The sequence below is a fragment of the Actinophytocola sp. KF-1 genome, from assembly GCF_054661535.1.
This window is the reverse complement of sequence record NZ_BAAFVK010000021.1, coordinates 53,670-109,873: the sequence shown is the minus strand read 5'-3', so window position 1 is coordinate 109,873 and position 56,204 is coordinate 53,670. Positions and strand designations below refer to the sequence as shown.

Sequence of the window (56,204 nt, the reverse complement as noted above, 5' to 3'; positions counted from 1 at the left end):
CCGGCAAGCGGCTGTTCGGCGACGGCGCCGTGCCCAGCGGGCTGAAGCTGGTGTCGGCGCGGACCGTCGACGGCGGGGTCATCGCGGCCGTGTACCGGCCGACGGGCACGCCGGAGTACGGGTCGTTCGCCTTGTGATCAGCCGCGGCCGTGGGGCTCGGTCCAGTCGGTGACCGGGCCCTTCGGCACGATCCTGGTCGGGTTGATCGCGTCGTGCGTGTAGTAGTAGTGCCGCTTGATGTGGTCGAAGTCGACCGTCTCGCCGAACCCGGGCGTCTGGTACAGGTCGCGCGCGTACGCCCACAGCACCGGCATCTCGGTCAGCTTGTTCCGGTTGCACTTGAAGTGCCCGTGGTAGACGGCGTCGAACCGGACCAGCGTCGTGAACAGGCGGATGTCGGCCTCGGTGAGCTGGTCGCCGACCAGGTACCGCTGGTTCTCCAGGCGCGCCGACAGCCGGTCCAGCTCGGCGAACAGGGCGTCGTAGGCCTCCTCGTACGCCTCCTGGCTGCCCGCGAACCCGCACCGGTACACGCCGTTGTTGACGTTGCGGAAGATCGGCTCGATGACCTCGTCGATCTCCGCGCGCAGGTGCTCCGGGTACAGGTCCGGCGCGCCGGGCCGGTGGAACTCGCGCCACTGCGTCGAGAAGTCCAGCGTGATCTGCGGGTAGTCGTTGGTGACGACCTTGCCGGACTCGACGTCCACGATCGAGGGCACCGTGAAGCGGCCGTCGAAGCCGGGATCGGTCTTCAGGTACGCCTCGGACAGGTACTCGATGCCCAGCACCGGGTCGCGGCCGTCCTCGTCGAGCGTGAACCGCCAGCCGCGTTCGTCGCGGACCGGGTCGACCACCGCGAGCGAGATGGCGTCCTCGAGGCCGAGCAGGCCGCGCACGATCAGCGCCCGGTGCGCCCACGGGCACGCCAGGCTCACGACGAGCCGGTACCGGCCGGGCTCGGCCCGCCACCCCGACGACCCGTCGGCCGTGATCCGGTCCGTGAACCGGTTCTTCTGCCGCACGAACTCGCCGCGCTTCGAGGTTTCCGCACCGAACTGCACCGTCGCCATGCCCTCGACCCTAGGCTTCGCGCATGCGCTTCTTCTACCCGCCGCTGCCCGCTCTCGAGCAGGGCATGCTCGACGTCGGCGACGGGCACCAGGTGTACTGGGAGGTCAGCGGCAACCCCGACGGCAAACCGGTCGTGTTCCTGCACGGCGGTCCCGGCGGCGGCACCTCCCCGCTGCAGCGCAGGCTGTTCGACCCGGCCGCGTACCGGATCGTGCTGTTCGACCAGCGCGGTTGCGGCCGCAGCACCCCGCACGTCGCCACCGCGGCCCCCGACGAGCACAACACGACGTGGCACCTGGTCGCCGACATGGAGAAGCTCCGCGAGCACCTCGGCATCGAGCGGTGGCAGCTGTTCGGCGGCTCCTGGGGCGCCACGCTCGCGCTCGCCTACGCCCAAACTCACCCCGATCGGGTGACCGAGATGGTGCTGCGCGGGGTGTTCATGCTGCGGCGGTCCGAGCTGGACTGGCTCTACCGCGGCGGCGCGGGCGCGCTGTTCCCGGAGGCGTGGGAGAAGTTCGCGGCCCTGGTGCCCGACGGTGACGTGCTCGAGGGCTACCGGGAACTGCTCGACGACCCCGCCCGTGCCGCGGAGGCGGTCGCCGCGTGGAGCAACTGGGAGGGCGCGATCGTGTCGCTCACCCCCAACCCGGGCCTCGCCGCCTCGTACGCGGAACCGCGGTTCGCGATCGCGTTCACCAAGCTCGCGCTGCACTACTTCGTCAACGGCGGCTGGTTCGCCGACGACCAGTTGCTGCGGGACGCCGGCAAGCTCGCGGGCATCCCGGGCCGGATCGTGCAGGGCCGCTACGACGTGGTGTGCCCGCCGGTCACCGCGTGGGAGCTGCACCGCGCGTGGCCGGACTCGACGCTGACGATCGTGCCGAGAGCCGGGCACGCCGTCACGGACCTGGGTGTCCTCGACGCGCTCATCGACGCGACCGACGAATTCCGGACCTGAGAGCCTCGTGCGCCTCGGCCAGTGACGGGCCGCACCACGTGAGGTGGCGGCCGTCGACCAGCGCGTACGGCAGGCCGGGGAACGCCTCCGGGCCGTCGTCGGCGGTGAACTCGTACGGCTCGTCCGGGAGGACCACCAGGTCGGCGCCCGCGGCGTTCAGCTCCTCGATGGACGGGCGCGGGTAGCGGTCGGCGTGGTCGGCGTACACGTTCGCCACCCCGAGCCGCAACAGCACGTCCCCGGCGAAGGTGTCGCGGCCGACCACGATCCACGGGCGCCGCCACACCGGGATCACGGCCCGCGCCCACACCGGTTCCGGGGTGCGCCACGCCTCCTCCGCGGCGACCAGCCACTCCGGTTCCGCCAGGTCCAGGCCCTGCGTGAGCAGCCTGCGCACCGATCCGAGGCCTTCCGGCACGGTCGCCGCCGCGGCCGTCACCCACACCGGGACGCCGTCCGCGCGGATGCGCGCCACGTCCTCGGGGCGGTTCTCCTCCGCGTTCGCCACCACCAGGTCCGGGCGCAGGTCCAGGACGTCATCCACGTTCGGGTACTTCGAACCACCCACGCGGGGGACGTCGAGTGACTCCGGGTGCGTGCAGTAGTCCGTCGCACCCGCCACCAGGCCGGGAGCGGTCGCCTCGATCGCGTCCGTCAGCGACGGGACCAGGCTGACCACCCGCTTCGGCGGGGACGCCAGTGGGACCGGCTCCCCCAGGTCATCGACCAGCACGCTGGGCCTCCTCCGCGAGCACGTCCGCGTGGCACGCCGCGGGTGCGCACCAGCAGCCCAGTGCCCTGCCCGCCAGCTCCGCCGGGATCCGGCGCAGCAGGGACGGGTGCTCGTGCAGCCACTCGCGGTACCGCGACACCATGGTCCCCCGGTCGCTGTCACGCAGCCCGACGAACGGGTTCGCGAACGGCGACTCCGGCCAGCTGTGCCGGTTGCCCGCGTGGCCGACGTACGTGAGCAGGCCTTCCCCGACCAGCCACGGGACCACGTGCTTGTGGGGGCCGGACTTGCGGACGTTCACCACCACCGTGTCACCGGAGAGGACCGCGAGCGCGAGCTCCCGCTCGGCCGCGGTCCACTTCTCGGCTCCCGGTGGCAGCGCGTGCATCTAGACGTCCGTGACGCGGATCCCGGCGTGCGCCTTGTAGCGCCGGTTGATCGCGATCAGGTTCGCGGTGAACGCCTCCACCTGGTGCGCGTTGCGCAAGCGGCCGCCGTACACGCCACGCATGCCGGGGATGACGTCCGCCAGGGCGCGGACCAGGTCGGTGGCTTCACGGTCGTCGCCGAGGACCAGCACGTCGGTGTCCATCTCGGCGATCGACAGGTCCGCCAGGTGCACGGCCGACACGTGGTGGAACGCGGCCGTCACCCGCGACTCGGGCAGCAGCTTCTCGGCCTGCTGCGCCGCGCTGCCCTCCTCGACGGGGAGCGCGAACGGGCCCTGCTTGTCGAAGCCGAGCGGGTTCACGCAGTCGATCACGATCTTGCCGCGCAGCTGGTCGGCCAGCGCTGCCAGCAGGTCACCGTGGCCGTCCCACGGCACCGCGACCAGCACGACGTCCGCCGCGGCGGCCGTGGTCGCGTTGTCGGCACCGGTCACGCCGTCGCCCAGCTCGGCCGCGGCCGCCTCGGCACGTTCGGCGCTGCGCGACCCGATGATGACCTTGATGCCCGCCTTCGCCCAGCGCAGCGCGAGGCCCTTGCCCTGCGGCCCGGTGCCACCGAGCACCCCCACGGTCAGGCCTGTCACGTCGGTCACAGCCACTCCTTAAGAAGCCCGCTCGAAGACGACCTTGCGCGCCTCCGCGTCCGCCTGAGTCAAACGCACCCGGATCGTTTCACCTTCCGGAAGGTCGGCATTCACACACTTGGCGATCACCGGCGGATCGGGGAGGAACACCTCGGAGCTGTTGCCCTCGGACCGCAGCACGATCGCGTCGAACTCCTGGCCGACGCGGTTGCCGAGCACCCACGCCTCCACCTGGTCGAGGCACGCCTTGTCGACCTTGTTCGCGAGCGCGTCCGACCCGGCCATCACGTCCGGCAGCGCGGGCAGCGCCTCCCGCACCCAGTCCGCCACCTCCTCACCGGCGGCGAGCGCGAGGCAGATCTCCGTGCCGAAGCGGTCGACCAGCCGCCGCAGCGGCGCGGTGACGTGCGCGTACGGGGCGGCGATGCCCGCGTGCGTGGCCGGCTCGGGGTGGTCGCCGTCGAAGACCGTGTAGCCGGCGCCGCGCAGCAGGCGGGTGGCGTCCATGAACAACGCCAGCGCCTCCGGGCGTGCCGGGTCGAGGCCGGCGAGCAGCTCGGCGGCGTCCATGTTCTTCGGCCACGTGATGCCCAGCGAACGGGCGGAGCGGCGCAGCCACTTCACGGCGCCGTTCTCCGGGTCGGGCAGCGTGCGGAGGATGCCGATCCCGGCGTCGAGCATGAGCTTCGCCGCCGCCATGCCCGTGAGCAGGGAGATCTCGGCGTTCCACGCGTCGACGTCGACGCGGGGCCGCAGCGTGAGCCGCCAGCCGTCGCCGTCGGGCTCGACCTCCTGGTCCGGCAGCTGCAGCTCGACCGCGCCGCGTTCCACCGCGCGCTCCCGCCGGAGCCTGCCGATGTCCGGCAGCACGGCCAGCGACGGGTGGGCGGTGCCGTTCTTCAGCTCGGCGTCGACCGTGTCGTAGTCGAAACGGGCCTGGGACCGGACCAGCGCGCGGTGCACGTGGGCCGCTTCGAGCTCGCCGTCGGCGTCGCAGTCCAGCGTCCACAGCGCGGCCGGGGTGACCTGTCCCGGCAGGAGGCTCGCGACCCCCTCGCTCAGCACCGGCGGGTGCAGCGGGATGGTGCCGTCCGGCAGGTAGATCGTCTGGCCGCGGCGGCGGACCTCCTGGTCCAGTGCGCCACCCGGGGTGACGAACGAACCCAGGTCCGCGATGGCGTAGTGGACGCGGAACCCGCTGCCGCGCCGCTCCACCGCCATCGCCTGGTCGAGGTCCTTCGCACCGGGCGGGTCGATGGTGACGAGCGGCAGGTCGGTGGCGTCCTTGTGCCCGTCGTGGGCCTTGTTCGCCGCCTGTGCCGCCTCCGCCAGCACGGCCGGGGGGAAGTCCGGCGACAGCGCGAACTCCTCCCGGACGTTGCCGAACCCGATCCGGTCGTTGTTCGCACGGATTACCACGAGCGGCACCCTACCGGGAGTTGGCGCCCCTCGGATCTTTGTGCGGAGTCCTGGCCTGATCAGCGGTGACCTCAGGGGAACGTGACGGCACGCAACCACTAACGCCTGCGGTCCGCCGGTGTCGCTGGGGCTGGACCAACACTTTTAAGTCCGGGGAGGCGGACTAGTCATCGTTCCAGTCCCGTTCGGACTTGTCCCAGGCTTCCGTGCGCTGCTTCGCGATCTCCAGCGCGTGTTCGGCGGTCTCGCGGTCCGGGTACGGGCCCAGCCGGTCGATCGCCGGGCACACCTCGCCGTGCTCGACCCGGTTGTGCTTCGTGCAGAAGTACCAGCCCGGGTCCGGGTTGTTGTCGGCCATGAAAAAGAGCCTACGACCAGGGACCCATCTGCGGCGCGGGGAAACCCCGCGGGGGCGTGTCCTCGTTGGCGTTGCGGTAGTCGCCGGGGATCGGGTCCAGCACGGACACCAGCACCTCGGTGTCCTCCGGGTTGTCGATGCGCCTGCCGCTGCGCTCGCGGTAGACCAGCTCACCGTCCACGTCGATCTCGACGAGGTACCCGGCCTCGGCCAGCTGGTCCTCGTCGAGGTTCACCAGCTTCTCCCGCCGGGACGGGACCACCCGGTACTCCGGCCAGTCGAGGTGCCCGAACGCCTGGTGGAACTCGGCCAGGATCTGCACCATCGCGTGCTGCCACGGCAGCGGCATGGCCTCGACCAGCGACTTCGGCATGACCACGTAGTTGGCGGGAGTGCCGGGGTGCGGGGCGGCCAGGTAGTCGCGCACCGGGGTGCTCGACGCCGGCCTGCCCATGTGCGGCGGGATCGGTTCTGGCGTGTACATGGTCATCGCGCCCCTCGGTCATACGCCCGGCCGCACGGCCTGGCCCATCAGCTCCGGCTCGCCCCAGCGGACCGGACGGATGTGCACGGGCACGCCGGTCTGCTGCGCCTCCACGATCTTGCCGTCCCCGATGTACATCGCAACGTGGTGGATGGTGTTCGGATCGCTGGTGTCGTAGCCCCAGAACAGCAGGTCACCGGGCAGCGCCTGCTCCACGGGCAGCATCGCGCCCGCCCGGTACTGCTGGCGAGAAACCCTCGGGAGAGTGATGCCGACCGAGCGGTACGCCTGCAACATCAGGCTGGAGCAGTCGAACGAGTTCTGGTGCGTGGTCGCCGCGCCCCACTGGTACGGCTTGCCCTGCTGCTTGAGCGCCCACTGGATCGCCTCGCCCGCCTGCTTCGTCGGGGCGGGCACCAGCAGGCCCGTACCCTGACCGCAGCCCGTCGGGTCCGGCACGAGGCCGACGTTGCCGATCAGGTGGGCCGCCATCGGCTCCCAGTTGTGGTACCGGTCCGGGAACGCCGACCGCTCCACGTCCTGCGCGGACTCGCCCGGCCGCTGCGTCTTCCAGCCCGGGACCTTCTCCAGGACGTCGTAGAACTTGTTGATCGCGTACACCGGGTCGGTGACCTGCGCGGGCGTGCCCCAGCCCATCGACGGGCGCATCTGGAAGATGCCGAGCGAGTCGCGGTCGCCGTAATTGAGGCTGCGCAGCCCCGACTCGGTCATGCCGGCCTGGATCGCGATCTGCCACGCCAGCGGCGGCAGCTTGCGCTGCTTGCCGATCTCGATGATCTTCGCGACCGTGCCGCGCTGCTCCTCGGTCAGCTTCGCCGCGGCCGCCGCGCCGCTGCCCGGCGGGCCCGACGTGATCGGCCCGAGGCTCGCGTTGCAGGTCAGGGACACGTTCATGGCGCGTGCCTGGTCCGCCGCCTGGTCCTGCGACACCACCTGGGTGACCGCACTGACCCCGGCGACGGCGACCGTCACGACGACCACCAGCCCTCCGACGACAATCGCGCTCTTCATCGCGGCGCCACCTCGCAGGCTCCGTGGCGCCGCGGTGTTCGATGCTTCGCTCCGCAAGCTCCGCTCATGATCAGCTCACCTGCTCGTAGAAAGCCACCCGCCAGCCGTCGGGGGTGTCGATCACCGTGATGAGCAGGTCGCCGTCGTCGGTCGGCAGTTCGACCTTGACCGAGCTCGTGAAGGACTCGACGGCCTTCGGCTCGCCCGTCACCTTCGTGGCACCGATGTTGCCCGGCTCCACCGTGGCCATCTCCGTGAGCTGCTCCTCGGTCGTGAACGGCCGCAGGTCGGCCAGCCAGTCCTCGTTGCTGACGCCCTCCGGGTGGTTCACCCAGGCGCGGCCCCACGAGTCGGCGACGTCCAGCGCGGCCGGGTCCGCGGGCGCGGACGTCGGCGCGGACGGCACCGAGGTGATCCGGGTCGGCAGGTCGCTCGCCGATCCGGTCACGCCCGGCGTGTTCGTGGTGCCGGGCGTGCTGGGTGCGGTGGTCGAGCCCTCGTTGTCCGACGACGCGGCCGCCGCCGGACCGCCGGGCCGGTCGCCGCCGGTCAGCTGCGGGACGATGATCCCGATCGCGATGACCAGCACCGCGACCACGAACACCACCATGGCGAGGTGCCGGGGCGAGCGCATGGGCCAGCCCCACAGGCGTCGGTAGACCGCGGCGCGCCCGCGGTTGGTGCGGATCGGCATGTCACCTCACCACCGCGTCGGTGTCGCGCGGTCCCTCACGCAGCGGCATCCGCCGTGGTTCGCGGCGCGGTGCGGGCTCCCGCACCTCCAGCCCCCGCGACGGCCGGTACACGACGTGCACCGGACGGCCGGCGACCATCTCGACGTCCGCGGCCCTCGGGTTGTTCCGGGGCGCCGCGACCGGCGGCGCCTCCAGCCGTCCCTCGTTCCGCACCGACGTGACCTGCGACGGGACGACCATCGCGTCCTCGCCGTACTCCCGGTCGTACACCGGGCTCGTGTCGACGACCCGGCTGCGCCGCGGCGGCAACGCACCGGCCGGATCGTTCCGCCCGCCGGGGCCGCTCGGCATGAGCACGGCGTCGCCGTCCCCGCGTGCGGGCGGCAGCCCGAGCGCACCGGTCCCGATCGGCTGCCGCCGCGTGTCGAGCCGCTCGGCGGTCGCCATGACGGGGCCCGCCGCCTCCGGCCGCGGCCTGCGCCCGGCCGGACGCGTGGTGGTCACGGTGTCGCCGGCCAGCTCCTCGTCACGCAGGTTGTCCCAGAACTCGTCCTGCGGCCCGCGCTCCGCGTCACCCTTGCGGCGGCGGAACCGGGAGAAGATGCCACCCCGGCTCGCGGTCGGCACAGAGGCGCCGACCGCGCCGACGGACAGCTCCACCATCTGCCACATCCGCTTCATCGGCCGGCCGACCAGTAGGAACACGACCGTCACGATGCCCGCGAGCAGCATCTGCACCAGCATCGACAGCTCGACGTCCGGCCCGAAGATCAGCTGCAGGAACTTGAAGTGGATGCCGGCCAGCATGGCCAGGATCAGCACGTTCAGCACGACCGCACCGACCGCGCGCCCCACCTTGCGCAGGATGTCGTGGTGGACGAGCGCCACGAGCCCGATCACCGGCGCGGCGAGCGTGAACACGCGGAGCAGCAGTTGTGCCAGCAACACGGCGAGCTTCGCGAGGAACTGGAACAACGAGTAGACGAGCGACTGGAAGAACGCCAGGAACCCCGAGCCCGTCCGGCTGCCTTCGGAGCCGTCGAAGTAGCCCTGCGCGGACCCCAGCTCACTGTAGATCTTCTGGTAGTCGGCCCGCTTGGCGGCTTCGGCCTGGTCGTTCGCGTCGTTGCCGTTCGCGAGGTCCTCCCACTTCCACGCCTGCGCGTCGAGGAGGCGACGGCCGAACTCCTCGGCCTGTGGCGCGTTCGGCTGACCGAACTCACCGCGCAGCCAGTTCTCGTAGACGATCCTGGTGTGCAGCTCCGTGGGCAGCACGTCCCGCTGGATCCGGTCGTCCTCCGGGTTCTGGAACCCGTTCTGGATGCCGGTGGTGGTCTCCACGATCAACCGGTCCACGGCGTCGTAGTTGTTCACCAGCACCAGCGTGGACGCCGCCAGCCACATGCCACCGAGGGCGAACAGACCGCGTTTCGACACCGTCGCGAGATCGCCGCGCCAGATCTGGCGGAACATCATCACCGCCAGCACCAGCATGAAGATGCTGAACAGCTGCATGTAGATGTTGTCGAAGATGGCGTTCGCGGCCGCGCCGATCTGCTGGTTCAACCCGCCGAGCACACCGCCGTTGTAGAGCGTGTAGTGCAGCGAGTTGGTGGCGCCGACGATGTTCTTGCCGAGGTTGAACAGCTCGTTGCCCAGCCAGGTGTCGATCGTGACGCTGGGGTCGCTGATCGAGATCGGCTGGTTGCAGTTCGGGTCGTAGACGTGCCACACCATGCCGGCGTAGCCGTGGTCCAGGTACGGGCTGTTCGGGTACTTCTCGTTGGTGTACGGGCCGCCCGCCTCACCGTTGCCCTGAGAGGGGTCGATCGCGCCGACCATGCCCGCGCCCGGGCGTTCCGGGAACGGGGCACAGCTGGTGTCCTCCGGCTGTGCCATGGCGGGCGATCCGACGATCGCCTGCATCCCGAGGATGCCCGCGACTATCGCGAGAGAAGCAACCCGGCCCCTACGCCTGGCCGGGTCGGGAGTACCGCGTCTTTTGCGCCGCCGTGCCGTGAGGTACAGCACGGCGGCGATCGCCACCAGGAACGTGATCATGCTGCGCCGCCTTCGCCGGCCCCGGCCGAGCCCCGGGGTGGGTGAATGCTCGCGCGCCGATGGCCGCCGTCGTCAGTCATGCGGCATCGACCCGTCCGCGTTTACCTGCTTTCTTTCCGTTGCCGGACCCGTCCGGCGGGCCGGCCGGGTCCACGTCCGTGTTGGGGTCGTCGTCGGTGAGGCCCAGTTCGAACTCCGCCTCGAGTTCGAACTCCTCGTCCGAGTAGCGGTCCTCGTCGTCGACCGTGCCGTCGCGGGGTGGTGCCTCCTCGTCGCCGGGGATTTCCGGGGCGTGCGAGTCGGCGGGCAGGACCGCGCCCGGCGCCGCGTCGCGCAGCGCGTCCGGGGTGGTGTCCATGGCGGCGCGCAGGTGGTCGAGGTGCGGGCCGGACAGGTCGATGCGGATCCGTTCCACGCCCCCGGCGCCGTCGGCGAAGATGAACTGGCGCGGCGCGGTGTCGCGGACGGTGTCGCGGTGCCCGCCGGGGCGGCGGCCCAGCGACGCCACGACCTGCTCGTACCCGGCGCCGACCGGCACCTTCAGCAGCCGCAGCGCGTCCTCCTGCGCCTGGTCGTCGTCGAGACGGCCGACGAACACCGAGTCCAGCAGCGCCACGAAACCCTGGATGCGCAGGAAGTCCGCCGGGATCTGCGACGACAGCAGCACGCGGACGTTCCACTTGCGGGAGTCACGGGCGAACCGGTTCATCAGCACGCGACCGGTCGGCACCTCCGACAGGAAGAACGCCTCGTCGATCCACACGCCCTTGCGGGTGTCCTTCGGCCGCTCGTAGATCGACCGCTGCGTCAGCCACGCCGCCAGGTTCAGCATCTCCACGCCGAGCGACTCGGCGTCGGTCCAGTGCTCGCGGCCGACCCCGTCCTTCGGCAGGGTCAGCCCGGCCATGGTCATCACGGTCAGCCGGTCGTCGCGGGTCTCGTTGTACGGGTCGGCGTCCTTCTCCGGGATGAGCAGCGACATCCGCTCCCGCATCTCGTCCAGGAAGTCCGCCACCACGACCGCGTGCTCGTGGTGCTCCGACGCGTCCCGCCGCAGCGCGTCGAACACCTGGCTCGGGTCGGCGTCGGGGCGGCCGCCGACCATGCGGACCGCGCGCAGCAGCACGATCCGGGTCTGCGGCATGCGGGCGATGTCGTACGGGAGGAGGCCGGTCAGCACGTCCAGCGCGAGACGGCGGCGGGTCGCGGCGGCGAGCGCCTTCTCCCGGCGCCACGCCCGCTCCGGGTCGTCCTCCTCGACGAAGTGCTCGAACTGCGGCTCCGCCACCACCCGGTACGGGTTGAGGATGCCGGGCTGCGCGTTCAGCAGGTTGATCGGCCGCGCGTAGGGCCGCAGCTCCGGCAGGTCGCACAGCTTCGTCAACGGGCCGGACGGGTCGAGGATCGTCCAGTGCGCGCCGGCCCGCAGCGTCTTGTAGACGATGCCGCCGCCCAGGAACGACTTGCCGCCACCGAGCCCGGCGACCATCGCGGTCAGGCCGGACCCGTCGCGGATCTCCTGCGCCATCCACGGGTCCCACGCCACCGGGCGCCGGGTCGCCGTCACGGTCTCGCCGAGCAGGATGCCCCGCCGGTCGCCGACCTCGGCCGTCGCGGTCGGGACGGCGGCCGCCGCCCACACGACCGAGCCGCGCCGCATGTACGCCGACGACGCGAGCGGCTCGCCCGGGATGAACTCGCGGGCGAGCGCGTACTGCGCCTCCGGGTGCTCGATGGCCACCTTCGGCTTGTACAGCTCCAGCACCTGCTGCGCGAGCCGGAGCGCGTCCCGCTCGGTCGGCCCGGACACGGCGAGCCGCCACCACGACCGCACCCGGGTGGCGAGCGCGGTGAAGCCCGACGTCATCTCGTCGTCGATCTCCAGCACCCGCGACGCCTGCCGGGCCAGCGACTGCGGCGGTTCCAGCTCGTGCTCGTCGGTGTAGTGCCGGACCTGCGAGCGGACCTTGTTCATCTGCCGCTGCAGCTCACCCGACACCTCCTCGGGCCGGCGCACGTAGATGCGCGCGGACCACTCCACCGAGGCGGCGAGCCGGTCCGAGTGCTGCACCCACGGGTCGTCGATCTCGGGGATCTGCAGCCCGTGCATCTGGCCGACGGTCAGCACGGCCACGTGCCGCGTCATGCCGGCGTTCGAGCCGGTGCGGCCACGCACGGTGACGGTCGGCGAGTACGGCTCCTGGTGGAAGTCGGCCGCGTCGGTGAACGACGCCAGGTCCTCCGGCTCCCACGCCGCGCCCGGCACCGCGGGCAGGTTGCGCGGGGCGGGCAGGCCCAGCGAGCACGACCGGTGCATCAGCCAGGACATCTCCTCGGCCGTCACCGGACGGCCCTCGAGGCCCGCGGAGCCGATCACCTGGTCCAGGTGCTCCACCTCGGAGTCGATGGCGAGCAGCTCGGCGTCCACCGCGGCCGGGAAGATCTTCCGCAGCAGCGGCGCGGCACGCTCGACCGCGCGGTCGACCATGTTGCGGGTCTGCACCTGGACGCCCAGGTACACCTCCTTCTCCGCCATCGACCGGCCGAGCAGCTGCTGCTGCTCACCGATCAGGTAGTCGTCGAAGGACAGCGCGCCCGGCGCGTCGGGCAGGCGGTTGACCGCGTTGTGCACGTGCGCCTCGGCCCACATGCGGATCGGGTACGGCCGGGTCGTGACGCGCAGGTGCAGCCACCGGCCGTGCAGCTCGGCGTACTGGCCCGCGATGGCCGCGATGAGGTCCTGGCGCTGCGAGTCCGAGCGGAACGACCAGCGCTGGGGCGCGAGCCGGTACCACGCGAACACGTCGGTGCCGTTGCGTAGCAGGTGGCCGTCGATGCTCCGTGCGGCGATCGACGGGGTGTACGTGGGAATGGACTGCTCCCCTGGGAGACGTCGGTTGCGCTTGCTGTCGGCGGCGGGTCGGTACTGCGCCGGCTGTTGTCTCACCTGTCTCGCCATGGGTGGGTCGGGCAGGTCGTGCTCCGGTGCCGCGTGCCGGCCCCGGTGGAGCTGTTGCTGCTGTGGTTGCTGACGCCGGACGGGGGGCATCCCGGTGGCCGGTGCCATCGGCGGGTACGGAGCGTGCGCCTCAGGCGCCCGGTTGCGTCGGCGTGCGAACACCGCCACTCCTCCCGCGTTTCGTCTGCTGCTGCCTCGGGCCGCGCCGCTGCCTGGCCTTGGCGCGGGCCCGGTCCGCCCGCGCCCGGTTGCGTTCGGCCTTCGAGGGCTTCACGGGCTTCGCGGTCCTCGGCCGTTTCGCCCGCGGCGCCTGCTTGCGCGGCCTGCTCGCGTTCACCCGCACCCTCGTGGCACTGACGGCGCCACCCTCCCCCGCGGTTGCCTCACGCGGGGCGGTCAGCTCACGCAGCCACATCGCGGCGACCGCGGACAGCGGCCGCTCGTGGCTGATCTTCGAGGTGATCATCCTGGTCAGGAGGATCGTGACGACGATGCCCCACGCGATCGACCAGAACAGGTCGATGCCGAGGCGGCGTTCCACGGTCAGGACGATCAGGAAGACGAAGACACCGACGCCCCACGCCACATAGCGGGCCCGCCACGGCATCGTCGCCCGCGGGGGCCCGAGCCAGACGGCGTCGACGCGGTAAACCTCGTCGTCGGTACGTATGCGCACTGCTGCCCTCTGCTCAGCCCGTGAAGAGGCCGGCGATCCACGTGCCGATGTTCTTGCCGGCGTCCGTGGTCACCGCCAACCCGATGATGGCCAGTGCGACGATCACTCCGCCCAGGCGGCGCATGACGCCCGCGTTGTCACCCTTGCCACCGCCGAGCCACAGCAGGAGGAGGGCCACCACGAGCAGCAGCAACGGGATGATGTTGTTGAGGATCCAGTCGCGGACGTTTGTCGTGCCCAAACCACCGGTTTCCTGGGCGAGCTCGAGGGTGGTCATGGCGATCATGTTGTTGACTCCCGTGTGCGCGGAGCGTCCCGCTGTTGTGCGTTCGTAGACGAGTAGAGCACGCCCGGATCACGATGTGTAGTGGCGGGGCCGCGCTCCGTAGATCCACATTTCCTGCACTCGCATTCTCCTCGGCGCTCTCGGACGTGCCATCTGACCACACACATGATGCGGCTCGAAGGCCTGGTAAGTCGCATCCACCACTCGTCCGGACCAATCTGCGCGGATCTTCACCCGCCTGCGACGGAGACACATAACTGTAGGTGTGGTGGGAGCGGGGTCAACCCGCTCCCGCTGGCCTGCGTTAACTCGATCGGCCTAGCGGAACAAGGAGAGGCGTGTTCGCCACACCGCCCTTGCACGTTGGGCCGTTCGGCGCAATATCTGTCACTCATGCACAATCGGCCATCCTTTTCCGGGCCGGACGATCGTGATCCAAAAGCCGCACACAGCGTGCTGTGCGCGCTCATCTGGGCGGACGAGCCGGCATGTAAGCCGGATCCTGTCCCCGGCCTCGCGGCCGGTGGGCGGTCATCCATCTGGACCTGCCGTCGCCGGCAGGCTCTAGCGGCCTACCCGCAGGCTCGGGCGGGCCGCCCTCGAACGCCTGCGCAGGAGCCCTGGGGCTCCCTCTTGGCCTTGCTCCGGGTGGGGTTTACCTAGCCACCCCGGTCACCCGGGGTGCTGGTGGTCTCTTACACCACCCTTTCACCCTTACCTGGTCACACCAGGCGGTTTGCTTTCTGTGGCACTGTCCCGCGGGTCGCCCCGGGTTGCCGTTAGCAACCACCCTGCCCTTCGGAGTCCGGACTTTCCTCGACGGGCTTCCACCCGCCGCGACCGCCCTGCCGACTCGTCCGCACCACCCAGGGTAATACCGAAGTGGATCTTGAGTGCCGGTGGTCCGGCACTCGCTACACGGTCAGGTGCGAGGTGTCGTTCACGAGGCGTACCGAAGCGTTACCGTCCGGATACCACTCCACGACCGAGAGCGACGCCAGGTCCAGGTGCAGGCGGAACAGCAGCGACGGGCCGACGTCCAGCCCGAGCCGCAGCAGCGACTTGATCGGGGTGACGTGGCTGACCACCACGACGGTCTCCCCCGCGTACCGCTGGACGAGGTCGTCGCGGGCCGCGCGCACGCGGGCGAGCACGGAGTCGAAGCTCTCCCCGTCCGGCGGCGCCACCCCCGGGTCGCCCAGCCAGCGGCGGTGCAGCTCCGGGTCCCTGGCCGCCGCCTCCATGAACGTGAGCCGTTCCCACGCGCCGAAGTCGGTCTCGATGAGCCCCTCGTGGACCTCCACGGGACGGCCGATCGCCTCGGCCGTCTGCGTCGCCCTGGACAGTGGCGACGACACGACCGCCGCGAAGTCCAGCTGCGCGAGGCGCGCGGCCGCCGCCTTCGCCTGCCGCTGCCCCACGTCGGTCAGCGGCACGTCACCCCGGCCGGAGTAGCGGCGCTCCCCCGACAGTTCTGTCTGCCCGTGCCGCAGCAGGAGGAACCGGGTCGGTGTGCCCGTCGCGCCGGTCCAGCGCGCGGGCGCGGCGGTGTCCATGGGCGCGGGCTGCTCGGAGCGGGACGGCTTGCCGTCCATCGCCTCGTTCGCGAGCCGGTCCGCGTGCGCGTTCTGGGCGCGCGGGATCCACGTGTACGTCACCGTCTCGAACGCCGCCGCCACCTCGTGCGCCGCCGCCGCGAGGGGTTTCAGCGCGGCGTTCTTGATCTGCCAATTGCCGGACATCTGCTCGACGACCAGCTTCGAGTCCATCCGGACCGCGACCTCGGTCGCCCCCAGCTCCCGCGCGGCGGAGAGCCCGGCGATCAGGCCCTGGTACTCGGCGACGTTGTTGGTCGCGATCCCGATGCTCTCGGCCCGCTCGGCGAGCACGTCCCCGCCCTCGGCGAACACCACCGCGCCGTAGCCGGCCGGTCCCGGGTTGCCCCGCGAGCCGCCGTCGGCCTCGACCGTCACCCTCATGCGCTGACCTTCACAGGCCCGATTCCGCCGTGCGCACCATGATCGCGCCGCACTCGTCGCACGTCACGACCTCGTCGGCGGCGGTGCCGGAGATGCGGGAGATGGCGCTGCGGTCCAGCTCGATCCGGCACGCGCCGCACCGCCGGGCCCGCAGCAGCGCCGCCCCGATCCCCTTGCTGGACCGCACCCGCTCGTACATCGCGAGCAGCGGCTCCGGGAACTGCGGCACCAGCTTCGCCCGGTCCTCGGACCGCCGCGCCCACGCGGTCTCGAGGTCGGCGAGCGCGTGGTCGCGCCTGCCGGCCGCGTCCGCGAGCACCTCCTCGGCCTTCGCCAGCTCGACCGCGGCGTGCTGCCCGTCGGCCTCGACCGCCTCGCGCCGCTCCATCAGCTCGAGCAGCTCGTCCTCGAGCGTGGCCTGCCTGCGCTCCAACGTGTTCAGCTCGTGCTCGAGGTCGGTCATCTGCTTGGCGTTGACGGTGCCGCCCGCCAGCAGCGCGCGGTCGCGGTCCTCGCGGGCCCGCACCGCGTCGATCTCCTTCTCCTGCCGCTTCACCTCGCGGTCGAGGTCGCCGAGGGCGGTCTCGTTCGCGACCTTGGCGTCCCTGCGCGCCTGCACGGCCTTCTCGGCCTCGGCGATCTCCGCGAGCTCGGGCAGCGTCCTGCGCCGGTGGTCGATCCTGGCCAGCTCGGCGTCGACGTCGGCCAGCTCGAGAAGTCGGCGCTGCACTGCGGGATCGGCTTTCACCCTGGGAACCTCCGGGTACTACCTGGCCGCCGCGACGGTCCAGGGGTCGGTGCGAAGAGTGGACACGTGGATGTCGACGTTACCGCCGAAGGCGTCGCGCAGGATCGCCGCCGCCTGTTCGCACCACGGCCACTCGCTGGCCCAGTGCGCGACGTCGACGAGCGCGGGCGCCCCCGCGACGGCCGCGTGCTCGCTCGCGGGGTGATGCCGCAGGTCAGCGGTCACGTAGGCGTCGACGCCCAGCCGCGTGACGGACCCGAGGTAGGAGTCGCCCGCGCCGCCGGACACCGCGACTGTCCTGATGGGACGGTTCGGGTCGCCCGCGCCGCGCACCCCGGCCGCGGTGGCCGGGAGGGCCGCCGCGACCCGCTCGACGAACGCGCCGAACGGTTCGGCCTCGGGCAGCTCGCAGATCCGGCCGATGCCGGTCACCCCGTCCTCCCCGGGCGTGAGCGGGCCGACGACGGTGAGCCCGAGCGCCTCGGCGAGCGCGTCGGAGACGCCGGGGCTCGCCGCGTCCGCGTTCGTGTGCGCGCAGTACAGCCCGGCGCCGCCGCGGATCAGCCGGTGCACGATGCCGCCCTTCGGCGTGCCGGCGGGCACCCCGTGCACGCCGCGCAGCAGCAGCGGGTGGTGCGCGACCACCAGCCCGGCCTCCATCGCCAGCGCTTCGTCCACTGTGGACGCCACGGGGTCGACGCAGACCAGCACGCGGTCCACCCGTTCGGCCGGGTCGCCGCACACGAGCCCGACCGCGTCCCACGACTCGGCCAGCTCGGGCGGGTAGGCGGCCTCGAGCACCTCGACGACGTCACCGACGGTCGTCACTTCGCCAGTACCTCCTGGGTGAGTTCCGCGAGCGCGGTCAACAGGTCGTGGCAGCGGGCCGGTTCGCGCACCGCCACGCGCAGGTGGTCGGCGGTCAGCCCGGGAAAGGTGTCGCCGCGCCGGACCGCGATCCCCCGATCCCGCAGCCCGGCGCGGACCCGTTCGCCGTCGCGCACCCGTAGCAGCAGGAATGGCGCGGCAGCCGGTTCGTACACGTGCACACCGGGCAGACGGTTCAACTCGGCGGTCAGCCAGCCGCGGTGTGCCGCCAGTTCGCTGGCGGCGCGCTCGGCCTCGGCGACCGCGTGCGGCTCCGCGCACGCGGTGACGGCCTCGAGCGCGAGCGTGCCGACGGGCCAGTGCGGGCGGTGCTTTCCCAGCCGCGCCAGCAGGTCCGGCGCGCCGAGCGCGTACCCGGCACGCAGTCCGGGCAGCGCCCACGTCTTGGTGAGGCTGCGCAGGACCAGCAGCCCCGGCAGGTCCGCGTCGCCCGCGAGGGACTCGCGTTCGCCGGGCACCGCGTCCATGAACGCCTCGTCGACCACCAGCACGCGGCCGGGGCGGGCGAGCCGCGCGATCTCGGCGGCGGGCCGCAGCTCGGACGTCGGGTTGTTGGGGTTGCCGACGACGACCAGGTCGGCCGCGTCCGGGACGGCACCGTCGACGACGTGGTGGACGGGCACGTCCGCGTCCCGCAGCGCCACCTCGGGTTCGGTGAACGACGGGTGCAGCAGGGCGGCCAGCCTCGGCCGCAGTGCCGGGAGCAGCGCGAAACCCTCCGCGGCGCCGTTGAGGATCAGCACCTCGTCCGGGTCGCGGCGGTGGCGGCGCGCGACGGCGTCGCGCGCCCGGCGGTCGTCGGCCGCGGACGGGTACGTGCCGAGCCGGTCCAGCGCGGCCACGAGCCGGTCGCGCAGCCACGGCGGCGGGGCCGTGCCGCGGACGTTCACGGCGAAGTCCTGCAGGCCCGGCTCCGCGTCCACGTCGCCGTGATGCCGCAGGTCAGTCATGCGCGCGATCCTAGGCGGTACTTGGCGGGGCCCACGCCGAGGAGCTTGGTGAAGTGCCGCGTCAGGTGTGCCTGGTCGTAGAACCCCGCCATGGTCGCCGCCGCCGCGGGCGGGTGCCCGGCGAGCAGGTGACGACGCGCCAGCTCCAGGCGGCGACCGGTGACGTACCGGTGCGGCGGGATGCCGAACTCGCGGCTGAACGCCCGCACCAGCGACACCGGGTGCACGTCCAGCGTCGCGGCGGCCTCGTCCAGCGTCGGGGTGTCCGGCAGGTGCGCGTCCAGCAGCTCACGCAGCCGGTGCGCGGTCGTCGCCCGCACCGGCGGCGGCACGCCGGTGCCGTTCAGGTGCTGCCGCAGCCGGTCGCGGATCAGCGCGAAGCGGCTCTGCGCCTCCAGGTCCTCGCTCCGCAGCGACTGGTGCAGCTGGTGGATCCGCGTCCGCAGCAGCGGGTCGGCGAGCGACGGGTGGTCGACGGCCGCGCCGACCCCGGTCAGGGTGTCGCTCGCCAGGTAGAGGACGCGTTTGCGGAACCCCTCCGGCCGCACGGACCGGCCGTCGTGCGGGACACCGGGCGGCAACAGCGTGACCTGGTCGCGGAGCGCGCCGTGCTCGTGGCGGTCCAGGTCGTAGCGCACCACGCCGTCGTCGACGATCAGCAACGTCCAGGCGTCGTGCGTGTGCGAGGGGTACGCGTGGGTGGTGAACCGCGCGTGGAACACCTCGTGGATGCCGGGCACGTTCGGGCGCCACGCCGTGATCTCGGGGCCCATGGTTAGGAACGTACAAGACCCGGGGCGGTCCGGCGGCGGATCGTGGCGCGGTGAGCTTCTCCACCAAGATCGCCGTGGTCGTGCGCGACGACCTGCCGGCCTGGCAGCGGCTGAACGTGTGTGCCTTCCTGGTCAGCGGGGTCGCGGCCGCCGTCCCCGAACTGATCGGCGAACCCTACGAGGACGCCGACGGCACCAAGTACCTCGCGATGTTCGGCCAGCCCGTGCTCGTGTTCGAGGCGTCGGCGCAGGTGCTGACCGCCGCGCACGGCCGCGCGGTGTCCCGTGGCCTGCCGACGGCCGTGTTCACCGCCGGGCTGTTCGCCACCGGCAACGACGAGGACAACCGGGCGGCGGTGCGGGCCGTCCCACGAGACCGGCTCGACCTCGTGGGACTGGCCGTGCACGGGCCGCGCAACGCCGTCGACAAGGTGGTCAAGGGCGCGCGCATGCACCCCTAGAGCCGGGTGACCTTGCCGGTGTCCAGCTCGTAGGTCGCCGAGACGACCTTGACGCCGTGGTGCGCCACGGCGTCGCTGATGATGTTCGACCGCTCCTGCAGGTACTTCGCGGCGCGGCGGGCCTGCTCGGCCACGCACGCCGCGAGGAACGCGGCCGGGTCCGGGTTCGGCGGGGTCGCCCGAACCGCGGGCTCGATCGAGCGGACCAGCGTCGAGATGTCCCCCGCCACCTCGGTGCCGTGCTGGACGACGTCGATGGTCGCGCCGACCGCGCCGCAGCTCTCGTGCCCGAGCACGACGACCAGCGGCACCGACAGGTGCTCGATGGCGTACTCGATGCTGCCGATGACCGCGGTGTCGAGCACCTCGCCCGCGGCGCGGATGACGAACAGGTCGCCGAGCCCCTCGTCGAACACCAGCTCCGGTGACACGCGGGAGTCGGCACAGCCGAGGATTACCGCGAACGGGTGCTGCCCGTTCACCAGCGACGCACGCCACTCGAGGGACTCGTGCGGGTGCCTCTGCTCGCCGGCGACGAAGCGGTTGTTGCCCGCCACCAGCTTGCGCCACGCCTGCTCCGCGGTGAGCGGCGTGGCCTTCGGATCCGTGGTCCGGCGGCCTGGGGTGGCGGCCGCCGGGGTGGCGCCCGTCGCGAGCGCGGCAGCTGCCGCCGCCCCCGCGGTCACGCCGAACAAGGTGCGCCGGGACAGCCCGGCGCCATCAGTGTTGGTCACTCAGCGAGGTTATTACCACTCGTTCGAGTGACATCCGGACGAGTGGGAGCTACCGCACATACTGGGATGTGAACCCGTTCACAGTGCCGAGCCGCCGGTCGCGTCGATCACCTGACCGGTCACCCAGCGGCCCGCGTCGGAGGCGAGGAACCGGACCACCCTGGCGACGTCGTCCGGCGTGCCGACCCGGTCGAACACCGAGTACGCGGCCGCCGCGGCGCGCCCCTCGGCCAGCCAGCCCGCGTTCATGTCGGTGTCGATGATCCCGGGCATGACGGCGTTGACCGTGATCCCGCGCGGCCCGAACACCGGCGCGAGCGCGAGCCCGAGGTTGTTCACCCCGGCCTTGGCCGCGGCGTAGGCGGGGTGGGTCGGCGCGGCGATCCGCGTGTAGCCGGTGGTGATGTTGACGATCCGGCCGCCGTCGCGCAGCCGGGCCGCGAGCTCCTGCATGAGGAACAGCGGCGCGGTCAGGTTGATCTCGATGATCCGCCGGTAACCCTCGTCGTCGATCTCGCCGAACGGCTGCCTCGCGTCGATGCCCGCGTTGTTGACGAGCACGTCGACGTCGCCCTCCCACTCGGCGGCGACGCGGCGCGCCCCGGCGATCCCGTCGACGTCCAGCGGCGCCTCGATCAGCACCGGCTTCGCGCCCGCCGCGGCGACCAGGTCCGCGGTCTGCGTCGCCGCGGCGCGGTTCGCGGCGTAGTGGATGCCGACGACCTCCGCCCCGTCCTCCGCGAGCCCGACCGCGATCGCCCGCCCGATACCCCGCGAAGCCCCCGTGACCAGCGCCTTCATGACCATCTCCTTTTTGTAGTGATCGCTACTGAAGTCGAATAGTATAGTAATCGCTATGAAAGGTCGACCCCGTTCTTTCGAACTGGGAGAAGTGCTCGACAAGGCGATGACCGTGTTCTGGCGGCACGGGTACGAAGGCGCGAGCCTGGGCAGGCTGCAGGCGGCGACCGGGCTGACGCCGCCGAGCATCTACAACGCGTTCGGCTCGAAGGAGGGCCTGTACGAGGCCTGCCTGGACCACTACCGGGCGGGCCCGGGCGCACGACCGGCGGCGGAGCTCACCGAACCACCGTCCAAGGACGCCGTCCGCGCGTTCCTGGTGGCGGCCGCCCGCGAGTTCACCCAGCCGGGCCGGCCGGCGGGCTGCATGATCTCGACCGCGGCGCTGACCCTCTCCCCCGACCTGACGTCGATCGAGGAGGCGACGGCCGCCCACCGCGCGCGGACGTTGTCGCTGATCGAGGACTACCTGCGCCGTGCGGGCTCCGCCGAACCGCACACCATGGCCCGCTTCTTCGGCGCCATGATCCAGGGCATGTCGGTCCAGGCCCGTGACGGCGCCACCGAGGAGGAACTGACCGCACTGGCGGACGTGGCACTCGCCGCGTGGCGGTGATCGGGCAGACTCGGTGCGTGCACGTGTGCTTCGTCTGCTCCGGCAACATCTGCCGCTCGCCGATCGCGGCGCTGGTCCTGACCGAGCACCTGCGCCGGGCCGGCCTCGCCGACCGGGTGCGGGTGTCGAGCGCGGGCATCGGCCCGTGGCACGTCGGTGAGCCCGCCGACCCGCGAGCGCAACGGGTGCTGGCCGAGCACGGCTACCCCACGAACCACGTCGCCGCGCAGGTGAACGAGGACCACCTGTCCGCCGACCTGCTGCTCGCCATGGACGCCGGGCACGAGGCCGCGCTGCGGGACCTCCTCAAGCACCAGGGCGACACCGACGAGCGGCTCGTGATGTTCCGCTCGTTCGACCCGCGCGCCACCGAGCCGGACGTGCCGGACCCGTACTACGGCGACTTCGCCGGGTTCGTCGAGGTGCTCGGGCTGGTGGAAGCCGCGATGCCGGGACTGGTCGAGTGGATCCGCGCGAACCTCGACTGACCGCGCTGCTCGGGCAGCCGGTCGCCGCGACGATGCCGCTGGGCGGCGCGTACCGGCTGCGCCTCGCGGACGGCGCCGAGGTCGTCGCGAAGCGGCACGACCGCCCCCGCGGTGTCGCGGCCGAGGCGGCGGGACTGCGGTGGCTCGCCGCTGGCGGTCTCCGGTGCCCGCACGTGCTCGCCCACGACGAGGAATGGCTGGTCATCGAGGCCGTCACGGTCGGGTCGCCGAGCGTCGCCGCCGCCGAGGCGTTCGGGCATGAGCTCGCCGCGCTGCACCGCACGGGCGCGTCCGCGTTCGGTGACGCACCACCCGGCGGCCCCGTCGACGGGTGGATCGGTCTCGCACCGATGCGGAACGTGCCGGGACCGGCCTGGCCGGAGTGGTACGCGGCGCACCGCGTCCTGCCGTACCTGCGGGACGCGGTCGACCAGGGCGTGCTCCACGACCCCGGTCCGATCGAGGCGGTGTGCGAGCGGATCGGCGAGCTGGCCGGTCCCGCCGAGCCACCCGCCCGGCTGCACGGCGACCTGTGGAGCGGCAACGTCCTGTGGGGCGCCGACGGCCACGTGTGGCTGATCGACCCGGCGGCGCACGGCGGCCACCGCGAGACCGACCTCGCCATGCTGCACCTGTTCGGGTGCCCCCACCTGGACCGGATCGTCGCCGCGTACGACGGGGCCGGCCCGCTCGCCGAGGGGTGGCGCGCCCGGATTCCCCTGCACCAGCTGTTCCCGCTGCTGGTGCACACCGTGCTGTTCGGCGGCGGCTACGGGGCCCAGGCGGTGGCGGCGGCCAGGGCGGTGCTGGGCGGTCTCTAGCATGGGTGTGTGCGGTTGCGGTTGCTGCTACGCCCGGGATGGCTGGCACTGACGGCGCTGGTGCTGATCTTCGCCGGCGTCTGCTTCACGCTGCTCGCCCCGTGGCAGTTCGACCGCCACGAGGAGCGGTCCACGACCAACGACGCCATCAACCACGCCGCGAACTCCGACCCCGCCGAGCTGAACTCCCTGCTCCCCGCGGGTCAGCGCCCCGACGCGAGCACCGAGTGGCGCACGGTCCGGGTCACCGGCGAGTACCTGGCCGACGAGGAGGTCGTCGCCCGGCTCCGCACCGTGCTCGGCCAGCCCGCGTTCGAGGTGCTCACCCCGTTCCGCATGACCGACGGCTCGATCGTGGTGGTCGACCGCGGCTACGTGCGGCCCGTGCAGGGCACCAAGTCGGTGACGGTGCCCCGCTACGCGGCCCCGCCGTCCGGCGAGGTCACCCTGACGGCCCGCATCCGCGCCGACGAGCGCGACCCCCGCGACCGCCGCGCTGAGTCCGAGGGCGGGCGGCCGCAGGTGTACGCGGTCGGTTCGGGCGTCGTGGCACGGGCCACCGGCCTGGACCTCCGCCCCGGCTACCTGCAGTTGGAGGAGGGCGCTCCCGGCGTGCTGGGCGCCCTGCCGCTGCCGGACCTCGACGCCGGGCCGTTCCTGTCGTACGCGCTGCAGTGGATCGCCTTCGGCACGATGGCCCTGCTGGCGTGGCTGTACTTCACGTGGCGCGAGATCAAACCGGGCGGCGTCCTGGCGGCGCCGAAGGCGGACCGTCCACGCCGCGTGTCGGTGGCGCAACAGATCGCGGAGGAAGAAGCCCGCGAACGCGCCGCCCTCAACTGACCGAAACGCCTCCGACCCGGGTCGGCGCACCCGCTCGCGCGCGCGATGGCAACCCCCACCCGATCCCGGGGGCCACCCGCCATGCCAGTCTACCGGTGACCACCGACAATTCCAGGGCGCGAGCCGGAATTGTGGATAACCGGGTGGGCTGTGGACAACTCAGCGGCGGCTGCGGAGCACGGCGATCAGTGCCGTGATCGCCGCCGTCAGGCTGCCCACCACGCGGGACAGTTCGACCGCGCGCGTGACGTGCCCCGAGTCCGGGACACGGCCTTCGCCCAGGATGGGGCGTTCCTCCACGCCGTGGCGGTACACGGTGCGCCCACCGAGGCGGACCTCCAGCGCGCCGGCGAACGCCGCCTCCACCGGGCCCGCGTTCGGGCTCGGGTGCGCGGCCGCGTCGCGGTGCCACGCCTGCCACGCGCCACGCCACGAGCCGCCGACCACCGGGGCGCCGACCACCGTCAGCGCCGCCGCCATGCGAGCCGGGAGCAGGTTCAGCACGTCGTCCAGGCGGGCCGACGCCCAGCCGAACCTGCGGTACCTCGGTGAGCGGTAGCCGACCATGGCGTCCAGGGTGTTCACCGCGCGGTAGCCCAGCAGCGCCGGCACACCGCCCACCGCGCCCCAGAACAGCGGCGCCACCACCGCGTCCGACGTGTTCTCCGCCACCGACTCGACCGCCGCCCGCGCGAGTCCTTCCGCGTCGAGGGTGCTCGGGTCGCGGCCGCACAGGTGCGGGAGCCGGTCACGGGCCGCGGCCAGGTCGCCCGCGTCCAGTTCACGGCCGATCGCCGCGCCCTGCACGGCGAGTGAGCGGCCGCCGAGCACCACCCACGTCGCCGCCGCCGTCGTGAGTGTCCGCAGCACCGGGCTGCGCCTGCCCGCCCGTTCGATCGCGACGCCCAGCGCCACGACGCCGCCGCTCAGCACGGCCGCGTGCGCGACCCCCACGAGCTTGTCGTCGCGGTAGAGCGCCTTCTCGACCCGCTCCGCGACCTTGCCGAACCCCGCCACCGGGTGCCGTCTGCGCGGGTCGCCGAACGCACCGTCCGCGGCCACCCCCAGCAGCAGCCCCACCGCACGCGCCACACTGACCAACCGATTCACCCCTGTCCCGTGCGAACGACACCGTAGCGCAGCGCCGCTGGTTCAATGTCAGGCATGTTGCGAGCCCGCAGGCGGGGGTTCTTCCGCCGCGAGTACGAGATCACCTCCGCCGACGTCGCCGTCACCACCCTCGGCGGCACGCGCAAGGAGGGGTGCGTGTTCACCCTGGACGGCGTCGAGTACCGCGTCGAACGCGACGGCAGGCGGCGGTTCGTGCTGCACGGCCCGGACCGTCGCGTCGCGACCGCCGACCGCGCCACCGGTCGCGAGTGGACGGTCAGCGCGAACACCGGGAACCTGAAGCTGATCCGGCCGTCGCTGTGGCGGTCCGCCTGGGAGATCCACCAGCGCGGCTCGGCACGCGGCACCATCCGCCACGAAGGGGTGTTCGGCCGCACCTTCGTCGCGGAGATGCCCGCGGACGTGCCGCACCCGGTCGGCGTGTTCGCCTTCTACATCGTCCTGGTGCAGTTCGAACACGCGGCGAACGCCGCGGCAGCGGGGTAGCTCGTGCTCGTCATGGCACGGCAGGGCGGGGTCACCTACCTGATCTCCGAAGACGGCCGTCACGTCACGTCCTTCACGACCTTCTTCCAGACGCCGTGCGCCATCGACGGCGTCCCCTACCGGCTCACCCACGAGGACAAGGGCCGGTTCTGGCTGGAAGGGCCGACCGGGACCGCGGCGTTCGCCTACCGGACCGGACGCGGCGAGGTGCTCGCCAGCGCCCCCGGGCACGAGCTGTACCTGCGCCGGACCAAGCGGTTGCCGCCGAGGTGGGAGCTGCACCACGGCGGGCAGGTCCTCGGCACGTGCCGCCTGAGCGCGTTCGGCGCCACGAGCGACCTGCCAGCGCACCTGCCCATGCCGCTGCGGGTGTTCCTGTTCTACGTCGTGATCATGACCGACGCCGGGTTCATCCTCTGGTTCTAGTCGGCGAGCGCCCAGCCCTTGATCATCTGGTAGGCGATCGAGGTCGGGCCGGGCAGCTTCAGGTCAGGCAGCTCCGTCGCCAGCGCCTCGCGCACGGTCGCCCGCGACACCCACTGCGCGAACTCGATCTCGCCGTCCGCCGGGTGCAACGGCACGGTGCCCTCGGCGGCCGCCGCGAAGCCGACCATGATCGAACGCGGGAACGGCCACGGCTGGCTGCCCAGGTACCGGATGTCCGACACCACGACGCCGACCTCCTCCGCGATCTCCCGCGCGACGCACGCCTCGAGCGACTCGCCCGCCTCCACGAAGCCGGCCAGCACCGAGAACCGGCCCGGCGGCCAGATCGGCTGCCGCGCCAGCAGCACGTGCGAACCGTTGACCCCCACCCCGTCGTGCACCAGGCAGATCACCGCCGGGTCCGTGCGCGGGTACTCCTCACGGCCGCAGTTCGGGCAGTGCGTGGCCCAGCCCGCGTTCCTCCGCTCCACCGCGGTGCCGCAGTTGGCGCAGAACCGGGCCTTCGCGTGCCAGCTCAGCAGCGCGACCGCCGTCGTGAACAGGCCCGCCGCCGTGTCGGACAGCAACGCGCCCGTGGTGCGTAAGTCGTGCCACTCCTCGCCGTCCTTCGACGCGCCTGCCCACAGGCCCCACGCCGAGTCCGGCGACGGCACCCCCTCCTGCAGTTCCTCGTCGGTGCGCATCGCCCAGTAGCCGACGCCGTCCGCCTCGCCGAGCAGCATCGCGTCCGGCGGCAGCTCACCGAAGGTCGGCCGCGGCGCGAGTTCGGTCGCGCCCGCGCGGACCGGGGTGCGGCCCTTGCGGTCGACGACGATCACCCGGCCGGTCTCCCACAGCTTCGCCAGGCGCTCCGGGTCGGTGCGCACCGGCTCGTTGCGGTCCACAGTGGACCGCGAGAGCCGGGGCACCTCGGCGAGCTGGAACGGAACGGTCACTCGACCACGCCACCCAGGGAACGCAGTGCGGAGAACTGTGCCGCGTCACCGACCACCACACCGGTGAACCTGGTGGGCGAGAAGAACTCCCGCGCCGCCTCCGCGATCTCCTCGGCCGTGACCTGCGCCAGCCGCTGCGGGTGCGCGACCAGCCAGTCGGTGCCCAGCCCGAGCGGCGCCAGCGCGGCCAGCTGCGACGCGAGCCCGGTCTGCGACGCGGTCGAGATCAACAGCGACCCGATCGCGTACTGGCGGACCGTCTCGACCTCCTCCTCGGTCGGCGGCACCACACCGAGCCTGCCCAGCTCGTAGCGCATCTCGAGCAGCGCGGGCGCGGTGACCTCGCTCGCCGTGTCCGCGTCGATCAGCAGCGTCGCGCCGCGCACGGTGAACTCGAACGACGACCGGGCGTGGTAGGTGTAGCCCTTGTCCTCGCGGATGTTCTCGACGAGCCGGGAGGAGAAGAACCCGCCGTAGGCCAGGTTCGCGAGCTGCAGCGCCGCGTACCGCGGGTCGGTGCGCGGGACGGCCTGCGCCGACAGCCGCAGCTGCGACTGCACCGCACCCGGCCGCGGCACGAACAGCACGTCGCCGCCCACCACGTCCGGCAGCTCGGGCAGCTCGACGGCGCTCGCGTCCGACGACCACCCCGACAGCGCGGCGCCGATCTTCGCGACCACCGTGTCCGGCTCGACGTCCCCGACGAACACCAGCACCGAACCACGCGGCAGCACCGACGCGCGGTGCATGGCCCGCACCTCGTCCGCGGTGACGGTCGCGACGTCCGCCGCCTCCGGCGTCTCGCGGGTGAACGGGTGGTCGCCGTAGCGGTGCCGCTGCAGCGCCTCGCGCGCGATCACGCTGGGCTGCGACCGGGCGACCGCGATCCGCTCGACCAGCCGGGCGCGCTCGCCCTCGACCTCCTCGTCCCGGTACGCGGCGCCGGTCAGCGCGTCGGCCAGCACGTCCAGCAACGTGTCGAGGCCGCTCGCGAGCGCGTTGCCGCCGATCGCGAGCCGCTCCGGGTCGACCCCGGCACCCAGCTCGCCGCCGACGAGCGCGAGGTCGGTGTCCATGGCGACGCGGTCGCGCCGCTGTGTGCCGGTGAGGATCGTGGCCGCCAGCACCTCGGCGATCGCCGCGTGCCGCCGGTCGGTGCCCGCGAACGGGATCCGCAGCCGCACCTCGGCCATCGGCACGGTCGGCTGGTGCACCGCGACGACCCGCAACCCGTTGTCCAGCACCGTGTCGACGGACTCGAGGCCGGTGGCCGAACGCTGCTCGCCGAGCTCCGGCAGCGGTCGCGGCCCCAGCTCGGTGCGGCCGATCTCGGCGGCGGTACGGAAACCCGCCGACGTACTACCTCCCGCGGAGGCGGCATCGATACTGGTCACTTCTCTCCTCCTGCGGGCGACACGGTCAGGACCGCGCGCGAGTCGGGGCGCAACGTCTTGGCGGCGGCGGACACGGCCTCCGGCGTGACCGCCGACAGCCGGTCGGTGAGCTGGTAGACGAGCCCGGGGTCGCCGTAGAGCAGCTCGAACGAGCCGAGCGCGAGCGTGCGCGACACCAGCCGGTCGTGCTCGCGGTGCAGGCCCGCGACCCAGCGGGCGGTCACCTTCGCCAGCTCCTGGTCGGACGGCGCGGTGGTGGCGAGCCGCTCCAGCTCCTCGTCGACGGCCGCGAGCACCCTGGCCTGCGCGACCTCCGGCGAGTGCACCGCGGTGATCGTGAACGTGTCCGGGTCGCGTGCCTCGAACGGGCCGAACAGGCCGCAGGCCGCGTTGATGTCGGTGACCAGCGGCTCGCGCAGCACCAGGCGCTGCTGCAGCCGCGACCCGTCACCCTCCGCGAGCACCGAGGCGAGCACGAGGTTGGCGAGGTAGCCGTCCAGCTCGGCGATCGGGTCGGGCATGCGGTAGCCGATGGCGAGCGCGGGCAGCGGCGCGTGCGGGTCGACGTGCTCGGCCTCCAGCTGGCCCGCGGGCGGCGGCTCGCCGAACGACGGCCGGTCCGGCGCCGGGCGCGCGGGCACGTCGCCGAAGTGCTTCTCGATCAGCTCACGGGTGCGCGCGACGTCGAGGTCCCCGGCGACCGTCAGCACCGCGTTGGCGGGCGCGTAGTAGGTGTCGAAGAACTGCGCGCAGTCGTCCAGGTTCGCCGACTCCAGCTCGGTGAAGTCGCCGTAACCGTTGTGGGCGTTCGGGAACGTCGAGTACAGCACCGGCGGCAGCAGGATCCACGGGAACCCGCCGTACGGCCGGTTCAGCACGTTCAGGCGGATCTCTTCCTTGACCACGTCGACCTGGTTGCGCAGGTTCTCCTCGGTGATCTTGGGCGCCCGCATGCGGTCGGCCTCGAGGAACAGCGCCCGCTCCAGCCCCGCGGACGGCAGCACCTCGAAGTAGTCCGTGTAGTCCGGGTGGGTGGAGCCGTTGAACGTGCCGCCCGAGGACTGGATGTGCCGGAAGTGGGCGAGCTTCTCCAGGCTCTCGCTGCCCTGGAACATGAGGTGCTCGAACAGGTGCGCGAAGCCCGTGCGGCCCTCCGGCTCGGAGCGGAACCCCACGTCGTAGTGCACGCTGACACCCACCACCGGCGCGGTCGGGTCCGGGGCGAGCACCACGCGCAGTCCGTTGGGAAGCGTGAACCGGGTCAGCTCATTTCCTGGCATGCCCGAAGCCTACGTGCAAGCACCGACACTCGGCGTCCGACTCGTCCCGAGTTGATCACTCAGCGGAGCCGGTGAGCGCCGCCTGGCCCGCCTCGTCGGTCGTCACCCGTGCCCGCGAACCGCCCGTGACGTGCATCTGCGGGCCGCTCGGACGACGGCGTACGCTCCTGGCGAACCCGGGGCGGTCACCGGCCCAGCGCCGCGTCGAGCGCGAGCAGGAACGCGGCGAACCGGGCGGGGAACTCGGCGGGCGCGTCCGTCTCGTACCAGTAGATGCCGGGTGTCCCGTCCGCGGCGGCGTCGAGGTCGGCGAACCGGCGCACCCACCCGTCGACCTCGCCGAGCACCACCGCGTACGGCAGCGACCGCGACAGCACCATCTCCCGGTCGGCGGCGGGGATCGCGCCGGCCTCGGTGGTGCGCAGGTAGTTCAGCAGCCCGCGGATCTGCTGCACCAGCACGGACCCGCGCCTGGTCCGCGCGGGCATCATCCGCGCGCCGAGCGCGAGACCGAGGCCGCCGACCACGAGCTCGAGCCCGAGGAGGGCGTGCCCGACCGTCAGCGCCAGCACGACGGTCGCGACGATGCCGCCCACCGCGAGCAGCACGCCGACCAGCGACCACAGCGACCGGTCGTGGTCCGGCCTGCGCGCGAACCACTCCCGCTTCACGACGTCGGTGTACATGGCCTCGCGGACCGCGCCCAGGTCGACGCGGAGCGCCGCGACGGACACCTCCGGGACGTCCCCCAGGACCTGCCGGTAGACGGCTCTTTCGTAGTCGGTGAGCGCCGCGTCCGGCGGGTTGCGCCGCACCAGCACCCACTCCGACGGCCCGGTCTCCCGCACCGACAGGTAGTTGCGCACGGCCAGGTCGACCACGGTGGCCGTCACGTCCGCGACGTCCACCCGCTCGTCGACGACCGTGCCGACCTGCCCGGGCAGCACCCCGTCCGGCGAGGCGAACGCGACCCGGCCGCCGTCCCCGGTCATCAGCAGCTCCACCGGCGCGACGTCCCCCGCGAGCGCACGCGCGTCGCGCCCCCTGGCCAGCCACAACAGCACGAAGCCGCCGATCAGCAGCAGCACCAGCGCGCCGAGACCGACGCCGCTCGCGGTGGTGAGCGCGAACGCGCCCGCCGTGCCGATGTCGTCGAACCGGGCGTTGGCCCCGACCGTCCCCGCGGGCAGGTTCACGGTCAGGTCGACCCGCTCGCCTGCGGGCAGAGCTTCTTGCACCACACGCAAAACCTGCGACGAGTCCGCGAGCGCCGACCCGCATGGCGAGTCGGTGCCGAACGCCCCTGCCAGGCACACCACCGCCTCCGGCCGCGCGGGTGCGATGAAGGAGGCACGCAGCAGCCGCACCTCGGTGTCCCAGCCGCTCGCGACCTGCCAGCGCACCTCCTGGTGCCCGGCGACGTCGGTGACCGCACCGTCCACCTTGTACGTGACGGTGCTGGCGCCCTCGCCGAGTGCCATGACGAACCGGTCCCCGGTCACCTCGGTCTTGGCGTTGCCGGTGACCTTCACGTCCCGGACCGAGAACACGCGGTCGCGGTCGTCACCGGCCTGGATGCGCAGCGGCGCGCGCCGCGTCATCGTCTTGCGCGCCCGCACGAAGACCTGCTCGGTGACCGACAGGCTGCCATCGCGCTCCACCTTCAACGCGATGTTGACGCTCTCCGGGAGCAGCGGGCGCGGGCCGGTCGGCGGCTTGTCCTCGTCGGCGGGGCCGGACGGCTTGGTGGGGTTCAGATCGTCGAAGTCGCCCGTCGGGAGCGGCTGTCCCGGCCACTTCAGCGTGGGTACCGACGACGGCGGCGACGGCACCACCGGCACGGTCGGCTCCTCCGCCCCCGCCGGATGAGCCAGCCCTACCAGCGCGCACGCGGCCAACGCCGCCGCGGGAATCCCCCACTTCGCCAACACGCCTGCGGAGGATAGTCGAGTGCCCATATGCTCACCCGCTGTCTGAGACAAGTAGGGGGAGACGGGGATGACGCAGCCGCCGCAGGGTCCGTGGCGCCCGATGGGACCGCTGCCGCCACCCCAGGCGAGGCCCCTGCCGCCCGGTTACGTCCCCCCGCCACCGCACCCGCCGACGCGGCCGTACCCGGTGCCACCGCGATTCCCCACCGGGCCGTACCAGGCGCCGCAGTACCCCCAGTACCCGCCGCCCGGCATGTACCCACCGCGGCCGCCGACCCCGCCGTGGCTGCAGTACCCGGGTCACCAGCACCTGCTGCAGCCCCGCAGGAAGTCGAACACCGCCGCTCTCGTCGGCACGATGCTCGTGATCGTGCTGCTGGGTGTGGTCGCGATGGTCGGCGTGATCGCCATGAACGACAAGGGGGACAGCGTCGCCGACACCGGCTACGGCGACGACCCGACCGCCACGTCGACCACGACCACGACGACCACCACGTACGAGACGACCACGACCACCGCCGAGCCGACCACCACGACCGAGGAGTCCACGCAGGACACCCCGACGGAGACCACGCAGGCGGGTCCGCAGCCGGTGTACGCGCTGGAGGACAACCCGTTGTTCGCAGGCGACGTCGGCACCCCGGCCGTGACGTGCAACCTGACCCGCTGGGAGACCAGCCCCGCTGGCGCGGAGGCGTTCTTCACGAGCGCGCTGCCGTGCCTGGACGCGGCGTGGCAGCCCGTCATGGAGTACCAGGGCCTGCCGTTCTTCACGCCGGGCATCGCGTTCCCGCAGGGCACCGAGTGGTCGAGCCCGTGCGGTGACGTGTCCGCGGGCAACGGCGCGGTCGCGGCGTTCTACTGCAGCTACGACAACACGCTGTACATGCCGTTCGCCGGGCTGCAGACGGAGATGTACGGCGCGCGGCCGGGTGTGTACCTGGCGGTGCTCGCGCACGAGTACGGGCACCACGTGCAGGCGATGAGCGGTGTCATGGACACCTACTGGGACGCCAGGTACAACGCGGGCGCCGACACGGAGGCCGGCCTGGAGCTGTCCCGCCGGTTCGAGTTGCAGGCACAGTGTTTCTCCGGCATGTTCCTCGCCGCCACGTACGGCCGCGGCTCGGTGGACGACAACATCCTCACCGAGGCCCGCACCACCCAGGACCGCGGCGACCACAACCCGGGCGCACCCCGCGACCACGGCAGCGACGAGCACGCCATCGCGTGGTGGGAACAAGGCGCGCAGCTCAACCGCACCTACCAGTGCAACACCTGGCTGTCCCCACCGGAAGACGTCAGCTGACCGCCGCCCGAACACCGCGAGTCACGCTCGCACGCACATCGAGTTGGCAGTTTCGTGCAGGTCGTGATGTGCACGAAACCGGCAACTCGGTGTGCGCGAGAGCGCGACTCGCGAGTCGTCAGGTGAGGCGGAGGGTGGCGGGGAGTTGGGTGGTGCGTGGGCCTCGGCGCAGGAGGAACGCGTAGGCCGCGCCTGCCATCCCGCTCACCACGACCAGCAACAGGCCGAGTCCTTCGCCGTCCTTGCTGTCGCCCACCGCGGCGTCCGCGGCGTGCACCACCACGTCACCCGTGAGCGGACCGGTCGGCACGGTGACGTCGACCGGCTCCCCCTTGACGTGACCACAACCGTCGAACCGGGCGCGGTGTTCCTTGCCGCCCGCCGTGAACGTCACCGTCTCCAGGGCCCCGGCACGGCTGCAGGGCACGCCGGCGACCACGGATGCGCGGGTCTTCTGCCCCTGGTCCTCCGGGGACGCGTCGAACACACCGACCGTGCCGACCAGCGCGGCGACCAGCACGCCGAGCACCACGACCGCCGTGCCCGCCGCCGCCCACCGCAGGTAGCCGAGCGGGATGAGCACGCCCCAGATCCGCACGCGCAGATCGTCCCAGACGGCTCCCCGCCGGCCGACAGGTCAGTCTTCGTCGGCGCGCGTGACCTTCTTGACGTACAGCAACCGGTCACCGGGCTCCACCGCGTCCGCCTCCGGGTGGTCCACGCGGTACAGCTTCCCGTTGCGCACGACGCCGAGCACGATGTCCGGCAGGTGCCGCGGCGACCCGCCGATCTCGCTCTCCTCGACGTCCCGCTCGGCGATCGCGAGCCCGGACTCCGGCGTGATCAGGTCCTCGACCATGTCCACGACCGTCGGCGTGTGGGTGGCCATGCCGAGCAGCCGCCCCGCGGTCTCGCTGGACACGACGACCTGGTTGGCACCGGACTGGCGCAGCAGGTGCACGTTCTCCGCCTCCCGCACGGCGGCCACGATCTGCGCCTTGGGCGCCAGCTCGCGGGCGGTCAGGGTGACCAGCACGGCGGAGTCGTCGCGGTTGGCGGCCACGACCACGGCCCGTGCCCTCGGCACACCGGCGACCCGCAGCACGTCGGAGCGCGTGCCGGAGCCGTGCACCGTGACGAGGCCGAGCGCGGACGCCGCCTCCAGCATCGCGTGGTCGGTGTCCACCACGACGATCTGCTCGGGTTCCACACCGTCGGACAGCACGGAACGCACGGCGGACCGGCCCTTGGTGCCATATCCGACGACCACCACGTGATCGCGCACCTTCGACCTCCATCGTTGCAGCTTGAATGCCTGGCGGGAGCGCTCGGTGAGCACCGCGAGGGTGGTACCGACCAGGACGATCAGGAAGAGGACCCGCAGCGGCGTGATGACCAGGACGTTGACCAGCCGCGCCGACGCGCTGACCGGCGTGATGTCACCGTAGCCCGTGGTCGACAGCGAGACGGTGGCGTAGTAGAGGCAGTCGAGGAACGACAGCCCGTCCCCGTTGCCGTCGCGGTAGCCGTCCCGGTCGATGTACACGATCACGACCGCCGCCATCAGGGCGATGAACGCCCAGACGACCCGCCGCACGATGGACGTGATCGGGCTGATCGTGGTTTCCGGCATGCGGATGACACCGACCAGCGAGTGGTCCGGCCGGTCGGTGAGCCGGTCGGCGAAGCGGAGCTTGCGCAGTCGCCGGTGTCCGGACTCGTCAGGGCTGGTCACGGTGGGAGATTAGCTGTGGGGGCCGCCACGCGCGTGACGGCCCGCCGGTTCCTCAGTAATACGTGATGTCCCAGTGGTTGCCCTCGTTGTAGTAGACGTTCCCGGCACCCGACCGCCACTTGGCGCCACCGATGTAGGTGAAGTTCCGCTTGATGTACCCCGACACGCACGACGTGATCGCGATGTCGACCTTGTACCCGTTCCAGTGGCTGTAGGTGCCGGAGGCGTGCCCGGTCTCGGTCCCCCCGGTGACGGTCACCTTGCAGCGGCTGGCCTTCTTGAACGTGATGACCCCGCTGATGGTGCCGGACTTGATCCCGCTGAACGAGGTGCAGTTGGGCTTGTTGCGGTTGCTGCAATGTCCGCTGGACGTCCAGCTGATCCCCGCCGCCCTGAGCTTCGCCGCAGCGGCCTTGTGACTCAGTTCCTTGCCCCCGGCCGACGCCGGCGCCGACATGGCGACCGCCATGCACAACACCACGACCAACACACCCAACCCTTTGCGAACCATGCGTGACCTCCTCATGTGCTGCCCTTGCGCAGGCAAGGTCGCACTCAAGAGGAGGCCACGGAGAGACAAGTGCACAGACGGCACACCACAGTGCACAAGCACCATCCAGGCCCGCCGGACCGGGCCGAGCAGGGGCGCGAGCCCCAACACACAAGGACGGCTGCCTGCCATCCCGTCGACCTGGCGAAGCCCGATCACACCGGGTCAAGGGGGCCCGAAGCACGACCCAACCCCGCACCCAAGCCGCCGGGCCCCCTTGACGCGGTGTGATAGCCCCGTGGGAGGTCAACGGGATGGCAGGCAGACAACGGACACCAGTCCATGCCAACCCAACCCCGTGCAAGACCCGCCGCCATCCCGGAGACCAGCCCGTCCGGCGAGGACCCCCCGGAGGGAAAACCCCGCGCAAGGCACACCAAAAACCCCGGGCACACAAACCGCCACAACGGCACTGACCTGCGAAAACAGCGCGATACGCGCGCCCCCGGTACGTACGTGGACCCCCACCCATTCCCGGGGGCCACCCGCCATGCCAGTCTACCAGTGGGCACCGACAATTCCGGGGCTCGGCGCGAAACTGTGGATAACCCACCGAGCTGTGGATAACCCGCCCTCGCCGACCCGTCGATGTCGGACCTGTCTGTTCGTATACGCGGCATGACTGAACTGCTGCTCTCCGGACGAGGCCTGCTCGAGTCCCTCCGCGTGCACGACGACCACCTCTACGTCGCCGACTGGTCGGCGGGCGAAATCCTCGACGTGACCACACAAGAAACCGTCGCCACCATCCCGTCCCTCCCCCTCTGCTTCGACTGGCTCCCCGACAACCGCATGGTCATCGTCCAGTCGGCAGAAGGAAAACTGCTCCACCGACACCCCGACGGCACCATGACGACCGCGGCCCGGCTCGGCGACGGCACGTGGAACGACATCACGGTCGATCACAACGGGGACGTCTACGTCAACAACTCCCAGGGCACGATCCACCGCGTCCGGGGCAGCACGACGACACAGGTGGCCGACCGTCTGGCCTTCCCCAACGGCATGACGATCGTCGACCGCACGCTGGTCGTCGCCGAGTCGTACGCGCACCGGCTCACCGCGTTCGACATCGCCGGCGACGGCCTGGCGAACAGGCGCACCTGGGCACTGCTCGACGACACCGCCGCGCCCGACGGCATCAGCGTGGACGACGGCACGATCTGGTACGCCGACGTCCCCAACAAGTCGTGCGTCCGGGTCGCCGAGGGCGGCGAGGTCCTCGAAACACGAACAGTCGATCGCGGCGCCTTCGACTGCGTGGTCACCGGCACGACCGTCTACGTCGCGACCGCCGAGTGGCGCGGCATGACCGAACTGGTCACCCCGGGCAGCGGTCAGCTGGTCGGGATCCCCCGCAGCAGCGCCCGCAACGCGGGCGCGTCCATCAGGTCCACGGGCCGCAACGTCACGTTGGAGCGCACGTAATGGAACGCCGCACGCACCTGGGACAACGGCACGCCGGACAGGCTGGCCCACGCGAGCCGGTACGCGGCGAGCTGCACCGACAACACAGGCAGCTCCTCCTCCGCCGGCACGGCACCGGTCTTCCAGTCGACCACGGTCCACCCGCCGTCGGCGTCGGCGAACACCGCGTCGAGCCTGCCGCGCAACGTCATGCCGTCGACGTCGCACGTGAACGACACCTCGACGTCTGTCGGCGACCGTTCCGCCCAGTCCGACGCCAGGAACGCGTCCTGCAGGGCCTCGAGATCGGCGTCCGCGGCCGCTTCGGCGTCGGCAGAACCGGGCAGTTCGTCCAGGTCCAGCAAGGCGCGCGACCCGAACCGCTTCTCCAGCCACGAGTGGAACGCCGTCCCCCGCCGGGCGACGGGGTTCGGCGGGAACGGCAGCGGGCGGCGGAGCCTGCGGGCCAGCGACGCGGGGTCGCGGGCCAGTTCGACCAGCTGGCTCACCGAGATCGAGTCGGGCAGCGTCACGTCCTCGTGCCGGTTCGCGGCGGCAGCGCGTTCGGCCAGCAGCACGTCCGTGTCGGCGATCCAGCCTTCGGGATCCGGTTCCAGCGACAGCTGCTCACCCGAGCGCAACGACGCCAGTTCGGAGCGGACCATCGTCGCCGCGTCCTCGATGTGGGGACGCGCCGGGGACAACGGGTCCGCGGGCCACAGCGCGGTGCGTTCGGCGGTGGCGAGCGGGTTCTCCTCGTGCTCACCGGGTTCCGCCGCCATGAACTCGACGGACGCCACCTGTTCGTCCATGGTGCCCACGGCGGCCGCGACCTCGGTGAAGAAGTCCGACGGGCCCTTCGGCTTGGCGCCTGTGCGGCCCCACCAGTGCGCGGACACCAGCAGCGTCCGCTCCGACCGGGTCAGCGCGACGTAGCAGAGGCGCCGCTCCTCGACGAGGTCGCGCTCGGCGAACGCCTCCGCGTGGTTGGTCAGCTCGACCTCGATCTCCTTGCGGTTCTCCGCGGCCGACAGGTCCAGCTTCGGCAGGTCGGCGGCGTCACCGCGCAGCGCGGCGGGCAGCTCGGTGACGGCACGCAGCCAGCACGACGTCCGCTTGCGGCTGGGGAACACGTCCTTGACCAGGTGCGGCACGGCCACGATCTCCCACTCGAGGCCCTTCGCGCTGTGCACGGTCAGGATCTGCACGCGGTCCTCGGCGACCTCCACCTCACCGGGTTCGAGGCCGTCCTCCGCGCTCTCCGCCGCCGCGAGGTAGTCCAGCAGCGCGCCGAGGCTGGCCGACGGGCTGGCCTGCGCGTAGTCGGACACGACGTCGGCGAACTTGTTCAGGTGGGCCCGCCGCGCGCCGCCGACGCGGGCGGTGGCTTCGACGTCGAGCAGCATGGCGCGCTCGACGTCCGCGACCAGTTCGGGCAGCGGCTGGTCGAGCCGCCTGCGCAGCATCCGCAGCTCACCGCCGAGCGACCGGATCCGCCGGTACCCCTCGATGGAGTACCGCGCGGCGTCGCCGGGGTCGTCGATCGCGTCCACGAGCCCGGCCTGCTCGGTGCTCTCGCCGGGCACCATGTCGACAAGTCGACCTTCGCCGTCCGGTCGGTAGGCCTGGCCCAGCTCGGCGGCGCGCTTCCACAGCGCGGCGAGGTCGGCGGCGCCGAGCCGCCACCGCGCACCGGTCAGCAGCCGCGCGGCGGCCGCGCCGGCGAGCGGGTCGATGAGCACACGCAGTGCCGAGGTCAGGTCCCGCACCTCGGGTTCGTCGAGCAGACCACCAAGGCCGACCACCTCGACCGGCAAGCCCCTGGCGCGCAGGGCGGTCGCCAGGTCGGTCATGTCGGCGCGGCGCCGCACGAGCACCGCGGCGGTCGGCGGCCGGTCGCGTTCGTCGGCGGCGAGCCGCCACCGCTGGGCGATCTCGTCGGCCACCCACTCGACCTCGGCCGCCACGTCCGGGAACAGCCCGACCCGGACGTCGGCGGGGCCGCGGCCCGGCGGCGCCCGCAGCTCGTCCACGTCCAGCCCGGCGCCGCGCAGCGGACCGGAGATCGCGTTCGCGAGTTCGAGCACCTCCGGCGGGTTGCGGAAGCTCGTCAGCAGGCCGTAACGGGTGGCCGGCACGAGCTTCTTGCCGTCCAGCTTGGGGAAGTCGGTGACGAACCGGGGCAGGTTCGCCGCGCTCGCGCCGCGCCAGCCGTAGATCGCCTGCACCGGGTCGCCCACCGCGGTCACCGGCATCGGGTTCTTGTCCCCGAACAAGGACCGCAGCAGGACGCGCTGCGCGTGGCCGGTGTCCTGGTACTCGTCGAGCAACGCGGTGCCGTAGCGCTCCCGCTCCCCCGCCACCACCTCGGGTTGCGTGCTGGCGAGCCGCGCGGCGAGTGCCATCTGCTCGGCGAAGTCCAGCGCGCCCTCCTTGCGCTTGGCGTCGCTGTACGCCTGCACCAACGGCAGCAGCGCGACCCGGAACCGTTGCGCGGCAACGACTTCCTTGAGGTCCTGGGACAGCTCGGCGCGCTGGCGCGGCCCGCGGGGCGCGTTCTCAATCGTCGACGCGAGGTCCTCGCTGTACGCGCGGAGCTTGTCCTCGTCGACCAGGTGCTCGGCCAGCTCACCGGCCAGGTCCAGCAGGTAGCGGGTCACCGTGACCGGCACCCGCTCGGTCTCGAGGTCCTGCGTCCACGTCGACACCACGCGGTGCGCGAGCTGCCAGCACGCGGTCTCGGTCAGCAGGCGAGCGCCCGGCTCCACGGGGAGCCGCAGCCCGTGCTCGGCGACGAGCCTGCCCGCGTACGCGTGGTAGGTCAGCACGGTCGGCTCGCCGGCGTAGAGGTCGGCGAGCAGCTGGCCGCTCGGGTCGAGCCGCCGCGGCAACGCCGAACCGGCCAGCCTGCGCAGGCGCGAGCGGACCCGGTCGGCGAGCTGGCGGGCGGCCTTGCGGGTGAAGGTGAGGCCCAGCACGCGGTCCGGGGTGACGATGCCGTTGGCGACCAGCCACACCACGCGCGCGGCCATGGTCTCGGTCTTGCCCGCGCCGGCCCCGGCGACGACCAGCGCCGGGTCGGTGGGTGCGGCGATCACCTCGGCCTGCTCGTCGGTGGGTGCCGGCAGACCGAGTTCCTTCGCGAGTTCCCTCGGGGAGATCACCGTCGAGATCACTCCGGGACCTGTCGCCCGCTGGCGTGCATGGGGCAGCTGGTGCGGACCGGGCAGCGCGGGCAGTCCGGGTTCTGCCTGGCGAGGTACTCCGGTCCGGTGCTGGCGGCGGCCACGTCGGCGACGACGCCGGTCCAGTGCTTCACGCCGTCCTCGCCGACGGGGTCCTGGTTGCGTTCGGTCGCGGCCTTCTTGCGGTTGGCCTTGGCGACGTACAGCAGCCGGGCGCCGCCGGGTTCGCGGTCGAGCCCGAGTTCGGCGAACGCGCCGTACGCGGCGGCGAGCTGGTACACGGCGAGCTGCGGGTGCTCGCGGGCGTCGGCCTCGGTGACCGCGTTCTTGCCGGTCTTCACGTCGACCACGACCGGCCGGTTCTCGTTGTCGGCCTCGAGCCGGTCGACGCGGCCGCGGACGCGGACCGGCGGCTCGGTCTCGGGGATGTCGACGGTGAAGTCGTGTTCGACCGCGACCTGCGTCAGCTCGCCGCGGGTGGCGGCCATCCAGGAGAGGAAGGTGTCCAGCATGGCGTGCACCCGCTGACGTTCCCGCCGGGAGAACCACGGCGCGCCGGCGTCGACCGCGTCCCACGCGCGGTCGAGTTCGGCCCGCAGGTGCACCTCGTCGGCGCCGGAGGCGGCGGCCTGCGCGAGCGCGTGCACGAGCACGCCGGTGATCGACGCGAGTTCGGCGGGGTCGGTGCCGCCGTGCCGCTCGACCATCCAGCGCAGCGGGCACTTGGCGAGCGTCTCGACGTTGGACGGCGAGACGGTGACGCGTTCCCGCTTGTCCCGCAAGGGGTTCGCGGTGGACAGGTCGGCGAGGCCGTACCAGCTGTCGGGGTGCGCGCCGGGCACACCGGCCTCGGCGAGGCGGGCGAGCTGGCGGGCGGCGCGACGCCTGCGGTCCTCGGTCGCGTCCGGGTCGGCGACCGCGCGGCGCAGGTCGCCGACGAGGTCCGCGAGCACGAGCGCGCGCCGGGTGCCGCCGAGAGAGGTGGGCCTGCCCGCGTCCTCGAGCTCCTCGATGTCCACACCGGACAGTTCGGCGAGGAACCGGGACGGCTGCTCGTCCTCGCCGCGGATGGCCGACACGAGCAGCTTGCGGCGTGCGCGGCTCGCGGCGACGAGCAGCAGCCTGCGTTCCTCGGCGAGCAGCGGCGCGGTCGCGGACACCCGCTGCGAGTCGTCGACGCCGGAGAGCCGGTCGACGAGCTTCTCGACGCCGAGCAGCGTGCCGCGCAGCCGCAGGTCCGGCCAGGTGCCCTCCTGGACGCCGAGCACGGCCACGACCGTCCACTCGCGACCGACGGCGCCGTGCGCGGTGAGCACGGCGACGACGTCGTCGCGTTGTGCGGACGGGGCGAGTGTGTCGCCCACGATGCGCTGGGAGGCGAGGAAGTCCGCGAAGCCGGTGACCCCGGCGCCGGGCAGCCGGTCGGCGTAGCGGGCCGCGGCGTGGAAGAGGCCGACGATCGCGTCGAGGTCGCGGTCCGCCTGCGCGCCCAGGGTTCCGCCGCGCCGCGACTGCGCGACCCAGCGCGCCTCGAGGCCGCTCTGCTGCCACACCTGCCAGAGCACCTGCTCGATGCCCGCGTTGTCGGCGATGGCCTCGCGCGCGGTGGCGAGCAGCCCGGCGACGCGGCGGACGCTCACGGCCTCGGCGTCGTCGAGCGCGGCGAGGAGGTCCTCGGAGTTGAGGACCTCGACGATCAGCTCGTCGGAAGGCCGGTCGTGCCCGGCGGCGAGTTCGAGCTTGCGCAGCCCCCGGCGCAGACGGCGCACGGCCAGCGGGTCGGCGCCGCCGAACTGGCTGGTCAGCAGCATCTCGGCGCGTTCGGGGTCGAGCAGCCGGGGGTGGGCGGCGACCCGCAGGAGCACGAGGAACGGCCGCACCGCGGGCTGGCGGGCGAGTGGCAGCTCGTCGGCGTCGGTGCTGACCGGCACGCCGGCGGCGGTGAGCGCGCGGTAGAGCACAGGCGCGGACCGGGTGACCGACCGGCACAGGACGGCCATCTCCGACCAGGGCACGCCGTCGATGAGGTGTGCCCGCCGGAACTGGTCGGCGATCCAGGCCGCCTCGGCGGCCTCGGTGGTGTGCAACCGGACGTCGGCGCTGCCGTTCTTGCGCGAGTTCTCGACCGGTTCGCCGGGTGCCGGCCGCTGCGGCGCGGCGCCGGGCAGCCGTGCGGCGAGGCGGGCGACGGCCTCCCGGACCGCGGGCGCCATGCGGTGCGACTCGCGGAGGACGACCGTGCCGCCGTCGGGTTCGGTGTCGGCGAGCAGCCGCGGGTCGGAGCCGCGGAAGGAGAACACGGCCTGGTCGGGGTCGCCCGCGAGGACGAACTCGTCGGCGGCGAAGCCGAGCCGGGCGAGCAGCTGGTACTGGAGCGGGTCGAGGTGCTGCGCGTCGTCGACGAGCAGGTGCCGGACCCGGCGCCGCTCGGCGGCGATGAGGTCGGCGTCGGTGTCGAAGGCGAGGAGCGCCCCGGCGACGAGTTCGGCGGCGTCGAGCGCGGGCGCGGACTCCTGCGCGACGGCACTGTCCGCGGCCCCGGCGAGCAGCGTGACCTGCTCGTACTGCTGCGCGAACCGCCCGGCCGCCACCCACTCCGGCTGCTTGGCCTCCTTGCCGACGCGGATCAGGTCCTCGGGCCCGAGCCCGCGCTCGGCGGCGCGGAGCATGAGGTCCCGCAGTTCCTCGGCGAACCCGGGCACGGTCAGCGCCTGGCGCAGCCGCTCGGGCCAGTACCCGACCTCGTCCTCGACGTCACCGGCGAGCAGTTCGCGGACGACCGCGTCCTGCTCAGGGCCGGACAGCAGCCGCGGCCCGGGCACGTCCCGCAGGTGCGCGTGCAGCCGCAGCACGGAGAACGCGTAGGAGTGCACGGTGCGGACGAGCGGCTCGCGCACGGTGCGCGGCACGTCGTCGGTGTCGTCGTGCTCGGTGATCAGCCGCGCGACCCCGGCCCGCACCTCGGTCGCGGCCCGCCGGTTGTGCGTGATGATCAGCAGCTGCTCGGGGTCCACGCCACCGCGGAGGATCCGGTCGGCGGCGGCCTCGACGAGCAGGGTCGTCTTCCCGGTTCCCGGTCCGCCGAGCACCCGGACGAAGCCGTGGGCGCCCTCGAGCACGCGTCGCGCGGCCGGGTCCCACCGGGACGGTGCGCGGGGTGCGACCGGCCGGCGAACGAGCCGGGGCCCCGGCATGCTCGTGACGACCACGCCGACGATGGAACCACGCCGGGCGAACGGGGTCGCGGGCGGCACGCCGTCATACTTGCTCCCGTGGTGTCGGAGGAACTGCACGAGCGCGTACGGGAGATCATCAAGTCGATCCCGAGTGGCCGGGTGGCGTCGTACGGTGACATCGCGGCGATGGCGTCGGCCCCCACGCCGCGCCTGGTGGGCCGGATCCTGTCGGAGGACGGTCACGACCTGCCGTGGCACCGCGTGCTGCGTGCGAACGGCACCCCCGCACCTGGTCTGGCCAGGCGGCAGCTGGAGCTGCTGCGGGCCGAGGGCGTGCTGGCGGACGGCGACAAGGTCAGCATGCGGAAGTACCGCTGGCGGCCGTGAGCTCGGCGAGCCGCCGGGTCAGGAAGCGGCGTTCGGCGTCCGTCGGCGCCTGCGCGAGGGCCTCCTCGTAGGCGACGCGCGCCTCGTCGTGCCTGCCGAGCCTGCGCAGCAGGTCGGCGCGGGTGGCCGCGAGCAGGTGGTAGCCCGCGAGGTCGGCGCGCAGGTCGTCCACGAGCGCGAGCCCCGCCTCGGGTCCGTCGACCTCCGCGACCGCGACCGCCCGGTTCAACGACACGACCGGTGACGGGCTCATCCTGGCGACCACGTCGTACAGGTTCGCGATGCGCCGCCAGTCGGTGCCGGCGGCGGTCCGCGCGGTCGCGTGGCACGCCGCGATCGCCGCCTGCAGCTGGTAGGGGCCCGGGTCGGCGAACAGCTCGTCGAGCACCGCGACGCCCTCGTCGATCATCGCGTGGTCCCAGCGGGTGCGGTCCTGCTCGGCGAGCGTGACCAGGTCGCCGTCCGCGGTCCGCGCCGCCCGGCGGGACTCCTGGAACAGCATCAGCGCGAGCAGCCCGCGCGCCTCCGGGTCGGGCAGCAGCTCCACCAGCACGCGTGCCAGCCGGATCGCCTCCGCGGCCAGTTCGCGGCGCTCCGTCGAGTAGCCCTCGTTGAACAGCAGGTACAGCACGCCGAGCACGCCCGCCATGCGTTCCGGCAGCAGGTCGGCGGGCGGCACCCGGTACGGGATGCGAGCGTTGCGGATCTTCCGTTTCGCGCGGACCAGCCGCTGCGCCATCGTCGCCTCCGGCACGAGGAACGCCCGCGCGATCTGCGGTGTCGTGAGGCCGGCCAGCGTGCGCAGCGTCAACGCGACCTGCGCTTCCAGCGGCAGCGCCGGGTGGCAGCAGGTGAACATCAGCCGCAGCCGGTCGTCGGGCACGACGTCGTCCTCCGCACCGGGCGGCGCGTCGTCGTCGACGAGCGGCGCGAGCTGCCGCAACCGGCCGGACTCGGCGGCGCCGCGCCGGATGCGGTCCAGCGCCCGGTTGCGTGCGGTCGTGGTGAGCCACGCCCCGGGGCGGCGCGGCACGCCGTCCCGGGGCCAGGTCGCCAGCGCGCTCGCGAACGCGTCGGCCGCGCACTCCTCGGCGAGGTCCCAGTCACCGGTGAGGCGGATCAGGGTGGCGACGACCCGCCCCCACTCGGTGCGGAAGGCCTCGTCGACGGCGGCGGTCACGGCCATACGGGACGCAGCTCGATCGCACCGAACTTCGCGACGGGGTGCTTCGCGGCGATGTCGACGGCCTCGTCGAGGTCGGCGCACTCGATGATGTCGTAGCCCGCGATGTACTCCTTGGTCTCGGCGAACGGGCCGTCGGAGACGAAGGTGCCGCCGTCCCTTGGCCAGACGGTGGTGGCGTCGCTGACGGGCCGCAACTGGCTGCCCTCGAGCCGCCGGTCACCGGTCGAGGCGAGCCACTCGGTCGGGTCGCCGCCCTCGCCGACCAGCTCGGGGTCGGCGCACACGAACATCAGGAAACGCATCATTCCTCCCAGAACGGCCGGATCTCGATGGGGAACCGGCCCGCGGCCGGGTGGGTGGACGCGATGGCGATGGCGTCGTCGAGGTCGGCGCACTCCAGGATCTCGACACCGCCGATCCACTCCTTGGTCTCGGCGAACGGCCCGTCCGACCGCAGGGTTTGCCCGTCGCGCACCCGCACGGTGACGGCCTCGTCCGGCGGCCGCAGAAGCGTGCCGACGCGCCGGGCGCCACGGGCCTCGACGTCGGCGAGCCAGGCCATGAAGGCGGGCTGGACGTCGATCTCGGCCGGACCGGCGAGATCGGACCCGTCGCTGCTGATCATCAACATGTACCGCACGTGTTCCTCCTGTCCGGCTGCCGCTCGTGCAGCCTCTCACCCCCACGACGCGGTCCCCCGCGGAAATCGACAGGCGCGCGGGTGTCGATTTCCACGGCGGGCGGCGTCGGGCGGGTGAGGAGAGGAGAACGCGATGTACGTACCGACGGTGCTGACCCAGCCACCGACCCGGGAGTCGGAGGTCCGGCTGGCACGCCTGGTCGCGCGGTGGACCCGTGCACTGCGCCGCCGATGCCCTGAACCGCGGCGGTGGACACGGCTGCAATCAAGCCGCTGACCAGCGAGAATCTCCCGGCCCATCCGGCGGGGTTCCGTCCTGGGCTGCTGGTGGTTTTCCTTGTTGTGGGTTTCCCTCCGGGGGGTCCTCGCCGGACGGGCTGGTCTCCGGGATGGCAGGGGGTCGGGCACGGGGCTGGTTTGGCAAGGACTGGTGTCCAGGGTGTGCCTGCCATCCCATCGACCTCCCGGCGGGCTATCACACCGCGTCAAGGGGGCCCGGCGGCTTGGGCAGGGGTTGGGTTGGGTTTCGGGCCCCCTTGACCCGGTGTGATCGGGCTTCGCCAGGTCGACGGGATGGCAGGCACCCCTCACGAGGTTGATGGGGGCTTCGCCCGCTTCGCGGGTGCCGGGCGCTGCGCGCCCGGCATTCCGGGTCGGCATCCCTCATCCCGGGGTCGGCATCCCGGAGTCGGCCCACGCCGCTCGCGCGCGCGATGGCAACCCCCACCCGATCCCGGGGGCCACCCGCCATGCCAGTCTACCGGTACCCACCGACAGAGGGACGGTTGTCGATCTTGGCTGTGGACAACCGGGTGGGCTGTGGACAACTCACCCCGCGCCGGGCGGGATTGTCGGTGGGTCGTGAGAGGCTGGTGACCGGGGGCCGGAGGCCGCGCCTCAGCTCAGCTGGTCGTCCGCGGACGTGCGGTGTGCCAGGTGTTCCGCGGGGATCTGGCCCAGGCGGCCGGCCTGGAAGTCCTCGAACGCCTGGACGATCTCCTCGCGCGTGTTCATCACGAACGGGCCGTACCGGGCGACCGGCTCGTTGATCGGCACACCGCCCAGCACCAGGATCTCCCACGCGGGCGAGTTCGACGGCTGCGTGGCCGCCGCCCGCACCGACAGCGCGTCGCCCGGGCCGAAGACCGCCAGCCGGCCCTCCTCGAGGGGCGTGCCCGAGCCGGCCGTGCCCCGGCCGGACAGCACGTAGACCAGCGCGTTGTAGTCCGCGGGCCACGGCATCGCCAGGCGGGCGCCCGCGCTGACCGTCGCGTGCAGGTACGTGATCGGCGAGTGCGTCACGCCCGGGCCGTCGTGGCCGTCCAGCGAACCGGCGATCACGCGGACCAGCGCGCCGCCGTCGTCGCTCGACAGGAGCACCGTGTCGGTGGCGCGGATGTCCTGGTAGCGCGGCGTGGTCATCTTCAGCGCCCTGGGCAGGTTCACCCACAGCTGCACACCGTGGAACAGGCCGCCGCGCGCGACCATCTCCTGGGGCGGCACCTCGTTGTGCAGGATGCCGGCGCCCGCGGTCATCCACTGCGTGGCGCCATCGGTGATGAGACCGCCGCCGCCGATCGAGTCGGTGTGCTGGAAGGCGCCGTCGATCATGTACGTCACCGTCTCGAAGCCGCGGTGCGGGTGCCACGGGGCGCCCTTCGCCTCGCCGGGGCCGTACTCGACGGCGCCCATGTGGTCCAGCAGCAGGAACGGGTCCGCCAGCGCGAGGTCAACGCCGGGGAACGGCCGCCGCACCTGGAAACCCTCGCCCTCCAGGAACTTCTGCGCCGTCACCACCTTGTACGGCTCGCGCCAGGCCGGGGCCGCCGGCACGGAAAGACGGGGCAGGGTCAGTGTGTCCGCGGTGATCGCCGGCATGTCGCGCCTCCTGGAACGGAACGGTACGCCTGCCAGAAGGTAGTTGCACTCTCAATTATTCCCGGCCGCCAGTACAGTGCGCGGTCATGTGGCGACAGCTCGGGCTGACGTGGCTCACCGGCGCCGCGGTCACGGGCACCATCGCGGTCCTGTTCACGACCGGCACCCTCGGGCTGCCGTTCCGCCCGCTGGCACTGCTGTCCGGCCAGGCGCGGTTCACCCTCGCCGTGCTGCTGTTCGCGCTCGGCGTCGCCCTGCTCGCCATCGGCAGGCGCACGCAGCACGCGAGCTGGCTGCCGAACGGCGGCCGCGGCGTGCTGCTCTGGACGATCCTCGTCGCGGGCGGCGGGCTCGCCGGCTGGGGATACGCGGCCGCGGTCACCTTCGAGGCCGGGTTCTCGCACACCACGCAGCTCGTCCTCGCCTACACCGGCGGCGGACTGCCGTTCGCGCTGATCGCGGGCCTGCTGGCGAAGCCGAAGCGGATGAACGCCGCCGCCGCGATGCTCACGGCCGTCGCGCTGCTCATCGGGTTCGTGCTCCTCGACGGGCGGCCCGAGACGCTGCTCCGCTACCTGCAGACGATGTTCGGCCCGTTCGCTACAACGTGGTGATCAGCCGTGCGGCCCGCTCCAGGCCGCGCATGGACTGCTCCGTCGAGTGCGGGTGCAGGGCGTGCACCGCGAGCCGGAACAGCAGGGCGTGCACCAGCACCTGCGGCCACTCCGCCAGGTGCGACCACCGCTTCGGCAGGCCGTCGTCGGCGCCGCCCCACGCGAGCGCGTCCACGACCACCACCGCGGCGGCCCACTCGGCCGGGCGGTGGAACGCGGTGAAGTCGACGATGCCGGGCGCGGCGTCCGCGGCGAACAGGACGTTGCCGAACAGGTCGCCGTGCACCACCTGCGGGCGCAGCGACAGCGGCTTGCGGGAGCCGGAGATGACGTCGAACAGCCGCCCGCCCAGCGACGGGTTGAGCGGCGCCTCCTCCTCACCGGCGGCGGCGCGGTCGGCCATCGCGAACACGTCGGCCCGCAGCGCGAGGAACCGGGGCACGGGCAGGTCGGCGGTCGCCTTGTGCAGCCGCAGCGACGCGGCCACGACCTCGTCGTAGCGCGGCTCGGGCCTGCCGTCGATGTGACGGAACGCGATCCACCCGCCGACGACGTACCGGCCGTCGCTCGACCGCAGCGGGCGGCCGATGCGCAGGTCCGGCACGTGCAGCTCGGTCAACGTCTGCGCCACCCACGACGCCTCGGCCGGGTTCGTCACCGGCCGCAGCGCGATCTCGCCGCAGCGCCACAGCGGGCCGTTGCCGACCAGTTCCGGCACGCTGTCCTTGGCGCCGAAGGCAGCACGCACGTGCTGGGGCGGCGGGGCAGGTGGGGACGCAGTCACGTCCAGGCACGCTACCCCGCCGAACCACCGTGCGGCGTGCAGGTCACGCCGCCGTGCGCGTCGCTGACCCGAATGGACCAGCGGATCAGTACGTCGGCAGGCTGGTGTCCACGTCGCGTGCCCAGCCGAGCACACCGCCACCCACGTGCACGGCGTCCTTGAAACCGGCCTTGTGCAGGGCGGCGAGCGCCTCCGCGGACCGGGCCCCGGACTTGCAGTGCAGGACGATCGGCTTGTCCTGCGGCAGCGACGCGAGCGCCGCGCCGGACAGGATCTCGTCCTTCGGGATGAGCGTGGACCCCTCGATGCGCACGATCTCGTACTCGTGCGGCTCGCGGACGTCGATCAGCGCGAAGTCGTCGCCCCGGTCGAACTTCTCCTTGAGCTCACGCGGCGTGATCGTGGAGTTGGCCGCCGCCTGCTGGGCGTCGTCGGACACGACACCGCAGAACGCCTCGTAGTCGATGAGGCCCTCGACGGGCTTCGACTCCGGGTCCTTGCGGATGCGGATGGTCCGGTACGACATCTCCAGCGCGTCGTACACCATCAGCCGTCCGAGCAGCGGTTCACCGATTCCGGTGATCAGCTTGATCGCCTCGGTGACCATGACCGAGCCGATCGACGCGCACAGCACGCCCAGGACGCCACCTTCCGCGCACGACGGCACCATGCCGGGCGGCGGCGGCTCGGGGTAGAGGTCGCGGTAGTTCAGGCCCTGGCCGTTCGGCGCGTCCTCCCAGAACACGCTGACCTGGCCCTCGAAGCGGAAGATCGAGCCCCAGACGTACGGCTTGCCGAGCAGCACGGCCGCGTCGTTGACCAGGTAGCGGGTCGCGAAGTTGTCCGTGCCGTCCAGGATCAGGTCGTACGGCCGGAAGATGTCGAGCGCGTTGTCGCTGGTCAGCTGCTCCTGGTGGAGGATGACGTCGACGAACGGGTTGATCTCGGCGATCGACTCCTTGGCCGAGACGGCCTTGGGCTTCCCGACGTCCGAGACGCCGTGGATGACCTGGCGCTGCAGGTTCGACTCGTCCACCACGTCGAAGTCGATCACGCCCAGCGTGCCGACACCGGCCGCGGCCAGGTACAGCAGCGCGGGGCTGCCGAGCCCGCCCGCGCCGACGACCAGGACCTTCGCGTTCTTCAGCCGTTTCTGCCCGTCGACCCCGACGTCCGGGATGATCAGGTGGCGGCTGTAGCGGGCGACCTCGTCCTTGGTCAGCTCGGCGGCCGGTTCCACCAGCGGCGGCAAACCGCTTGCCATGGGTTCCTCCTCGACGCGTGACTGGATGACTCCAAGTCTCCCCACAGTCAACGCGATCGTCCCACCCGCTCTTCCTGGGCTCCCACATCGCGGGAACACTCAGCTCGGGGGCTGGCCCTGCGGGTTGGGCCACTGGTTGGCGCGGCACGTCTTCCCGTCGGCCTGGACCGGGTCCGAGTTGCCGACCTGCTGGTTCAGCCGGGCGACGAAGTCGTTGTTCGTGCCGAAGGTCTGCTGCATCATCACCGGCGCGAGGTCGCCCTCCTTGGCGCAGCCGACGTGGCCGTTGCCGAAGGCGTGCCCGATCTCGTGGTTGATGGCGTACTCGCGGTACGAGCCGATGTCGCCGCTGAACGCGAGCGCGCCGCGCACCCAGCGCGCGAGGTTGATCATCACGCGCTTCTCGCTGCGCCGCCAGCACGACGACTCGTACTTGATCGAGTAGCCGCAGTAGTCCGGCCGGTGCACCGTGTTCGGGGTGCTCAGGCTGATCCGGATGTCCGGTTCGGTGGTGCCGTCCACGCGCTGCACGGACACCTGGCCGGTCGACGTCCAGCCGCGCGGGTCGGCGAGCGTGGTGTCGACGAGCTTGCCGAACGAGTCGATGCCGCCGTACGGGGCGAGGTCGATGCCTTCCTCGATCTCGATCGTGTACGTGAACAGCTCGCCGCCGGTGCCCACCCGCTTGGTGGTGCCCGGCAGGACGGTCCACTTGCCCGCGCCGCTCTGCGGGTAGGACGCGCCGGGCGGCAGGTCCGCGGTCGGGATCTTCAGGTCCTGCGGTTTCGCCGGCTTCTCGCTGACGCCGGGACCGGACGGCTGCACGTCACCGGTGTTCTGCTGGTCCGAGGTCTGGGCCGGGGTGCCGCCCGCTGCCTGGGCGTCCTTGCCGTCGTCGCCCGCGGTCTGGATCACCACCAGCGCGGTGATCGCCACCAGCACGGGCACGGCGTACACCCGCCAGCCGTACGTCGCGAACAGGCCGCGCTTCCTGGGCGGCTTCTTCCGCGGCGGCGCGCTGGGTCGCCACGACGCCGCGAGAGGCTCCGCAGACGTGCGGCGCTCACCTGCGCGGTACCGGTCGGGGACCCGCTTCGTCACGGCCCCAGGGTGCCACACGGCGGATCTCCGGCCGATTCGCACGGCGCGTCCGGGTGACGTGCCACACGCGTCACCAGTTGCCCGCCTCCACCTGCTCCCACATGCCGAGCACCGCGCGGGCGACCGTGCCCGGCCGTTCCATCTGCGCGACGTGCCCGGTCCTCGGCAGCACCAGCAGCCGCCCCCTGGGGATGAGCCGGGCCGTGCGCGGGGCCTTGCGCGCGGTCACCATCTTGTCGTCGGCGCCCCACACGACCAGCGTCGGCGCCTTGATGCGGGGCGCGAGCGTCCACATCGACCGCGACCTGGGCACCAGCCACGACCGGAACAGCCCGATCGTGCTGCGGGCCAGCGCCGGGTTGGCCCACACCATCCGCGCCCGCTCCGCGAACTCGGCCGCCGCCTCGTCCTTGCGGGACTGCGGCACCCGGCCGGCGTCCGCGAACACCAGGTTCAGCAGCTGCAGCACCCGCTGCTCCACGGGCACCGCCGCGAGCCTGCGCCGCACGGGCGCGCCGATCAGCGGCAGGTAGGCGAGCGCGAGCCGGGGGTCGGACATCCTGGACACCGACGGCCGCAGGTCGGGCACCGCGGGCGACACCAGCGTGAGCGTGCGGACCAGGTCGGGGTGGTCGGCGGCGACGTTCATCGAGATCGCGCCGCCCATCGAGTTGCCGAACAGGTGGACCGGGCCGACGTCGAGGCCGCGGACGAACCGGGCGACCGCGTCGGCGTGCGCGGGGATCGAGTAGTCGAAGTCCCTCGGCGGTTCCGTCCTGCCGAACCCGGGCAGGTCGACCGCGATGCCGGGCACCCGCGTGGACAACTGGGCGGCGAGGTCGGTCCAGTTCGTGGCCGAGCCGCCGAGTCCGTGCACGTAGACCGCGGTCGGGGCGTCGGACGGGCCCTCGGTGACGCGGACGTGCATGCGGACGCCGCCCGCCGTCCGGTCCTCGCCGGGCCACGGCGGGATCGACATGTCGACGGCGGGCAGGACCGCGTCGGACAGCGGGACGAACGTGACCGGTGGGCGCGGTTCGGTGCTGGTGCTCACCCATCCAGTGTCCATGACTCTCCCGGACTCGCATTACCGACGAGTAAGGTCGGGGCCACGAGTCGGCAACCCCGGCTCGCGATGGACGTGGAGGGGCGCATGTCGGAGACGATTCAGCACGGTGTGGCCGGCCAGGCGAACCGGGCCGCGCGGTTGCCGCGCACCGCCCGGCGCGCCCAGTTGCTGGCCGCCGCACAGGACGTCTTCGCGGCGAACGGCTACCACGCCGCGGCCATGGACGAGATCGCCGAGCGGGCGGGCGTGTCCAAGCCGGTGCTCTACCAGCACTTCCCCGGGAAGCTGGAGCTGTACCTCGCGCTGCTCGAGATCCACGTGGACGAGCTGATCATGCGGGTGACCGACGCGATGGAGTCGACCACCGACAACAAGGTCCGGGTGCGCAACGCGGTGAGCGCCTACTTCGACTTCGTCGACGGCGAGAGCCAGGCGTACCGGCTGGTCTTCGAGTCCGACCTGCGCGGCGAGCCGGTCGTGCAGGCCGCGATCGACCGCGGCACGGACGCGTGCGTGCAGGCCATCACCAGGACCATCACCGCCGACGCCGGTCTCGACGAGGAACGGGCGCGGCTGCTCGCCGTCGGGCTCGTCGGCATCAGCCAGGTGGCGGCGCGCTCGTGGCTCGCCGACGGCCGGACCATGGACAAGGACGAGGCCGTCGGCCTGATCAGCACCCTCGCCTGGAAGGGCATCGGCGGCGGGTACCCGCTGCAACCACACTAGTGTCCCGAGCCGGGGATTCGGCGCGCTTCTCGACGGCCCAGCTTCCCGCTGGCTGCGTTGCCGGAAGGCCCAAGTACAACCCGGTACGAGGACCTTCCGGCGCCTTGCCAGCGGAAACCTGGATCCGCCGATAAGCACACCAATCCCCGGCTCGGGACACTGAGGAGTAGATTCGGCCAAATGCCAGAAGCAACCGGCAGCTCCACTGGTGACGCGAGACGGGACCGGTGGCGCTCCCACCGGGCGGCACGGCGGGCGGAGTTCGTCGAGGCGGCGATGCGCGCGCTCGCCGAACACGGCCCGGACGTGGGCATGGACCACATCGCGGCCGAGGCGGGCGTCACGAAACCCGTCCTGTACCGGCACTTCGCCGACAAGGCCGACCTGTTCGTCGCACTGGGGCACCGCGGCACCGAGATCCTCTTCGACCGGCTCATCCCGGCGCTGAACAACGAGGAAGCACCGGTCCCGCGCATCCGCAGGAGCCTCGACGCGTTCTTCTCCACCGTCGAGGAGCACCCGCACCTGTACCGGCTGCTGGTCCGCCGCTCGCTCGCGAACCGGCCGGTCGAGCAGGACATCGTGGCCGAGGACAAGGAGCTGATCGCGCAGGCCCTGTCCGCGCTGCTCGGCGACTACCTGAGGGCGATGAACCTCGACTCCGGCGCGGCGGAACCGTGGGCGCACGGCATCGTCGGCATGGTCCAGAACGTCAGCGAGTGGTGGCTGGAGCGGCGCACCATGAGCCGCGACGCGGTCGTCGAGTACCTGACGCAGATCATCTGGGCGGCGATCGACGGCTTCACGCGCGCCAACGGCGTCACGCTCGACCCGAACAAGCCGCTCGAGCTGAACAAGGTCGTCAAGCTGTCCGAGGCGCACCCGGACGTGGGCTGAGCACGCGAAAGGGGCAGGACCGACGTGGCCCTGCCCCTTGTCGAAGCGCACTCAGGTGGTGACGAACCCGACCTTCCGGGCGTCCGCCTTGCCGATCTCGACGTAGGCGACGCGAGCGGACGGCACCAGGTAGCGGCGCCCCTTGTCGTCGATGAGCGCCAAGGTCCCCGAGGAGTCCTTCAACGCGTCGGTCACCAGCGACTCCACCTCTTCCGGAGTCTGCGAGCTGTTGATGAGCAGCTCCCGCGCGGTGTCCGCGACTCCGATCTTGACCTCCACGCTGAACCTCCAAAAGCGTTGTAACGACTGGTTCAGGCTAGCCGAGACCGAGCGCGGTCATCCGCTTGCCGTGCTGCTGTTGCAACCGCCGGAACAGCGCGGCGATTCCGGCGAGGTCGCCGGTCCCGGTGACGATGAGCTCGGCGAGTCCGTCCCGCTCAGCGACCACGTACTGGGCCTGCGTGAGCGCCTCGCCCAGCAGGCGGCGCCCCCACAGCGTGAGCCGGTCGCGGACCGTGCGGTCGCGTTCGATGGCCGCCTTCACTTCGCGCTCGGCGAACGCGGAGTGACCTGTGTCACCCAGGACCTCCATCACCAGCGCGGAGGTCTCCCCGTCGAGCCACGACGCGATCTCGCGGTACAGGTCGGCGGCGAGCCCGTCGCCGACGTACGCCTTGACCAGTGACTCCAGCCACGACCGCGGCGCGGTGGACGCGTGCCAGGTGTCGAAGTGCCCGATGAACGGCCGCATCGCCTCCTGCACGTCGACGTCGTGCTCGGCGAGGTACCGCTCGATCCGCTGGTAGTGGCCCATTTCGGCGGCGGCCATGGCCGACAGCGCGGCACGCCCGGCGATCGACGGCGCGGTCCTGGCGTCCTCCGCGAGCCGGTCGAAAGCGGACAGCTCGCCGTACGCGAGCACTCCGAGCAGGTCAACAACACCGGGATCGATGGCCCCCGCAGCGGCACCGTCGCGCGACTCACTCACGGGGCAGAGCCTATCCGCCGTCCCTCGCAGGTAGACTGACACCGACGCGGCCTTGTCAAATGAGCTGCGTACAGAGGGTGTGCGCGCCTCGCCGGCCCTCCCGCGCCTCGCAAGAAGGCGTGGTCGAGCGGCCCGTCCAGGGCGGAGCGCGCTGGACAAGGGAGAAATCACATCACTGAACAGAACACACAGGACCTGGACCCGGTCACGCTGGAACACAGCGAGGCAGGGGTCCCCGACACCGACACGTCGCATCCGCTGAAGGCCGATGCGCCCGTCCGCCCCGACTCCCCCACGTTCGCCGAGTTCGGCGTGAAGGCGGAGATCGTCAAGGCCCTTTCCGAGGCCGGCATCGAGCGGACCTTCGCGATCCAGGAGCTCACGCTGCCGCTGGCGCTCGCCGGCGAGGACGTCATCGGCCAGGCCCGCACCGGCACCGGCAAGACGCTGGGCTTCGGCGTGCCGCTGCTGAACCGGATCACCACGCCGGGCGACGGCACGCCGCAGGTGCTGATCGTGGTGCCGACCCGTGAGCTGTGCCTGCAGGTCACGCACGACCTGACCGACGCGGGCAAGCACCTCGGCATCCGGGTGGAGGCCATCTACGGCGGCCGCCCGTACGAGCCGCAGATCGCGGCGCTGCGCAAGGGCGTGGACGTCGTCGTCGGCACGCCGGGCCGCCTGCTGGACCTCGCCGAGCAGCGCCACCTGGTGCTGGGCAAGGTCCGCGCGCTGGTGCTCGACGAGGCCGACCGGATGCTCGACCTGGGCTTCCTGCCGGACATCGAGCGGATCCTGCGCATGGTGCCGGACGAGCGGCAGACGATGCTGTTCTCCGCGACCATGCCGGGCCCGATCATCACGCTGGCCCGCACGTTCCTGCGGCAGCCGACGCACATCCGCGCGGAGGAGAACGACGCGGGCGCGATCCACGAGCGCACCCGCCAGTTCGTCTACCGGGCGCACTCGCTCGACAAGATCGAGGTCGTCGCGCGGGCGCTGCAGGCGGAGGGCCGCGGCCTGACGATGATCTTCAGCCGCACCAAGCGGACCGCGCAGAAGGTCGCCGACGACCTCGCCGAGCGCGGTTTCGCGGTCGCCGCGGTGCACGGTGACCTCGGTCAGGGCGCTCGTGAGCAGGCGCTGCGCGCGTTCCGCTCCGGCAAGGTCGACGTGCTCATCTCGACCGACGTCGCGGCGCGGGGCATCGACATCGACGACGTCACGCACGTCATCAACTTCCAGTGCCCCGAGGACGACGGCACCTACGTGCACCGCATCGGCCGCACCGGCCGCGCGGGCCGCGAAGGCGTGGCGATCACGCTCGTCGACTGGGACGAGGAGCCGCGCTGGAAGCTGATCAGCGACACGCTGGGGCTGGGCATGCCGGAGCCGGTCGAGACGTACTCGACCTCCGAGCACCTCTTCTCCGACCTGGGCATCCCCGAGGGTTCGACCGGTCGGCTGCCGCTGGCCAAGCGGACCCGCGCCGGCCTGTCGGCCGAGCCGGAGGAGGACCTGGGCGGTCAGAAGAAGGGCCGCAACCGGCGGCGGTCGCGGCGCTCGACGGGCGCGTCCGACGCGCCCCGCACGGCCGAGGCGGGCGAGAGCGGCGGCGAGCCGCGGCAGCGCCGTCGTCGCCGTCGCGGCAGCGGCGGTGGCGGCGCCGAGGGTGAGCAGCCCGCGGAGACGCAGGAGGCCACGTCCGCGCCGCGCTCGGAACGCCCGGCCCGCACGCGGCGGCGCCGCAGCCGGGGCGGGGTGCCCGTGAGCGAGACGCCGAACACCGGCGAAACAGGCGGTTCGGCAGACTAAGCCACCATGATTGGCGACG

General features: G+C 72.3%; 57 protein-coding genes and 1 other RNA gene (2 of these 58 cut by a window edge). 17 read left to right on the top strand and 41 right to left on the bottom strand.

The window, feature by feature from the left end; genetic code table 11:
• A protein-coding gene (locus ACYQ77_RS42415) for a dihydrofolate reductase family protein (RefSeq protein ID WP_459722882.1) crosses the window boundary here: on the top strand, positions 1-137 show its end. The gene continues 487 nt to the left of window position 1, outside the view; 137 of the gene's 624 nt are visible here — the last part of the coding sequence; its start codon lies beyond the left edge, outside the window; it ends in the stop codon at positions 135-137.
• Here the strand turns inward: ACYQ77_RS42415 and ACYQ77_RS42410 are convergent, their stop codons facing one another.
• The gene (locus ACYQ77_RS42410; RefSeq protein ID WP_459722880.1) at positions 138-1,070 is read right to left on the bottom strand and encodes a glutathione S-transferase family protein; all 933 of its coding nucleotides are present in this window, start codon (positions 1,068-1,070) and stop codon (positions 138-140) included. It lies immediately after the preceding gene.
• A 23-nt stretch (positions 1,071-1,093) separates the two neighbouring features.
• Between ACYQ77_RS42410 and pip the strand changes: the two genes are divergently transcribed.
• Complete coding sequence (gene pip / locus ACYQ77_RS42405; RefSeq protein WP_459722878.1) at positions 1,094-2,032, top strand: prolyl aminopeptidase; 939 nt, start codon at positions 1,094-1,096, stop codon at positions 2,030-2,032.
• Here the strand turns inward: pip and ACYQ77_RS42400 are convergent.
• The 18 genes from ACYQ77_RS42400 to ACYQ77_RS42315 form a co-directional block, all read right to left on the bottom strand.
• Complete coding sequence (locus ACYQ77_RS42400; RefSeq protein WP_459722930.1) at positions 2,001-2,762, bottom strand: helical backbone metal receptor; 762 nt, start codon at positions 2,760-2,762, stop codon at positions 2,001-2,003. The genes pip and ACYQ77_RS42400 overlap by 32 nt on opposite strands.
• Positions 2,752-3,153, bottom strand: coding sequence for a DUF4326 domain-containing protein (locus ACYQ77_RS42395; RefSeq protein ID WP_459722876.1), 402 nt, complete (start codon positions 3,151-3,153; stop codon positions 2,752-2,754). Before ACYQ77_RS42395 ends, ACYQ77_RS42400 begins: the two co-directional genes overlap by 11 nt.
• Entirely contained in the window at positions 3,154-3,807 is a 654-nt protein-coding gene (gene npdG / locus ACYQ77_RS42390; protein ID WP_459722875.1) for an NADPH-dependent F420 reductase, read from the bottom strand.
• 9 nt (positions 3,808-3,816) lie between these two features.
• A complete protein-coding gene (locus ACYQ77_RS42385; RefSeq protein ID WP_459722873.1) occupies positions 3,817-5,226 on the bottom strand; it encodes an RNB domain-containing ribonuclease in 1,410 nt (469 codons plus the stop codon).
• Between the two features lie 154 nt (positions 5,227-5,380).
• The gene (locus ACYQ77_RS42380) at positions 5,381-5,575 is read right to left on the bottom strand and encodes a hypothetical protein (protein WP_459722870.1); all 195 of its coding nucleotides are present in this window, start codon (positions 5,573-5,575) and stop codon (positions 5,381-5,383) included.
• A gap of 10 nt (positions 5,576-5,585) precedes the next feature.
• Positions 5,586-6,059 (bottom strand): hypothetical protein, encoded by a 474-nt coding sequence (locus ACYQ77_RS42375; protein ID WP_459722869.1) that lies wholly within the window; start codon positions 6,057-6,059, stop codon positions 5,586-5,588.
• Positions 6,060-6,077: 18 nt separating this feature from the next.
• Positions 6,078-7,091: a C40 family peptidase gene (locus tag ACYQ77_RS42370; protein ID WP_459722868.1), complete on the bottom strand. Its 1,014-nt coding sequence runs from the start codon at positions 7,089-7,091 to the stop codon at positions 6,078-6,080.
• A 70-nt stretch (positions 7,092-7,161) separates the two neighbouring features.
• Positions 7,162-7,785, bottom strand: a complete 624-nt coding sequence (locus ACYQ77_RS42365; RefSeq protein WP_459722865.1) for a hypothetical protein — start codon at positions 7,783-7,785, stop codon at positions 7,162-7,164.
• A gap of 1 nt (position 7,786) precedes the next feature.
• Complete coding sequence (locus tag ACYQ77_RS42360; RefSeq protein WP_459722864.1) at positions 7,787-9,847, bottom strand: magnesium transporter; 2,061 nt, start codon at positions 9,845-9,847, stop codon at positions 7,787-7,789.
• A 76-nt stretch (positions 9,848-9,923) separates the two neighbouring features.
• The gene (locus ACYQ77_RS42355) at positions 9,924-12,794 is read right to left on the bottom strand and encodes an ATP-binding protein (RefSeq protein ID WP_459722861.1); all 2,871 of its coding nucleotides are present in this window, start codon (positions 12,792-12,794) and stop codon (positions 9,924-9,926) included.
• Between the two features lie 142 nt (positions 12,795-12,936).
• Positions 12,937-13,482 carry a hypothetical protein gene (locus tag ACYQ77_RS42350; RefSeq protein ID WP_459722858.1) on the bottom strand — a complete coding sequence of 182 codons (546 nt, stop codon included), beginning with the start codon at positions 13,480-13,482 and terminating at the stop codon, positions 12,937-12,939.
• A 13-nt stretch (positions 13,483-13,495) separates the two neighbouring features.
• The gene (locus ACYQ77_RS42345) at positions 13,496-13,768 is read right to left on the bottom strand and encodes a hypothetical protein (protein ID WP_459722856.1); all 273 of its coding nucleotides are present in this window, start codon (positions 13,766-13,768) and stop codon (positions 13,496-13,498) included.
• A gap of 475 nt (positions 13,769-14,243) precedes the next feature.
• Positions 14,244-14,624: RNase P RNA component class A (gene rnpB / locus ACYQ77_RS42340), an RNA gene on the bottom strand.
• Positions 14,625-14,682: 58 nt separating this feature from the next.
• On the bottom strand, positions 14,683-15,747 hold the full coding sequence (locus ACYQ77_RS42335; RefSeq protein ID WP_459722854.1) for a bifunctional RNase H/acid phosphatase: 1,065 nt from the start codon (positions 15,745-15,747) through the stop codon (positions 14,683-14,685).
• 10 nt (positions 15,748-15,757) lie between these two features.
• Positions 15,758-16,495: a zinc ribbon domain-containing protein gene (locus ACYQ77_RS42330; protein WP_459722851.1), complete on the bottom strand. Its 738-nt coding sequence runs from the start codon at positions 16,493-16,495 to the stop codon at positions 15,758-15,760.
• 18 nt (positions 16,496-16,513) lie between these two features.
• Positions 16,514-17,323, bottom strand: a complete 810-nt coding sequence (locus tag ACYQ77_RS42325) for a Nif3-like dinuclear metal center hexameric protein (protein WP_459722850.1) — start codon at positions 17,321-17,323, stop codon at positions 16,514-16,516.
• Positions 17,320-18,333 (bottom strand): Rv2231c family pyridoxal phosphate-dependent protein CobC, encoded by a 1,014-nt coding sequence (gene cobC, locus ACYQ77_RS42320; RefSeq protein WP_459722847.1) that lies wholly within the window; start codon positions 18,331-18,333, stop codon positions 17,320-17,322. The genes ACYQ77_RS42325 and cobC overlap by 4 nt, the downstream gene beginning before the upstream one ends.
• Positions 18,330-19,106: a helix-turn-helix transcriptional regulator gene (locus ACYQ77_RS42315; protein ID WP_459722846.1), complete on the bottom strand. Its 777-nt coding sequence runs from the start codon at positions 19,104-19,106 to the stop codon at positions 18,330-18,332. Before ACYQ77_RS42315 ends, cobC begins: the two co-directional genes overlap by 4 nt.
• Before the next feature lie 50 nt (positions 19,107-19,156).
• On the opposite strand from ACYQ77_RS42315, the gene ACYQ77_RS42310 reads away from it, so the two are divergent.
• Positions 19,157-19,567, top strand: a complete 411-nt coding sequence (locus ACYQ77_RS42310; RefSeq protein WP_459722844.1) for a DUF2000 family protein — start codon at positions 19,157-19,159, stop codon at positions 19,565-19,567.
• On the opposite strand, the gene ACYQ77_RS42305 is transcribed toward ACYQ77_RS42310, so the two are convergent.
• A complete protein-coding gene (locus tag ACYQ77_RS42305) occupies positions 19,564-20,301 on the bottom strand; it encodes a carbonic anhydrase (protein ID WP_459722843.1) in 738 nt (245 codons plus the stop codon). The genes ACYQ77_RS42310 and ACYQ77_RS42305 overlap by 4 nt on opposite strands.
• A 78-nt stretch (positions 20,302-20,379) precedes the next feature.
• On the bottom strand, positions 20,380-21,102 hold the full coding sequence (locus ACYQ77_RS42300; RefSeq protein WP_459722840.1) for an SDR family oxidoreductase: 723 nt from the start codon (positions 21,100-21,102) through the stop codon (positions 20,380-20,382).
• 55 nt (positions 21,103-21,157) lie between these two features.
• Between ACYQ77_RS42300 and ACYQ77_RS42295 the strand changes: the two genes are divergently transcribed.
• From ACYQ77_RS42295 to ACYQ77_RS42280, 4 genes are read left to right on the top strand one after another with little or no spacing between them, the layout of a single operon-like run.
• Positions 21,158-21,718 carry a TetR/AcrR family transcriptional regulator gene (locus ACYQ77_RS42295; protein ID WP_459722838.1) on the top strand — a complete coding sequence of 187 codons (561 nt, stop codon included), beginning with the start codon at positions 21,158-21,160 and terminating at the stop codon, positions 21,716-21,718.
• A gap of 17 nt (positions 21,719-21,735) precedes the next feature.
• The gene (locus tag ACYQ77_RS42290) at positions 21,736-22,206 is read left to right on the top strand and encodes a low molecular weight protein-tyrosine-phosphatase (RefSeq protein WP_459722836.1); all 471 of its coding nucleotides are present in this window, start codon (positions 21,736-21,738) and stop codon (positions 22,204-22,206) included.
• Positions 22,207-22,238: 32 nt separating this feature from the next.
• Positions 22,239-23,027: a fructosamine kinase family protein gene (locus ACYQ77_RS42285; RefSeq protein ID WP_459722928.1), complete on the top strand. Its 789-nt coding sequence runs from the start codon at positions 22,239-22,241 to the stop codon at positions 23,025-23,027.
• A 9-nt stretch (positions 23,028-23,036) separates the two neighbouring features.
• Complete coding sequence (locus tag ACYQ77_RS42280) at positions 23,037-23,870, top strand: SURF1 family cytochrome oxidase biogenesis protein (protein ID WP_459722833.1); 834 nt, start codon at positions 23,037-23,039, stop codon at positions 23,868-23,870.
• 159 nt (positions 23,871-24,029) lie between these two features.
• Here ACYQ77_RS42280 and ACYQ77_RS42275 read toward each other — a convergent pair whose 3' ends face one another.
• Positions 24,030-24,962: a cobalamin biosynthesis protein gene (locus ACYQ77_RS42275; RefSeq protein WP_459722830.1), complete on the bottom strand. Its 933-nt coding sequence runs from the start codon at positions 24,960-24,962 to the stop codon at positions 24,030-24,032.
• 72 nt (positions 24,963-25,034) lie between these two features.
• On the opposite strand from ACYQ77_RS42275, the gene ACYQ77_RS42270 reads away from it, so the two are divergent.
• Positions 25,035-25,487 carry a hypothetical protein gene (locus ACYQ77_RS42270; protein ID WP_459722829.1) on the top strand — a complete coding sequence of 151 codons (453 nt, stop codon included), beginning with the start codon at positions 25,035-25,037 and terminating at the stop codon, positions 25,485-25,487.
• Positions 25,488-25,499: 12 nt separating this feature from the next.
• The gene (locus ACYQ77_RS42265; RefSeq protein WP_459722828.1) at positions 25,500-25,913 is read left to right on the top strand and encodes a hypothetical protein; all 414 of its coding nucleotides are present in this window, start codon (positions 25,500-25,502) and stop codon (positions 25,911-25,913) included.
• On the opposite strand, the gene nudC is transcribed toward ACYQ77_RS42265, so the two are convergent.
• From nudC to ACYQ77_RS42245, 4 genes are all read right to left on the bottom strand, one after another.
• Positions 25,910-26,869, bottom strand: a complete 960-nt coding sequence (gene nudC / locus ACYQ77_RS42260; protein ID WP_459722825.1) for an NAD(+) diphosphatase — start codon at positions 26,867-26,869, stop codon at positions 25,910-25,912. The genes ACYQ77_RS42265 and nudC overlap by 4 nt on opposite strands.
• Positions 26,866-28,263, bottom strand: coding sequence for a M16 family metallopeptidase (locus ACYQ77_RS42255; protein ID WP_459722822.1), 1,398 nt, complete (start codon positions 28,261-28,263; stop codon positions 26,866-26,868). The genes nudC and ACYQ77_RS42255 overlap by 4 nt, the downstream gene beginning before the upstream one ends.
• Positions 28,260-29,543 (bottom strand): M16 family metallopeptidase, encoded by a 1,284-nt coding sequence (locus tag ACYQ77_RS42250; protein WP_459722819.1) that lies wholly within the window; start codon positions 29,541-29,543, stop codon positions 28,260-28,262. Before ACYQ77_RS42250 ends, ACYQ77_RS42255 begins: the two co-directional genes overlap by 4 nt.
• Before the next feature lie 185 nt (positions 29,544-29,728).
• Positions 29,729-31,474 carry a DUF2207 domain-containing protein gene (locus ACYQ77_RS42245; RefSeq protein ID WP_459722817.1) on the bottom strand — a complete coding sequence of 582 codons (1,746 nt, stop codon included), beginning with the start codon at positions 31,472-31,474 and terminating at the stop codon, positions 29,729-29,731.
• Between the two features lie 67 nt (positions 31,475-31,541).
• Between ACYQ77_RS42245 and ACYQ77_RS42240 the strand changes: the two genes are divergently transcribed.
• Positions 31,542-32,783, top strand: a complete 1,242-nt coding sequence (locus tag ACYQ77_RS42240; protein WP_459722814.1) for a neutral zinc metallopeptidase — start codon at positions 31,542-31,544, stop codon at positions 32,781-32,783.
• Positions 32,784-32,901: 118 nt separating this feature from the next.
• On the opposite strand, the gene ACYQ77_RS42235 is transcribed toward ACYQ77_RS42240, so the two are convergent.
• The 3 genes from ACYQ77_RS42235 to ACYQ77_RS42225 form a co-directional block, all read right to left on the bottom strand.
• The gene (locus tag ACYQ77_RS42235; RefSeq protein WP_459722813.1) at positions 32,902-33,381 is read right to left on the bottom strand and encodes a hypothetical protein; all 480 of its coding nucleotides are present in this window, start codon (positions 33,379-33,381) and stop codon (positions 32,902-32,904) included.
• Positions 33,382-33,420: 39 nt separating this feature from the next.
• Positions 33,421-34,485, bottom strand: coding sequence for a potassium channel family protein (locus ACYQ77_RS42230; RefSeq protein WP_459722925.1), 1,065 nt, complete (start codon positions 34,483-34,485; stop codon positions 33,421-33,423).
• An 85-nt stretch (positions 34,486-34,570) separates the two neighbouring features.
• Positions 34,571-34,987: a hypothetical protein gene (locus ACYQ77_RS42225; protein WP_459722810.1), complete on the bottom strand. Its 417-nt coding sequence runs from the start codon at positions 34,985-34,987 to the stop codon at positions 34,571-34,573.
• Positions 34,988-35,686: 699 nt separating this feature from the next.
• On the opposite strand from ACYQ77_RS42225, the gene ACYQ77_RS42220 reads away from it, so the two are divergent.
• Positions 35,687-36,496 carry an SMP-30/gluconolactonase/LRE family protein gene (locus ACYQ77_RS42220; protein ID WP_459722808.1) on the top strand — a complete coding sequence of 270 codons (810 nt, stop codon included), beginning with the start codon at positions 35,687-35,689 and terminating at the stop codon, positions 36,494-36,496.
• Here the strand turns inward: ACYQ77_RS42220 and ACYQ77_RS42215 are convergent.
• Both ACYQ77_RS42215 and ACYQ77_RS42210 read right to left on the bottom strand, forming a co-directional pair.
• Entirely contained in the window at positions 36,406-39,648 is a 3,243-nt protein-coding gene (locus tag ACYQ77_RS42215; protein WP_459722924.1) for an ATP-dependent helicase, read from the bottom strand. The genes ACYQ77_RS42220 and ACYQ77_RS42215 overlap by 91 nt on opposite strands.
• Complete coding sequence (locus ACYQ77_RS42210; protein WP_459722921.1) at positions 39,648-42,854, bottom strand: ATP-dependent helicase; 3,207 nt, start codon at positions 42,852-42,854, stop codon at positions 39,648-39,650. Before ACYQ77_RS42210 ends, ACYQ77_RS42215 begins: the two co-directional genes overlap by 1 nt.
• A gap of 81 nt (positions 42,855-42,935) precedes the next feature.
• Here ACYQ77_RS42210 and ACYQ77_RS42205 point away from each other — a divergent pair, with 81 nt between their 5' ends.
• A complete protein-coding gene (locus ACYQ77_RS42205) occupies positions 42,936-43,223 on the top strand; it encodes an MGMT family protein (RefSeq protein ID WP_459722920.1) in 288 nt (95 codons plus the stop codon).
• Here ACYQ77_RS42205 and ACYQ77_RS42200 read toward each other — a convergent pair.
• From ACYQ77_RS42200 to ACYQ77_RS42185, 4 genes are all read right to left on the bottom strand, one after another.
• Positions 43,192-44,409, bottom strand: coding sequence for an RNA polymerase sigma factor (locus tag ACYQ77_RS42200; RefSeq protein WP_459722806.1), 1,218 nt, complete (start codon positions 44,407-44,409; stop codon positions 43,192-43,194). The two genes, ACYQ77_RS42205 and ACYQ77_RS42200, sit on opposite strands and share 32 nt — an antisense overlap.
• Positions 44,400-44,711 (bottom strand): YciI family protein, encoded by a 312-nt coding sequence (locus ACYQ77_RS42195; RefSeq protein ID WP_459722804.1) that lies wholly within the window; start codon positions 44,709-44,711, stop codon positions 44,400-44,402. Before ACYQ77_RS42195 ends, ACYQ77_RS42200 begins: the two co-directional genes overlap by 10 nt.
• On the bottom strand, positions 44,711-45,040 hold the full coding sequence (locus ACYQ77_RS42190) for a YciI family protein (RefSeq protein ID WP_459722917.1): 330 nt from the start codon (positions 45,038-45,040) through the stop codon (positions 44,711-44,713). Before ACYQ77_RS42190 ends, ACYQ77_RS42195 begins: the two co-directional genes overlap by 1 nt.
• A 906-nt stretch (positions 45,041-45,946) precedes the next feature.
• Positions 45,947-46,927 (bottom strand): pirin family protein, encoded by a 981-nt coding sequence (locus ACYQ77_RS42185; protein WP_459722802.1) that lies wholly within the window; start codon positions 46,925-46,927, stop codon positions 45,947-45,949.
• An 86-nt stretch (positions 46,928-47,013) separates the two neighbouring features.
• Here ACYQ77_RS42185 and ACYQ77_RS42180 point away from each other — a divergent pair, with 86 nt between their 5' ends.
• The gene (locus ACYQ77_RS42180) at positions 47,014-47,541 is read left to right on the top strand and encodes a hypothetical protein (RefSeq protein WP_459722800.1); all 528 of its coding nucleotides are present in this window, start codon (positions 47,014-47,016) and stop codon (positions 47,539-47,541) included.
• Here the strand turns inward: ACYQ77_RS42180 and ACYQ77_RS42175 are convergent.
• From ACYQ77_RS42175 to ACYQ77_RS42160, 4 genes are all read right to left on the bottom strand, one after another.
• Complete coding sequence (locus tag ACYQ77_RS42175; protein ID WP_459722798.1) at positions 47,528-48,325, bottom strand: TIGR02569 family protein; 798 nt, start codon at positions 48,323-48,325, stop codon at positions 47,528-47,530. The two genes, ACYQ77_RS42180 and ACYQ77_RS42175, sit on opposite strands and share 14 nt — an antisense overlap.
• An 85-nt stretch (positions 48,326-48,410) precedes the next feature.
• Positions 48,411-49,589 (bottom strand): adenylyltransferase/sulfurtransferase MoeZ, encoded by a 1,179-nt coding sequence (gene moeZ / locus ACYQ77_RS42170; RefSeq protein ID WP_459722795.1) that lies wholly within the window; start codon positions 49,587-49,589, stop codon positions 48,411-48,413.
• Between the two features lie 99 nt (positions 49,590-49,688).
• On the bottom strand, positions 49,689-50,690 hold the full coding sequence (locus ACYQ77_RS42165; protein WP_459722792.1) for a DUF3152 domain-containing protein: 1,002 nt from the start codon (positions 50,688-50,690) through the stop codon (positions 49,689-49,691).
• Between the two features lie 70 nt (positions 50,691-50,760).
• Positions 50,761-51,744 (bottom strand): alpha/beta fold hydrolase, encoded by a 984-nt coding sequence (locus ACYQ77_RS42160; RefSeq protein WP_459722789.1) that lies wholly within the window; start codon positions 51,742-51,744, stop codon positions 50,761-50,763.
• 99 nt (positions 51,745-51,843) lie between these two features.
• Here ACYQ77_RS42160 and ACYQ77_RS42155 point away from each other — a divergent pair, with 99 nt between their 5' ends.
• Positions 51,844-52,485: a TetR/AcrR family transcriptional regulator gene (locus ACYQ77_RS42155; protein WP_459722787.1), complete on the top strand. Its 642-nt coding sequence runs from the start codon at positions 51,844-51,846 to the stop codon at positions 52,483-52,485.
• 180 nt (positions 52,486-52,665) lie between these two features.
• A complete protein-coding gene (locus ACYQ77_RS42150) occupies positions 52,666-53,382 on the top strand; it encodes a TetR/AcrR family transcriptional regulator (protein ID WP_459722785.1) in 717 nt (238 codons plus the stop codon).
• 51 nt (positions 53,383-53,433) lie between these two features.
• On the opposite strand, the gene ACYQ77_RS42145 is transcribed toward ACYQ77_RS42150, so the two are convergent.
• The gene (locus tag ACYQ77_RS42145; RefSeq protein WP_459722783.1) at positions 53,434-53,661 is read right to left on the bottom strand and encodes a DUF3107 domain-containing protein; all 228 of its coding nucleotides are present in this window, start codon (positions 53,659-53,661) and stop codon (positions 53,434-53,436) included.
• 37 nt (positions 53,662-53,698) lie between these two features.
• On the bottom strand, positions 53,699-54,370 hold the full coding sequence (locus ACYQ77_RS42140) for a ferritin-like fold-containing protein (RefSeq protein ID WP_459722780.1): 672 nt from the start codon (positions 54,368-54,370) through the stop codon (positions 53,699-53,701).
• 171 nt (positions 54,371-54,541) lie between these two features.
• On the opposite strand from ACYQ77_RS42140, the gene ACYQ77_RS42135 reads away from it, so the two are divergent.
• Positions 54,542-56,185: a DEAD/DEAH box helicase gene (locus ACYQ77_RS42135; protein WP_459722916.1), complete on the top strand. Its 1,644-nt coding sequence runs from the start codon at positions 54,542-54,544 to the stop codon at positions 56,183-56,185.
• A 6-nt stretch (positions 56,186-56,191) separates the two neighbouring features.
• On the top strand, positions 56,192-56,204 hold the 5' end (the start) of the coding sequence (locus tag ACYQ77_RS42130; protein ID WP_459722778.1) for an Rv3212 family protein. 1,367 nt of this gene lie beyond the right edge of the window; only the first 13 of its 1,380 coding nucleotides appear in the window; its start codon is at positions 56,192-56,194; the stop codon falls past the right edge of the window.

Excerpts from the sequence above, each read along its gene's own strand:
- ACYQ77_RS42155 (WP_459722787.1), top strand. The coding sequence starts at position 51,844 with ATGTCGGAGACGATTCAGCACGGTGTGGCCGGCCAGGCGAACCGGGCC.
- ACYQ77_RS42200 (WP_459722806.1), bottom strand. The coding sequence starts at position 44,409 with ATGGCCGTGACCGCCGCCGTCGACGAGGCCTTCCGCACCGAGTGGGGG.
- ACYQ77_RS42410 (WP_459722880.1), bottom strand. The coding sequence starts at position 1,070 with ATGGCGACGGTGCAGTTCGGTGCGGAAACCTCGAAGCGCGGCGAGTTC.
- ACYQ77_RS42185 (WP_459722802.1), bottom strand. The coding sequence starts at position 46,927 with ATGCCGGCGATCACCGCGGACACACTGACCCTGCCCCGTCTTTCCGTG.
- ACYQ77_RS42360 (WP_459722864.1), bottom strand. The coding sequence starts at position 9,847 with ATGATCACGTTCCTGGTGGCGATCGCCGCCGTGCTGTACCTCACGGCA.
- moeZ (WP_459722795.1), bottom strand. The coding sequence starts at position 49,589 with ATGGCAAGCGGTTTGCCGCCGCTGGTGGAACCGGCCGCCGAGCTGACC.
- ACYQ77_RS42300 (WP_459722840.1), bottom strand. The coding sequence starts at position 21,102 with ATGAAGGCGCTGGTCACGGGGGCTTCGCGGGGTATCGGGCGGGCGATC.
- ACYQ77_RS42335 (WP_459722854.1), bottom strand. The coding sequence starts at position 15,747 with ATGAGGGTGACGGTCGAGGCCGACGGCGGCTCGCGGGGCAACCCGGGA.
- ACYQ77_RS42345 (WP_459722856.1), bottom strand. The coding sequence starts at position 13,768 with ATGATCGCCATGACCACCCTCGAGCTCGCCCAGGAAACCGGTGGTTTG.
- ACYQ77_RS42180 (WP_459722800.1), top strand. The coding sequence starts at position 47,014 with ATGTGGCGACAGCTCGGGCTGACGTGGCTCACCGGCGCCGCGGTCACG.
- ACYQ77_RS42225 (WP_459722810.1), bottom strand. The coding sequence starts at position 34,987 with ATGGCGGTCGCCATGTCGGCGCCGGCGTCGGCCGGGGGCAAGGAACTG.
- ACYQ77_RS42190 (WP_459722917.1), bottom strand. The coding sequence starts at position 45,040 with ATGTTGATGATCAGCAGCGACGGGTCCGATCTCGCCGGTCCGGCCGAG.
- ACYQ77_RS42365 (WP_459722865.1), bottom strand. The coding sequence starts at position 7,785 with ATGCCGATCCGCACCAACCGCGGGCGCGCCGCGGTCTACCGACGCCTG.
- pip (WP_459722878.1), top strand. The coding sequence starts at position 1,094 with ATGCGCTTCTTCTACCCGCCGCTGCCCGCTCTCGAGCAGGGCATGCTC.
- ACYQ77_RS42395 (WP_459722876.1), bottom strand. The coding sequence starts at position 3,153 with ATGCACGCGCTGCCACCGGGAGCCGAGAAGTGGACCGCGGCCGAGCGG.
- ACYQ77_RS42285 (WP_459722928.1), top strand. The coding sequence starts at position 22,239 with ATGCCGCTGGGCGGCGCGTACCGGCTGCGCCTCGCGGACGGCGCCGAG.
- ACYQ77_RS42370 (WP_459722868.1), bottom strand. The coding sequence starts at position 7,091 with ATGAAGAGCGCGATTGTCGTCGGAGGGCTGGTGGTCGTCGTGACGGTC.
- ACYQ77_RS42270 (WP_459722829.1), top strand. The coding sequence starts at position 25,035 with ATGTTGCGAGCCCGCAGGCGGGGGTTCTTCCGCCGCGAGTACGAGATC.
- ACYQ77_RS42150 (WP_459722785.1), top strand. The coding sequence starts at position 52,666 with ATGCCAGAAGCAACCGGCAGCTCCACTGGTGACGCGAGACGGGACCGG.
- ACYQ77_RS42250 (WP_459722819.1), bottom strand. The coding sequence starts at position 29,543 with ATGCCAGGAAATGAGCTGACCCGGTTCACGCTTCCCAACGGACTGCGC.
- ACYQ77_RS42240 (WP_459722814.1), top strand. The coding sequence starts at position 31,542 with ATGACGCAGCCGCCGCAGGGTCCGTGGCGCCCGATGGGACCGCTGCCG.
- ACYQ77_RS42315 (WP_459722846.1), bottom strand. The coding sequence starts at position 19,106 with ATGGGCCCCGAGATCACGGCGTGGCGCCCGAACGTGCCCGGCATCCAC.
- ACYQ77_RS42210 (WP_459722921.1), bottom strand. The coding sequence starts at position 42,854 with ATGCCGGGGCCCCGGCTCGTTCGCCGGCCGGTCGCACCCCGCGCACCG.
- ACYQ77_RS42195 (WP_459722804.1), bottom strand. The coding sequence starts at position 44,711 with ATGCGTTTCCTGATGTTCGTGTGCGCCGACCCCGAGCTGGTCGGCGAG.
- ACYQ77_RS42295 (WP_459722838.1), top strand. The coding sequence starts at position 21,158 with ATGAAAGGTCGACCCCGTTCTTTCGAACTGGGAGAAGTGCTCGACAAG.
- cobC (WP_459722847.1), bottom strand. The coding sequence starts at position 18,333 with ATGACTGACCTGCGGCATCACGGCGACGTGGACGCGGAGCCGGGCCTG.
- ACYQ77_RS42220 (WP_459722808.1), top strand. The coding sequence starts at position 35,687 with ATGACTGAACTGCTGCTCTCCGGACGAGGCCTGCTCGAGTCCCTCCGC.
- ACYQ77_RS42380 (WP_459722870.1), bottom strand. The coding sequence starts at position 5,575 with ATGGCCGACAACAACCCGGACCCGGGCTGGTACTTCTGCACGAAGCAC.
- ACYQ77_RS42265 (WP_459722828.1), top strand. The coding sequence starts at position 25,500 with ATGGCACGGCAGGGCGGGGTCACCTACCTGATCTCCGAAGACGGCCGT.
- ACYQ77_RS42375 (WP_459722869.1), bottom strand. The coding sequence starts at position 6,059 with ATGTACACGCCAGAACCGATCCCGCCGCACATGGGCAGGCCGGCGTCG.